Genomic DNA, 55,881 nt, shown 5'->3' with positions numbered 1-55,881 from the left:
TAACCTTCGGCGTACTTGTTGGTCAGGCCGCTGCCCTGCGCTTCCATCACCCGCTGACTGCAGTAGTTCTCCGAGGCGATCAGCTCGATATGCTCTTCCTGACGGCGTTCTTCCTGATCGATCGCCGCGAGCAACTCGTCGTCGTAACCCTGAATCTGATCCTGCTTGCTGAACATCTCAACTCTCCTGCAGCGCCTGTGGGCGGCGGTCTTGGACGGGCAGGCCGGCAAGGCCCTGTGCAGCGATGGTAGGGCCGCCCCTGCCCGCCCAAATGCCTGCCAACGCCGTGAGAGCATTCGTTTGCGACATGGCCTTGTCGCAATCAGGCGCGTCGCGGGTGCGCCGCTGGTTTGCACACAAATCACGGGGATCAAACTGTGGATAAACCGTGCATACAACGCCCGCCCCCAGGAATGGCAGGGGCTCCCGCAAAAAGGTCATTCCTGATCGATATCAAGCAGTTAACAACATCAGCCATACACAGAAGCCGTGGACTAGCCTGTGGAAAAGCTGTCAGCAGATTGCTGCCGGCCTTGCACTCACTGCGATACAGGGCTGCGCTCAATATCCATACACCCGCACCGCCACCCTGGCTTATCCACCAGCGACATGAGCGAGAGGCAGGGATCGGTTGGGGATATGCACAGAAGATGTGGATGAAACTGTGCATAGGCTGTTCGACGCAGGCGCGAAGCCAGAGCAGCCGGGGCTTGCCGAGAGACGGCTAAAAATCGAACAGGATCAAATAGATAGACGCGGCTTGTGCACAAATACTGTGGGCGCCACTGTGCACTGCCTGTGGAAATCCGGCGCCAGGCCAGAGCCCACGGGGCTCCGGCACAAGCGCACGTTATTTACTCAGCCACTTATGGCTTGAGTTTCTCTCCGCAACTGCTGGAGGCATTTACCAGGCGCTGCTGCATGGTAGGGTCAGGCGGAGACTGGCGACTCATTTCCTGCAACTCGGCCTCGCTGAATTCCTTGCTGACGCTGGTCGCAGCGCAGTCGCAATAAGCACGCAGTTGTGGCTCCTCGTAGCCTGCCGGTGCGCCAGCGATGCACTGCTGAACGAATTCGGTCTTGGCATCATCCGACCACTCGGCAGCGGAAACGGGCAGCGCCACGGCCAGCGGCAGAGCAAGGGCGAGCAGGTGACGATAAGTCATGGGAAACTCCTTCTCTTGATTGCGGAGAGCGGATCGACTGCCGCCCTCTGGTAAGTGTGAACGCCAGAGCAAGCTTCAAGTTCCATCTGCTAGCCGAACGTTTGGCCACGAACCGACTCGGCAGTACGCTTCAGCGCAACAACTCGTCGCGGCGACGGACGCCTGACAGATAGCCGCAGGGTTAAAGTAGAGGCTTTCCCGGCAGACCCGCCGGCAGGTTTTTCAGAAGGAACGCGCCAATGCCCGACAATGCCCAGCAATTCGCCAGCGACAACTACTCCGGCATCTGTCCCGAAGCCTGGGCCGCCATGGCCGAGGCCAACCAGGGCCACCAGCGCGCCTACGGCGATGACGAATGGACGGCGCGCGCTGCCGATCACTTCCGCCGCCTGTTCGAGACCGACTGCGAGGTGTTCTTCGCCTTCAACGGCACCGCCGCCAACTCCCTGGCCCTGGCCTCGCTGTGCCAGAGCTACCACAGCGTGATCTGCTCGGAGACCGCCCACGTCGAAACCGACGAATGCGGCGCACCGGAGTTCTTCTCCAACGGCTCCAAGCTGCTGTTGGCCAAGACCGATAACGGCAAGCTGACCCCGCAAGCGATCCGCGAGATCGCCCGCAAGCGTCAGGATATCCACTACCCGAAACCGCGCGTGGTCACCCTCACCCAGGCCACCGAAGTAGGCACTGTCTATCGCCCGGAAGAAGTCCGCGCCATCAGCCAGGTCTGCGAGGAGCTGGGCCTGCACCTGCACATGGACGGCGCACGCTTCTCCAACGCCTGCGCCTTCCTCGGCTGCAGCCCGGCGGAGTTGACCTGGAAGGCTGGCGTCGATGTGCTGTGCTTCGGCGGCACCAAGAACGGCATGGCCGTCGGTGAGGCCATCGTCTTCTTCAACAAGGATCTGGCCGAGGACTTCGACTACCGCTGCAAGCAGGCCGGCCAACTGGCCTCGAAGATGCGCTACCTGTCCGCGCCCTGGGTCGGCATCCTGCAGAACGATGTCTGGCTGAAATACGCCAACCACGCCAACCGCTGCGCGCAGTTGCTGGCCACCCTGGTGGCGGATGTACCCGGCGTCAGCCTGATGTTCCCGGTGGAAGCCAACGGCGTGTTCCTGCAACTGTCGGAGCCGGCCATCGCCGCCCTCACCGCCCGTGGCTGGCGCTTCTACACCTTCATCGGCGCTGGCGGCGCGCGCTTCATGTGCAGCTGGGATACCGACGAAGCCCGCGTACGTCAGTTGGCCGCGGATATCCGTGAAGTAATGAGCGCCTGAATGACGCCATGACGCACCTGTGGGAGGGGCTTTAACCGCGACCAGAACCAAGGTGGCGATCAATAGTCGATCGCCACATCCCCTTTCGGCACGCTGCAACACGACAGGATGTAGCCCTCGGCCACATCCTCGTCGGTGATGCCGCCGTTGTGCTCCATTTCCACTTCCCCGGCGGTCTTCATCACCTTGCAGGTACCGCAGATACCCATGCCACAGGCCTTAGGGATATGCAGGCCAAGCTTGGCCGCAGCGGCGTGCACGGTTTCACCAGGCACCACACGGATGCTCTTGCCGGTACTGATGAACTCCACCTGATTGAGCTCGGCCACCGGCACCTCGGGCGCCTCGGCGGCTTCGGCGGCCAGTTCCTTGACCTCGGCGCGGATCTCCGGTGGCGTCGGGCCGAAGGCCTCCTCGTGGTAGCGGCTCATGTCATAGCCCACCGCCTCGAGCAGACGCTTGACCGCGCTCATGTAGGGCGTCGGGCCACAGCAGAATATTTCGCGTTCGAGGAAGTCCGGGGCGATCAGCTCCAGCATTGGCTTGTTCAGGTAACCGCGATAGCCAGCCCAGGACTCGCCCAGCCCGTGCTTCTCGCAGATCACGTGCAGGCTGAAGTTGTTGATACGCGCCGCCATGTGCTCCAGCTCGCGCTGGTAGATGATGTCCTTGGGCGAGCGCGCGCTGTGCACGAAGATCATGTCGACGTTGGCGTTGGTGTCGTAGAACCAGCGCGCCATCGACATCACCGGCGTGATGCCGACCCCACCGGAGAGGAACAGCACCTTGTCGGAGGGAAAATCGATGGCATTGAACAGGCCCACCGGCCCATGCACTGGCACCTCGTCGCCTTCCTTGAAGTTGTCGTGCAGCCAGTTCGAGACCTTGCCGCCCGGCACCCGCTTGATGGTGATGGAGAAGCTGTAAGGCACCGAAGGCGAGCTGGAAATGGTGTAGGAGCGCATGATCGGCTGGCCATCGATCTCCAGCTCCAGGGTGACGAACTGCCCGGGCTTGAAGAAGAACAGCACGGGCTGGTCGGCCATGAAGCAGAAGGTGCGCACATCCCAGGTTTCCTGGATCACCTTGACGCAACGCACCAGGTGGCGGCCGTTGGTCCAGGTCTGCGTGGTAACCGGGTTGAGGAAGGCGTTGGTGGTGGTCATGAACAGCGCTCCACACGGCCGGATATCGGCCTATATACGGCGGATTGTGCGAAAGGCCGAGCACCGTCATTTATCTACCAGCGACATCCACATGCTTATCGCGACCTACCTGATAGCACGGGGGCTAGCGCGTCGGAAACGCATCCGGCCATGTCGCCCATGGATAAGGTTTCGCCTTGGCTCGGCTCCACACTCCGCCTCACCACGCATGCACGCCCATTGCAGGCGGCAGTGATAAACGACCACCTTGCGGCACATACCGTATCAGCCACTTTTTCCGGCAGGCATAACGCGCCAGCCACTGAGGAGCCAACATGGACTGCACCCAAAATCTGAGCCTGGGCGACCCGCTGGAGCCCGTCCGCAAGGCCACCGCGCAGATGCTGCACGAACGCGACCACAGCTTCTCGCTGCCGCAGCCGTTCTACAACGACGAGCGCCTGTTCCAGGTCGACATGCAGGAGATCTTCCACAAGGAATGGTTGATCGCCGGCATGACCAGCGAAATCCCGACCAAGGGCAACTTCCTCACCCTGCAGATCGGCGACAACCCGATCATCGTCATCCGCGGTGCCGAAGGTCAGATCCATGCCTTCCACAACGTCTGCCGCCATCGCGGTTCGCGCCTGTGCGTCTCCGACAAAGGCAAGGTCGCCAAGCTGGTCTGCCCCTACCACCAATGGACTTATGAGCTCGATGGTCGCCTGTTGTTCGCCGGCACCGAGATGGGCGAAGGCTTCAAGCTCTCCGACTACAACCTCAAACCGGTCAACTGCAAGACCGCTGGCGGCTTCATCTTCATCAGCCTGGCGGACAACCCGCCGGCCATCGACGAGTTCCTGAGCACCCTGGCTCATTACATGGAGCCGTACGACATGGAGAACACCAAGGTCGCGGTGCAGAGCGTCATGCACGAGAAGGCCAACTGGAAGCTGGTGATCGAGAACAACCGCGAGTGCTACCACTGCAACGGTTCGCACCCGGAACTGCTCAACACCCTGCTGGAATGGGATGACGTCACCGACCCGCGCGCCAGCCAGGCGTTCAAGGATCAGGTGGCCGAATGCACCAGCCGCTGGGACAAGGACAACATCCCCTACGCCCACGCCAGCTTCGGTCTGCGCAACCGCATCGTGCGCATGCCGCTGCTCAAGGGCACCGTCTCCATGACCCTGGACGGCAAGCCAGGCTGTAACAAGCTGATGGGCCGCATCACCGATCCGGACCTGGGCTCCATGCGCATCCTGCACCTGCCACATTCGTGGAACCACTGCATGGGCGATCACCTGATCAACTTCACCGTATGGCCGATCAGCGCCCAGGAGACGATCGTCATCACCAAATGGCTGGTGCACAAGGATGCAGTAGAAGGCGTCGACTATGACGTGGCGCGCCTGCGCCAGGTGTGGGACGCCACCAACGACCAGGATCGACGCCTCGGTGAGGAAAACCAGCGCGGCATCAACTCCACCGCCTACCAGCCGGGCCCGTACTCCAAGACCTACGAGTTCGGCGTGATCAACTTCCTCGACTGGTACAGCGAGCGCATGCTCAACAACCTCGGCGACACCCCGGCGCAACTGCGCCAGGTAGAGGGCTGACGCCGCCCCGCTGGGCCATGCCAGTGGCCGGCCTCATTAAGCCGGCCACTTCCCCCGCAAGCCTCCCCGCCGCAAGCGCATCACAGAACGCCGAGCGCTGACTGGCTCAGCACAAACGCCGCGCGGGCGCGCAAACTGATCCTTACTGAGCGTCGCCCTTGAAGCCCTTGGCGACGAAGTACACCTCACGCGAACGCGGACGCGAGGCTGCCGGCTTGCGCACCATGACCTTCTCGAAGGAACGCCGTACGTCGCGCAGGTACTCATCCGAACCCTCGCCCTGAAACACCTTGGCGACGAAGTTGCCGCCAGGTTTGAGCACCTGTCGGGCCATGTCCAGCACCAGTTCCACCAGATACATCGACGCTGCCTGATCGGCCACGCCGACGCCGCTGATATTGGGGGCGATGTCAGAGACGATCAAATCCGGGCGACGACCATCGAGCAGATCGAGAATCTGCTGGAACACCTTGTCGTCGGTGAAGTCACCCTGAATGAAGTCGACGTTATCGAGCGAATCCATCGGCAGGATGTCGCTGGCGATTACCCGGCCGGTGGCCCCCACCATACGTCCGGCGATCTGCGACCAGCCACCGGGGGCCGAGCCCAGGTCCATCATCAGCATACCGGGACGAATCAGCTTGTCCTTTTCATTGATCTCGATCAGCTTGTAGGCGGCACGCGAGCGGTAGCCGTCCTTCTGCGCCTGCTTCACGTAGGGATCGTTCACATGTTCGTTCAGCCAGCGGCTGCTGCTTTTTGAGCGTTTCATCGTTCAACCAGATCAATTCCAGGAAGGCAGCCCGCCGGCATGGTGACCCGGGCTGCACAATTGTCGCGAGTATAAGCCATCGCAGCCCTCCGGCTCACGCCGGCCGGCCCTGCAGCCTGACAGCCCGCCGGGTGGCAGGTACAATCGCAGCGGCCTCGCTACCGCGGGGAGCCCCGCTTTCACGCCCCTTTCCAGGCTTTCCATGAAACTCGACGACGTCAAGAAACTGCAGCAGAAAAAGTACCGGGAGCAATTCGGCCACTTCCTCGTCGAGGGCGAACACCTGGTGCTGGAACTGCAGAAAGCGGCGCAGCACGCGCCCCTGCTGGCAAGCAGCGAACTCTACGTCACGGCCGCCTACGAGCACTGGCAGAGCCCGTTCAGGACGCACCTGATCAGTGACCGGCAGATGGCGCAGATCGCCGACACCAAGACCCCCCAGGGGATCATCGCGGTAGTGCCGATGGCGGCGATTGGCCCCGGCCCGTCGGCGCCGGCCGGCAAGGCCATCTACCTGCACGAGATCCAGGACCCCGGGAACCTCGGCACCATCCTGCGCAGCCTCGCCTGGTTCGGCGGCTTCCGCTGCCTGCTCAGCCCCGGCAGCGTCGACCCCTTCAATCCCAAGGTGGTGCGCGCCAGCATGGGGGCAATCTTTCACACCCCCATCGAGCAGGATGTCAGCCTCGACAACCTGAGCACGCGCTTTGCACGCATCGCCTGCCTCGACATGCAGGGCCAAAGCCTGCGCGCACCGGCCTTCGCGCAGGCCGAGTGCTACCTGTTCGGCAACGAAGCGCGCGGCGTCCCCAGCCAGGCGCTGAGCGAGCTCAACGCCACGCCGTTCAGCATCGCCGGCAGCGGCGCGATCGAGTCACTGAACCTGGCCAGCACGGTAAACATCTGTGTGTATGAGCTGAGCCGCTAGCCCGCGACTCATGCCCGCGCGTCCCGGCGCTCGGCGGAAACCCACAAAAAAGCCCCGCCAGATCGCTCTGGCGGGGCTTTTCAGTTACAGCGCTAAGCTAGCCGCATCAAGCCTTGTTGGCTTTCTTGGCAGCGCGGGTGCGCTCGCCTTCGTCGAGGATCTTCTTGCGCAGACGGATCGACTTCGGCGTCACTTCGCACAGCTCGTCATCCTGGATGAACTCCAGGGCCTGCTCCAGGGTGAAGCGAACCGGCGGTACCAGGGCGATGGTTTCATCCTTGCCCGAAGCACGCATGTTGTCGAGCTTCTTGCCCTTGGTGGGGTTGACGCCCAGGTCGTTGTCGCGGCTGTTCAGGCCGATGATCTGACCGTTGTAGATTTCCTGGCCGTGCTCGATGAACAGCTTGCCGCGCGCCTGCAGGGTTTCCAGGGAGTAGGTCAGCGCCTTGCCGGTATCGATCGACACCAGTACGCCGTTCTGACGGCCAGACATGGTGCCCGGCTTAACGGTGTCGTAACGGTCGAAGATCGAGGTCAGGATGCCGGCGCCGTTGGTCAGGGTGAGGAACTGGTTACGGAAACCGATCAGACCGCGAGCCGGGATGTTGTATTCCAGGCGCACACGGCCTTTGCCGTCCGGCGCCATGTTGGTCAGGTCGCCCTTACGCAGGCCCATCTCCTCCATGACCTTGCCCTGGGCTTCTTCCGGGATGTCGATGGTGACGTTCTCGTACGGCTCCTGCTTGACGCCGTTGACTTCACGGATGATCACTTCCGGACGGCCGACGCCCATTTCGAAGCCTTCGCGGCGCATGGTTTCGATCAGTACCGAGAGGTGCAGCTCGCCACGACCAGAGACCTTGAACTTGTCGGCGCTGTCGCCCTCTTCAACGCGCAGGGCCACGTTGTACAGCAGCTCCTTGTCCAGACGCTCCTTGATGTTGCGGCTGGTGACGAACTTGCCTTCCTTGCCGCAGAACGGCGAATCGTTGACCTGGAAGGTCATCGACACGGTCGGCTCGTCGACGGTCAGCGGCTTCATCGCCTCGACATGGTTGATGTCGCACAGGGTGTCGGAGATGAACAGCTGGTCCATGCCGCTGACGCAGACGATGTCACCGGCGGTGGCTTCTTCGACGTCTACGCGGTGCAGGCCATGGTGGCCCATCAGCTTGAGGATACGGCCGTTACGCTTCTTGCCGTCGACGTCGATGGCCACTACCGGCGTGTTCGGCTTGACGCGACCACGGGCGATACGGCCGACACCGATGATGCCGAGGAAGCTGTTGTAGTCCAGCGCGGAGATCTGCATCTGGAACGGGCCGTCGAGGTCGACGTTCGGCGCCGGTACGTGGTCGACGATGGCCTGGTACAGCGGGGTCAGGTCTTCGGCCATGGCGGTGTGGTCGAGACCGGCGATGCCGTTCAGGGCGCTGGCGTAGACGACCTGGAAGTCGAGTTGCTCATCGGTGGCGCCGAGGTTATCGAACAGGTCGAAGATCTGATCCATGACCCAGTCAGGACGCGCGCCCGGACGGTCGATCTTGTTGATCACGACGATCGGCTTGAGGCCGGCTTCGAAGGCCTTCTTGGTCACGAAGCGGGTTTGCGGCATCGGGCCGTCCTGGGCATCAACGACCAGCAGTACGGAGTCGACCATGGACATCACGCGCTCTACTTCACCGCCGAAGTCGGCGTGGCCGGGGGTGTCGACGATGTTGATGCGGTAGTCGTTCCATTTGATGGCGGTGTTCTTGGCCAGAATGGTGATGCCGCGCTCTTTTTCCTGGTCGTTGCTGTCCATCACGCGCTCGTCGTTGAGCTCGTTACGCTCAAGGGTGCCGGATTGACGCAGCAGGGCGTCGACGAGGGTGGTTTTGCCATGGTCGACGTGGGCGATGATGGCGATGTTGCGCAGTTTTTCGATCACTGTATGTATCTCGATCAGAGGATTCGGTGTGTCGCCCAGCCTGGACGACGAATATGTAGAAACTGGGATCAGCGAGCTGATCGGGGCACCTCTAAAAACGTAGGCGAGGCAGTCAGTGCAAGGCAGAAACAAGCGAAAAACGGTCGGAGTCGCGCTCGACTTTACGAGCTATGTGAGCATTTTGAGCTTGTTTTTAACGCAGCAATGACAACGCAGGTAGTTTTTAGAGGTGCCCCGGGTCGGGAGGGCGATGGCGGATACTGCCGCCATTAAGCCCCGGCGTCTTATGTCGGACGATAAACGCGCACATTGGCATGCCCCTCGCTCAGCAGGTGATGGGCATGCAGGCGGCTCATGACGCCCTTGTCGCAATACAGCAGGTACTGGCGGTTCTCATCCAGTTCCTTGAATTTGTTGTTCAGCGCGTAGAACGGCAGCGCCTGCACCTCGACACCCGGCACGTCCAGCGGCTCGTCTTCGGCGGCGTCGGGGTGGCGAATGTCGATGACGATGTGCCCGGCCAGCGCCTCACGCACTTCCTCGACCTGCACATCCTTGCCCAGCTCGTCGATGACGCGGTCGATGGGCAGTTGGGTGGCGCGTTCCAGGGCGCGATCGAGGATGGCCATGTCGAACTGGGCCTCCTCCTTCTCCACGCGATAACTGCGGGCCTTGGTGGTCGGGTTGACCGAGATCACGCCGCAGTACTCGGGCATGTTCTTGGCGAACTCGGCGGTACCGATTTGCGTGGCGGTGTCGATGATGTCCTGCTTGTGGCTGGCAATCAGCGGGCGCATCACCAGCATGTCGGTCGCCGAATCGATCACCGCCAGGTTGGTCAGAGTCTGGCTCGACACCTGGCTGATCGCCTCGCCGGTGACCAGCGCTTCGATCTGCAGCTTTTCGGCAACACGGGTGGCGGCGCGCAGCATCATGCGCTTGAGGATCACACCCATCTGGCTGTTGTCGACCTTACCGAGAATCTCGCCGACCACTTCCTCGAACGGCACGCTGACGAACAGCACACGCTGCGAGCGGCCGAACTTCTGCCATATATAGTGCGCCACTTCCATCACGCCCAGTTCATGGGCACGGCCACCGAGATTGAAGAAGCAGAAGTGGCTGACCAGGCCGCGGCGCATCATCTGATAGGCCGCGACGGTGGAGTCGAAGCCGCCGCTCATCAGCACCAGGGTCTGTTCCAACGAGCCCAGCGGGTAACCGCCGAGGCCTTCGTGGCGGTTATGCACCACGAAGAGGCGCTGGTCGCGAATTTCCATGCGCACTTCGACGTCCGGTTTCTTCAGGTCGATACCGGCTGCACCGCACTCCTGACGCAGACGTGAACCGACATGGCGTTCGACATCGATTGAGCTGAACGCGTGCTTGCCGCCACGCTTGCAACGCACGGCGAAGATCTTGCCCGGCAACTGGTCGGCGTAGTGGCGCTTGCAGTGTTCGGTGATCTCGTCCAGATCGCCCAGCGGGTACTCATTCACCTCGAGGAACAGACCAATGCCCGGCGTGTTGCGCAGGCGTTCGGTCATCTCGGCCAGCAGCTTGGGATCGTCCAGGTCGGTCTCGACCTCGAGGTTATCCCAGACACCCGTGACCCGCAGAGCAGGGTCAAGATCACGCAGCACGGAGCGAATGTTCTTCCCCAGCTGGCGAATGAACTGCTTGCGCACCGGGCGGCTCTTGATGGTGATTTCCGGGAAAACTTTGACGATCAGCTTCATGAATAGGCCGCCCGCTTGGGGGACGAAAAAACAGGGGCGCGGATTATAGCGGAAATTGTTCAAGCTTTGACCAAAAATACTGCAACCCCAAGTTGGCGCACCAAAATAGGCCTTTTCCATAAACAGCAGCCCTTAAATGGTGCAAATATCTCCGCAGAATCGGCGCGCAGCCGGCGTAGCGCCTGAGTTTCGCGGCCTCTGCCCAATAAAGGGCACTGGCATGCAATTTGCTCCCTTGTGAGGCAGGTCGCCCTGAAGGACTATCCCGCCGGGCTTCACCGCACATATCGGGGCTCCACGAAGCGAGCCTTTTCCATCTGGAGGACAACATGTCTAAGGCTGTTCAACTGATCAAAGAACATGACGTGAAGTGGGTAGACCTGCGCTTCACCGACACCAAGGGCAAGCAGCACCACGTGACCATGCCGGCCCGTGACGCCCTGGACGAAGATTTCTTCGAGCACGGCAAAATGTTCGACGGCTCGTCCATCCATGGCTGGAAAGGCATCGAAGCCTCCGACATGATCCTGATGCCGGTCGACGAAACTTCGGTACTGGACCCGTTCACCGAAGAGCCGACCCTGATCATCGTTTGCGACATCATCGAGCCAAGCACCATGCAGGGCTACGATCGTGACCCGCGCTCGATCGCCAAGCGTGCCGAAGAGTTCCTGAAAACCACCGGCATCGGTGACACCGTATTCGTCGGCCCGGAGCCCGAGTTCTTCATCTTCGACGAAGTGAAGTTCAAGTCCGACATCTCCGGCTCGATGTTCAAGATCTACTCCGAGCAAGGCTCCTGGATGACCGACCAGGACGTGGAAGGCGGCAACAAAGGCCACCGTCCCGCCGTCAAGGGTGGTTACTTCCCGGTTCCGCCGTGCGACCACGACCACGAAATCCGTACTGCCATGTGTAATGCCATGGAAGAAATGGGCCTGGTCGTCGAAGTGCACCACCACGAAGTGGCCACTGCCGGTCAGAACGAAATCGGCGTGAAGTTCAACACCCTGGTCGCCAAGGCTGACGAAGTTCAGACCCTGAAGTACTGCGTGCACAACGTGGCCGACGCCTACGGCAAGACCGCTACCTTCATGCCGAAGCCGCTGTACGGCGACAACGGCTCGGGGATGCACGTGCACATGTCGATCTCCAAGGACGGCAAGAACACCTTCGCTGGTGAAGGCTATGCCGGCCTGTCCGAGACCGCTCTGTACTTCATCGGCGGCATCATCAAGCACGGTAAGGCCCTGAACGGCTTCACCAACCCGTCGACCAACTCCTACAAGCGTCTGGTTCCGGGCTTCGAAGCACCGGTGATGCTGGCCTACTCGGCTCGCAACCGCTCCGCCTCGATCCGTATCCCGTACGTTGCCAGCCCGAAAGCCCGCCGCATCGAAGCGCGCTTCCCGGACCCGGCTGCCAACCCGTACCTGGCCTTCGCTGCTCTGCTGATGGCCGGTATCGACGGCATCCAGAACAAGATCCACCCGGGCGATGCGGCCGACAAGAACCTGTACGACCTGCCGCCGGAAGAAGGCAAGCTGATCCCGCAGGTCTGCGGCAGCCTGAAGGAAGCCCTGGAAGAGCTGGACAAGGGCCGCGCGTTCCTGACCAAGGGCGGCGTGTTCTCCGACGACTTCATCGATGCCTACATCGAGCTGAAATCGGAAGAAGAAATTAAGGTACGTACCTTCGTACACCCGCTGGAATACGACCTGTACTACAGCGTCTAAGCCAGTCTCGCGCCGCCCTCGTGCGGCGCGTTTCAAAAGCCCTGTCCGGCCCTGCCTGGCGGGGCTTTTTCATGGACACGCAGCGGCACCATGCCCTGTAGGAGCGAGCATCGCGAGCGGACCTGGCGACCTGAAGAGCTTCGCTCGCGACGCTCGCGCCTACGGCAGATCCGAGTCCACTTTTTGTAGCCGAATATCACAGCCATGGAGCCCTGCGCTTGCCAGGAACCGATAGCAGTGCAAGGCTTAGCGCATCATCCGCGGAAGGATCGGCCCATGCGCCCGCTACTCGTCTGCCTGCTGCTTGCCCTGGCCTTGCCGGCCAGTGCGCAGATCTACAAATACATCGACGCCAACGGCAACACGGTCTTCACCAACCAGCCGCCCGATGGCGCAGCAGCCGAAAGCGTCAACCTGCCGCCAACCAATACGGTAGAGATGCAGACACCCAGCATTCCTGCGGACACCAGCGGCGACACCTCAGCACAGAGCGCGGCCCCTTACTCCGTGTTGAGCCTGACCGGCATCCCGGATGATGAAGCCATGCGCGCCAACAACGGCACCTTCGTCGTCGGCGTGAACATCCAGCCACGCTTGCAACCCGGCCACCAGCTACGACTGATTCTCGATGGCGAGCCATACGGCCAGGCCAGCAACGTACCGAGCCTGCAGTTGACCAATGTCGAGCGCGGCGAACACAGCCTGGCGGTAGCAGTGGTGGCCGGCGAACGCATCATCCAGCAGAGCGCCACCGAAACCTTTACCGTGCAGCGCATCAGCGTCAACAGCCCTGCTCGCCCACCGGTCACGCCACCGCGCCCGACCCCAAGACCGACGAACTGACCACGATGCGTACACTGCTGCTCTGCCTGCTGTTCATCACCCAAGCTGCTTCGGCTCAGGTCTATACCTATATCGATGCTGAAGGTAACCGCGTTTTCACTGACAAACCGCGCAGCAGCAATGCCGAACGAGTGGTGCTCGCGCCGTCCAACAGCGCGCAAATGAGCCAGCCCCAACCCACGGTGCGCATGGCCCCGCCACCCGCGGTAAGCAAACCGACCGTGCACTATCAGCTGCTGCGCATCCTCGTGCCGGAGCCGGACGCCTCGATCCATAACGGTTCCGGCGACATGATCGTTACCCTGACCAGCGAGCCCGGCCTGCTGCCGGGGCACAGCTACCGCCTGCTACTCAACGGTGAGCAGCAGGGTGGCACCAGCCGCAGCCCGGTTTTTTCCCTGCAGCACATCGACCGGGGCACGCACCAACTGGCAGCAGAGATCATCGACTCTGCCGGCCTCATCGTCGAACGTACGCCGGCGCAGCCATTTCATATGCATCGCATCAGCCTGTCGCAAAAGCGCAAGATCAATCCGTGCCAGAAAGATGAATACGGCGTTCGCCCCGAGTGCCCACTCAAAGACAAACCCAAGGAACAGAGCAGCATCCTTCCATTCCTCTGAGCGCAATCGCACCATAACAGTGCAATATGGCGCACCATCCCCTAAGCTCTCCCTGTTTTGGGTCGCTTTTCCCCGCCCGGCCTCGCCCCTGCACCACCAAAACCTGGCAGACCGCACAAATAATGCGTCTTTTCGGGGCTTTGGTTTGCTTCTTGCATTTTCCTGCCCATCGCCGGAACGCACTGCCTATGACCATCAACGACGCGCTGCACCGCCTTCTACTCGACAACCTGACCACCGCCACCCTGCTGCTCAACAGCCAGCTGTGCCTTGAGTACATGAACCCGGCGGCGGAAATGCTCCTGGCCGTCAGCGGCCAGCGCAGCCATGGTCAGTTCATCAGTGACCTGTTCACCGAGTCGCCCGAGGCGCTGTCATCCTTGCGCCAGGCGGTGGAACAGGCGCATCCATTCAACAAGCGCGAAGCCGTATTGACCTCGGTCACCGGCCAAACGCTGACCGTGGACTACGCGGTAACGCCGCTGTTCAGCATGGGCGAAACCCTGCTGCTGCTGGAGGTGCACCCGCGCGACCGCCTGCTGCGCATCACCAAGGAAGAGGCGCAGCTGTCCAAGCAGGAAACCACCAAACTGCTGGTGCGCGGTCTGGCCCACGAGATCAAGAATCCGCTCGGCGGCATTCGCGGTGCGGCGCAACTGCTGTCGCGTGAACTGCCCAACGAAGAGCTCAAGGACTACACCAACGTCATCATCGAAGAGGCCGACCGCTTGCGTAACCTGGTCGACCGCATGCTCGGCTCGAACAAGTTGCCGTCGCTGGCGATGACCAACGTGCACGAGGTGCTGGAGCGCGTCGCCAACCTGATCGAGGCGGAAAGCCAAGGCAGCATCACCTTGGTGCGCGACTACGACCCGAGCATTCCGGATCTGCTGATCGACCGTGAGCAGATGATCCAGGCCGTGCTCAATATCGTGCGCAACGCCATGCAGGCCATCGCCGGGCAGAAGCACGACATGGGCCTCGGGCGCATTAGCCTGCGTACCCGTACCCTGCGCCAGTTCACCATCGGCCACACGCGCCACCGCCTGGTGGTCAAGGTCGAGATCATCGACAACGGTCCCGGCATTCCGCCGGAACTGCAGGAAACCATCTTCTATCCCATGGTCAGCGGTCGTGCCGACGGCACCGGCCTGGGCCTGGCCATCACCCAGAACATCATCAGCCAGCACCAGGGGCTGATCGAGTGCGAGAGCTATCCCGGCCACACCGTATTCTCGATCTTCCTACCGCTGGAACAAGGAGCGCCCACGCCATGAGCCGCAGTGAAACCGTCTGGATTGTCGACGACGATCGTTCCATCCGCTGGGTACTGGAAAAGGCCCTGCAACAGGAAGGCATGACCACCCAGAGTTTCGACAGTGCCGACGGTGTACTCGCCCGCCTGACCCGCCAACAGCCGGACGTGATCATCTCCGACATCCGCATGCCCGGCGCCAGCGGCCTCGACCTGCTGGCACGCATCCGCGAGCTGTATCCACGCTTGCCGGTAATCATCATGACCGCGCATTCGGACCTGGACAGCGCAGTAGCCAGTTACCAGGGCGGCGCCTTCGAGTACCTGCCCAAGCCGTTCGACGTCGACGAGGCCGTTTCACTGGTCAAGCGCGCCTTCCAGCATGCTCAGGAACAGCAGAGCCTGGCCGTCCCGGCTGCGCAGGCGCGTACCCCGGAAATCATCGGTGAAGCACCGGCGATGCAGGAGGTGTTCCGCGCTATCGGCCGCTTGAGCCACTCCAATATCACCGTGCTGATCAACGGCGAATCCGGTACCGGCAAGGAGCTGGTGGCCCACGCCCTGCACCGCCATAGCCCACGCGCAGCAGCGCCGTTCATTGCCCTGAACATGGCGGCAATTCCCAAGGACCTGATGGAGTCCGAGCTGTTCGGCCACGAGAAAGGCGCCTTCACCGGCGCGGCCAACCAGCGGCGCGGCCGTTTCGAACAGGCCGATGGCGGCACCCTGTTCCTCGACGAAATCGGCGACATGCCGGCTGACACTCAGACTCGTCTGCTGCGCGTATTGGCCGATGGCGAGTTCTACCGCGTTGGTGGTCACACCCCGGTGAAGGTTGACGTGCGCATCATCGCCGCCACCCACCAGAACCTGGAAACCCTGGTGACAGCCGGCAAGTTCCGTGAAGACCTGTTCCACCGCCTCAACGTCATCCGCATTCACATCCCGCGCCTGGCCGATCGCCGCGAGGACATCCCGACCCTGGCCCACCACTTCCTCGCCCGCGCCGCGCAGGAACTGGCGGTGGAGCCGAAATTGCTCAAGAGCGAAACCGAGGACTACCTCAAGCACCTGCCCTGGCCGGGCAACGTGCGCCAGTTGGAGAACACCTGCCGCTGGATCACCGTCATGGCCTCGGGTCGCGAAGTGCACGTCGACGACCTGCCGCCCGAGCTGCTGACCCAGCCGCAAGACGCCGCACCGGTGACCAACTGGGAGCAGGCGCTGCGCCTGTGGGCCGACCAGGCCCTGGCACGCGGCCAGTCCAATCTGCTCGACAGCGCCGTGCCGGCGTTCGAGCGCATCATGATAGAGACCGCGCTCAAGCACACCGCCGGTCGCCGCCGCGACGCCGCCCTGCTGCTGGGTTGGGGTCGCAACACCCTGACGCGCAAGATCAAGGAGCTGGGCATGAAGGTCGACGGCGGGGACGATGACGACGGCGACGACTGATCCCGCCAGCGCTACGAAAAAAGGGCATCCCGTGGGATGCCCTTTTTCATTTTCCCCGGAGTGCATCCGGGCAACGGCGCTTGACTCCCCTCTCCCGCTTGCGGGGCTTGAGCGGAAATAGCGAAGCATCGCTTCGCCCGCCCAAGCGCCCTGAGCTCTGCGAGGGGCCGGGGCGCAGAGCGGGGGCCGGGGGAGAGGGTCTATCCGGCGACACCGAACCGCCTGAACCACCCTCTCCCCAGCTCTCTCCACTAGGCGTGCCCCAATAAATGGGAGAGGAGGCAGATCGTGCAAATCACTTGTCTCTGACTCAACCGCGCTGTGCGTTCTTGATCGAGATCTGCGTATTGAGCGTCCAGAAGTCGTAGAGCACGCCGATCAAAAACAGGCCGCCAGTGAACAGGTAGATGATCCCGGTGATCCACTTGCCCTGATACATGCGGTGCACACCGAACACGCCGAGGAAGGTCAGCAGGATCCACGCCACGTTGTAGTCAGTATCACCTGCGGTAAAACGCAGGTCGGCCTCGCGATCCATCGAGGGAATCAGGAACAGGTCGATGATCCAACCGATGAAGAACAATCCCAGGGTGAAGAACCAGATGGTGCCGGTGACCGGCTTGCCATAGTAGAAGCGGTGGGAACCGAGAAAACCGAAGATCCACAGCAGATAGCCGATCAGCTTGCTGTGCGTATCCTGTCGTTGCATGACGAACTCCTTGTGCGAGATGCAGCTATGACGCTGCACGCCGAGTGAAGGTTTCATTTGTGCCGAAACAGCGCAACACAACGAATGGCTTGATAGCTGTACGACGCCCATATACTGTATAAAAAAACAGTACAGATATCGCCCGCCATGCAACTGATCGAAAAGCTCACCATCCTCGCCGACGCCGCCAAGTACGACGCCTCCTGTGCCAGCAGCGGCGCACCCAAGCGCAACTCCAAGGGCAAGGTCGGCATCGGTTCGACCAACAGCATGGGCATCTGCCACAGCTATACGCCAGACGGTCGCTGCGTGGCGCTGCTCAAAGTACTGCTGACCAACTTCTGCCTGTACGACTGCCAATACTGCATCAACCGTCGTTCCAGTGACGTACCTCGCGCGCGCTTTACCCCCGAGGAAGTAGTGACGCTGACACTGGACTTCTACAAGCGCAACTGCATCAGCGGCCTGTTCCTCAGCTCCGGCATCATCCGCTCGGCCGACTACACCATGGAGCAGCTGATTCGCGTCGCCAAGCTGCTGCGTCAGGAGCACCAGTTCCGCGGCTACATTCACCTCAAGACCATTCCCGATGCCGCACCGGAGTTGATCGCCGAAGCCGGCCTGTACGCTGACCGCCTCAGCGTCAATATCGAGCTGCCCACCGAAACCAGCCTGGTGCGCCTGGCACCGGAAAAGAACGTCGGCAGCATCCACCAGGCCATGCACAACATTCATCTCGGCGAGCGCGAGGCCCAGGAAGAACGTCGCGCGCCACGTTTCGCCCCAGCCGGACAAAGCACGCAGATGATCGTCGGCGCCGACGCCACCGATGACAGCACCATCCTGCACAACGCCCAGAGCCTGTACCACGACTACCGCCTGCGCCGCGTCTACTACTCGGCCTTCAGTCCGATTCCGCAGAGCCCCAAGACCGTGCCCTTCGAGGCGCCGCCGCTGCTGCGCGAACACCGCCTGTACCAGGCCGACTTCCTCATGCGCGGCTATGGCTTCAGTGCCACGGAGCTGCTCGCCGGCCCCGGCAACCTGGATCTGGATATCGACCCCAAGCTGGCCTGGGCCCTGGCCAACCGCGAGCAGTTTCCCGTCGATCTCAACCGCGCCGACGAATCATTGATCGCCCGCGTGCCCGGCATCGGTGTGCTCAGCGCACGACGCCTGGGCGCGCTGCGGCGCGAACGGCGTATCCGCTACGAGGACCTGACCCGTCTGCGCTGCGTACTGGAAAAGGCCAAGCCGTTTATCGTCACTCAGGACTACCGGCCACCGCGCGCCGAACACGAATCCGTGGTGCTGCGTCAGCAACTGCGCGACACCCCGGCACAAATGGCGTTGTGGTGATGCACAGCCTGCGCTTCGACGGCAGCTTCGCCACCTGGCGCCAGGCCGCGCGCCGTGCTCTGCTGCAGGGTCTGGCTCCCGATCAGTTGCAATGGCTGGACGAGGAGGCCCCACCCAGCCTGTTCGACCAACCCGCCGAACGCGCGCCGGAGCCCAATGGTCGCTTGCGCGTGTCCCCCGAACTGCTGGACTTGCTGGGAAGTGCCTCCCAGTACCGCGGCGATGAACGCTGGAGCCTGCTCTACCGCGTGCTCTGGCGCTTCGTGCAGGGTGAACGCAGCGCTGTGCTGGCCGGCGATCCGGACGGCAGCGAGCTGCATCGCCGGCTCAAGGCGGTGCGCCGCGAGGCGCATCACCTGCATGCCTTCGTGCGTTTCCAGCCATGCAAAACCCCTGACGCGCCGGACTTCGTCGCCTGGTTCGAACCCGCGCATGACATTCTCGCCTCGGCCAGCGGGCACTTCGCCGAACGCCTGGGCAAACACAGCTGGCTGATCGCCACGCCGCGTGACGGCGTGTACTGGGATGGCCAGCGCCTGCAGCACGAACGCCGCTGCCCGGTACAATGGCAGGCTTGGGCACAGCAGCCCGAGGATGACGGCCAGGCCCTGTGGCGCGCCTATTACGGCAGCACCTTCAACCCGGCACGCCTAAACCGCACGGTGATGCAGCAGCATCTGCCACTGAGGTTCTGGAAGCACTTGCCGGAAGGCCCACTGATTCCGCAACTGATGAGCGAAGCACGCGCCGGCGCGCAGCGCGATGGCCAGGCATTGGTGCTGGCCGGCAGAAAGGGCAAACGCATCGTCCAGATAAACGAAGGGGACGCATCGCGTCCCCCGTCAGCCAGCGTCAGCGGAAGCGACGCCCCGGATCTTCCTCGCTGACCTCCAGCGCCAACCCCTGAGCCATGCTGGTCAGGTGATCGCCATCGGTTTCCGAACCGAGCTTGATCATCAGGCGCAGGTCGTTGGCCGAGTCGGCGTAGAGCAACGCATCTTCGTAGGTGATCTCGCCCTGGGTGTAGAGGTTGTACAGCGCCTGGTCGAAGGTCTGCATGCCCTGCTCGGTGGAGCGCTTCATCAGGCCCTTGAGCTCGTGCACCTCGCCCTTGCGGATCAGGTCGGCGGCCAGCGGGGTGTTGATCAGGACCTCGATCACCGCGCGGCGACCTTTACCATCTGGGGTTGGAATCAGCTGCTGAGCGACAATGGCCTTGAGGTTGAGCGACAGGTCCATCCACACCTGGTTCTGCCGGTCGGCCGGGAAGAAGTTGATGATGCGGTCCAGCGCCTGGTTGGCGTTGTTGGCGTGCAGGGTGGCCAGACACAGGTGACCGGTTTCGGCGAAAGCCACGGCATGATCCATGGTCTCGCGGGTCCGCACCTCGCCGATGAGGATCACGTCCGGCGCCTGACGCAGCGTGTTCTTCAGCGCCACTTCGAACGACTCGGTGTCGATACCCACTTCACGCTGAGTGACGATGCAGCTCTGGTGCTGGTGGATGTACTCGATCGGATCTTCGATGGAGATGATATGACCGCTGCTGTTCCTGTTGCGGTAGCCGATCATTGCCGCCAGCGAAGTGGACTTACCGGTACCGGTGGCACCGACGAACAGCACCAGGCCGCGCTTGGTCAGCGCCAGTTTCTTGAGAATTTCCGGCAGCTTGAGGTCGTCGATGGTGGGAATGTTGGTCTCGATGCGGCGCAGCACCATGCCCACCAGGTTGCGCTGGTAGAAGGCGCTGACACGGAAGCGACCGATGCCACGGGCGCTGATGGCGAAGTTGCATTCGTGCTTTTCGGCAAACTCGCGACGCTGTGCCTCGTTCATCACCCCCAGCACGGTTTCGCGGGTCGTTTCCGGCGACATGGCGGTCTTGGTCACCGGCATGATCTTGCCATTGACCTTCATCGACGGCGGCACGCCAGCGGTGATGAACAGATCGGAGCCGCCTTTTTCGACCATCAGACGCAGTAGTTTTTCGAATTCCATCGTCGTGTTCGCTCATCCGCACGCATGAATGCATGGCCCCGCAGCGCAGGGCCAGCGGCTGCGAGCGTGTCATCACAGCCGTGAAGCAGTCCGTAGGGTGGGCTTCAGCCCACCAACAGTGGCCGGCCTTGGTGGGCTGAAGCCCACCCTACCCACTGGGTTTTCCTAGAAGTTTTCCGGGCTCTTGGCCTTCTCGCGCGCACTGTCGCGGCTGACCAGGCCCTTGGATACCAGGGTCTTGAGGCACGCATCGAGGGTCTGCATGCCCAGCGCACCGCCGGTCTGGATCGCCGAATACATCTGCGCGACCTTGTCCTCGCGGATCAGGTTACGAATGGCAGGCGTACCGATCATGATTTCGTGCGCGGCCACGCGACCGCCACCGATCTTCTTCAGCAGGGTCTGTGAGATCACCGCCTGCAGCGACTCGGAGAGCATCGAACGCACCATCGACTTCTCTTCGGCCGGGAACACGTCGACCACGCGGTCGATGGTCTTGGCAGCAGAAGTGGTGTGCAGGGTGCCGAACACCAGGTGACCGGTTTCCGCGGCGGTCAGCGCCAGGCGGATGGTTTCCAGGTCGCGCATCTCACCCACCAGGATGATGTCCGGGTCTTCACGCAGCGCCGAACGCAGCGCTTCGGAGAAGCCGTGAGTGTCGCGGTGCACCTCACGCTGGTTGACCAGGCACTTCTTCGACTCGTGAACGAATTCGATGGGGTCTTCGATGGTGAGGATATGGTGATACTTGTTGCTGTTGAGGTAGTCGAGCATCGCCGCGAGGGTGGTCGACTTGCCCGAACCGGTGGGGCCGGTGACCAGCACCAGGCCGCGCGGCACGTCGGTGATCTTGCGGAAGACCTCGCCCATGCCGAGGTCTTCCATGGTCAGTACCTTGGATGGAATGGTACGGAACACAGCACCGGCGCCACGGTTCTGGTTGAAGGCGTTGACCCGGAAACGCGCCACACCCGGCACTTCGAAGGAGAAGTCGGTCTCGAGGAACTCTTCGAAGTCCTTGCGCTGCTTGTCATTCATGATGTCGTAGATCAGCGCGTGTACCTGCTTGTGATCCAGCGGCGGCAGGTTGATACGGCGCACATCGCCGTCGACGCGGATCATCGGCGGCAGTCCCGCCGAGAGGTGCAAATCCGACGCGCCTTGCTTGGCGCTGAAGGCGAGCAGCTCAGTGATATCCATGGGACTCCCCAATTACAAGCAAGCAGGTAGAATGCCGCGAACGCTTAACGAGCGGGCTTTGATAGAGCGCAGGTAATGTCCACGATAGCAGAGAATATTGCAAAGGTCGGTGCGCGTATCCGTGAGGCGGCGCAAGCCTCGCAGCGTAATTTCGCGGATATCGGCCTGCTCGCGGTGAGCAAGACCAAACCGGCAGACGCCATTCGTGAAGCCCATGCCGCCGGCGTGTGCGATTTCGGCGAGAACTACCTGCAGGAGGCCCTGGAAAAACAGACCCAGCTGGCTGACCTGCCCTTGATCTGGCACTTCATCGGCCCCATTCAGTCGAACAAGACCCGGCCCATCGCCGAGCATTTCGACTGGGTGCATTCGGTGGATCGCCTGAAAATTGCCCAACGCCTGTCAGAACAGCGTCCTGCGCATCTGCCAGCGCTGAACATCTGCCTGCAGGTCAACATCAGCGGTGAGGACAGCAAGTCCGGCTGCAGCCCCGAAGAGCTAACGGCGCTGGCCCGGGCCGTCGTTGCCCTGCCCAACCTCAGGCTGCGCGGGCTGATGGCGATTCCCGAACCGACCGACGATGTCGCCGCACAACACGCCGCCTTCGCCCGCTTGCGCCAATTGCGTGATGAGCTGGCGCTGAACCTCGATACCCTGTCCATGGGCATGAGCCATGACCTGGAGGCCGCAATCGCCGAAGGCGCCACCTGGGTGCGCATCGGCACGGCCCTGTTCGGCGCCCGCGATTACGGCCAGCCCACTCACTGAATGAAGGAATTTCTGCAATGAGCAACCCGAGCATCGCCTTCGTCGGCGCCGGCAACATGGCCGCCAGCCTGATTGGCGGCCTGCGCGCCCAGGGCGTGGCGGCCAGCGCCATTCGTGCCAGCGAGCCTGGTGACGAACAACGTGCACGCCTGCAGCAGGAGCACGGTATCGCCACCTTCGCCGACAACGCTGAAGCCATAAAAGGCGCCGATCTGATCGTGTTGGCGGTCAAGCCGCAGATCATGAAGGCGGTATGCCTGGATCTGGCACCGCACCTGGCTCCCAATCAGGTGATCATCTCCATCGCCGCCGGCATCAGCTGCGCCAGCCTGGAAAACTGGCTGGGCGAGCGTGCAGTGGTGCGCTGCATGCCCAACACACCGGCGCTGCTGCGTCAGGGCGTGTCCGGGCTGTTCGCCAATGCCCGCGTAAGCGCCGCGCAGAAGGCCCAGGCCGAGCAGGTGCTGAGCGCCGTTGGCCTGGCGCTGTGGCTCGATAACGAAGCACAGATCGACGCAGTCACCGCCGTGTCCGGCAGCGGCCCGGCCTATTTCTTCCTGCTGATCGAAGCGATGACCGAGGCTGGTGAAAAACTCGGCCTGCCTCGCGAAACCGCTGCCCAACTGAGCATCCAGACCGCTCTGGGCGCCGCACGCATGGCCAGCGAGAGTGATGTCGACGCCGCCGAACTGCGGCGCCGTGTGACCTCGCCGAACGGAACCACCGAAGCGGCGATCAAAACTTTTCAGGCCGGCGGCTTCGAAACGCTGGTACAACAGGCACTCAACGCCGCCGCCAATCGCTCGGCCGAACTGGCCGAACAACTGGGTCAATAAAGGAAGCACACATGTCCGGACTCATCGAAGCCCTGATCTACATCATTCAGACCCTCGGCAGCCTGTATCTGCTGATCGTCCTGCTGCGTTTCATCCTCCAGCTGGTACGCGCCGACTTCTACAACCCGCTGAGCCAGTTCATCGTCAAGGCCACGCAACCGCTGGTAACTCCACTGCGCCGGATCATTCCGGGCTTCGCCGGGCTGGACCTGGCTTCGCTGGTGCTGGCTATCCTGGTACAGCTGCTGCTGATGATCGTCACCCTGACCCTGATGGGCTACAACGTCGGCGGTTTCATCCTGCAGCTGCTGGTGTGGTCGATGATTGGCGTGACTTCGCTGTTTCTCAAGGTGTTCTTCTTCGCCCTGATCATCAGCGTGATCCTCTCCTGGGTCGCTCCGGGCAGCTACAACCCGGGCGCACAGTTGGTGAACCAGATCTGCGAGCCGCTGCTGGCGCCATTCCGTAAACTGCTGCCGAACCTCGGCGGCCTGGATATCTCGCCGATTTTCGCCTTCATCACCATCAACCTGATCGATCGTTTCGTGATTGGCGGTCTGGCGGCCTCCACTGGTCTGCCGCCGATGCTCAGCCCCTTCCTTTAAACATAAAATTCGCGCAGCGACGCTTTCCTTGCCGACCTTCTCCCAACGGGAGAAGGTGGCGCGCAGCGCCGGATGAGGGGCATGTCCATCAAGACCGAAAGCTTCTACCGCTGGGATGGCGAGGACCTGATCCTCGACTGCCACCTGCAGCCCAAGGCAAGCAAGGACGAGTTCGCCGGGCTGCAGGCCGAGCGGCTGAAGATTCGTCTCACCGCCCCACCGGTCGACGGCAAGGCCAACGCCCATCTGCTGGCCTTTCTGGCCAAGGCCTTCGGTGTCGCCAAGAGCCAGGTAATCCTGGAAAGCGGCGAGCTCAACCGGCATAAGCGCCTGCGTATCCGCGCCCCCAAAAGTCTGCCGCCGATTCCGGGCCTGCAGCGTCCCTGACGACCACTCGGCGCCCCAGGCCGACCATAAGGCGGGAGCGTAGCGCTGGCCAATTGACGCCTGCCTTGCAGCTCGCATAATGCAGGCTATCGTCGTGAGAGGCGTGCGTCCTGGCAGCAAACCCAACAGAACCGTTACGCAGCCCCCGCAAGAGGTGATCTTGCCGAGAGGAGAGCCAGGATGAGCATGGAACGTCTCAGCCAGCAGGTCGATGCCTACGTCGCCTGGAAACGCGAACTGATGCGCGAGATCACGCGCTATCGCAGCTGGCTGGAGCACAATCGCCTCAACTCCGAGGCGGTACAGGCCAAGCTCGAGCGCGCGCTGAAGATCTTGCGTACCGACCACATCACCCTGGCCTTCGTCGGCGAGTTTTCACGCGGCAAGACCGAGCTGATCAACAGCCTGTTCTTCTCCGAATACGGCCAGCGTATGCTGCCTTCGCATGCCGGGCGTACCACCATGTGCCCCACCGAGCTGTTCTTCGACCCGCGCTCGGAACGCCCCTACATTCGCCTGCTGCCCATCGAAACGCGCGCAGCCTCGGCCAGCGTCGCGCAGTTCAAGCGCATTCCGAGGCATTGGGTGAACATCCCGCTGGACACCAGCGACCCCGCCAACATGGCGCTGGCTTTCAGCCAGGTGGCCAAAACCAAATCCATGCCGGTGGAACAGGCAATCCAGCTCGGCTTCCACCCGGACATGCTCGAAGGCACCGGCAAACGTGGCCAGGTGCTGGTGCCTGCCTGGCGCCATGCGATGGTCAACTTCGATCATCCGCTGCTGCGCCAGGGCCTGCGTATTCTCGACACCCCCGGCCTAAACGCCTTGGGCAGTGAACCCGAGCTGACCCTGTCGATGCTGCCCAGCGCCCAGGCGATCATCTTCCTGCTGGCCGCCGATACCGGCGTCACCGCCAGTGACATGCACATCTGGCAGCAGCACATCCGCCAGCTCGACGACGACGCGCAAACCTGCCTGTTCGCCGTGCTGAACAAGATCGACGTACTGTGGGACGACCTCGCCGGCGAAACTTTCGTGCAGAACACCATTGGCCAAATCCAGAGTGCCACCGCCAAACAGTTGGGCATCGCCAGGCAGGATGTGCTGCCGCTGTCCGCCAAGCAGGCGCTGCTGGCCAAGGTGCGCCAGGATGAGGCGCTGCTGGCCCGCAGCCAGATGGCCAATCTGGAGACCCTGCTGTGCGAGCGTATCGTCGCGCAGAAGGAGCGCCTGATCGAAGATAGCGTGGTACGCCAGGTACTGGAGCTGCTCAACAACAGTCAACACGTGCTCAGCCTGCGCCTGGAGAAAGTCAGCGAACAGCTGGCCCTGCTCGGCAATCATCAGCAGGACAACGGCCAACTGCTGTTCGAACTCACCGCCAAGACCAAGGAAGACCACAGCCTGCACCACAAGCGCCTGCTCGGTCTGAAGACCAATCAGCGCCTGCTGCAACGCCAGGGCCAGTTGCTGCGCCACGCCGCACGCGCCGAACGCCTGGAAGAGCACCTGAGCGAAGTCCGTCGCAACCTCACCGGCAGTTGGACCACCCTCGGCATCAACCAGGCCATCCTGCAGTTCTTCCGCGCCGTCGAACAGGATCTGCACAACCTGCAGCACGAGGCGGAAATGGCCAACAAGATGGTCGCCGCCATCTATCGCCGACATAACGAAGAGAGCCCGCTGGGCGGGGTCGACGCGCCGCAGTTCAAGATCCAGCGCTATCTGCGCGAGCTGAAAAAACTGCAAGCCAAGGGCGACCAGTTCCGCCTGCACCTGAAGACCCTGCTCACCGAGCAGCGCAGCCTGACCCGGCGCTTCTTCGCCACCCTGGCCCAGGAAGTGATCGGCCTACACCAGCGCCTGCGCCAGGACGCCGAGCAATGGGCCAACGATGCCTTGATGCCGTTGATGCAGCACACCCTTGAGCACAAGCAGATGCTGGAAAGCCACATGCTGCGCCTCAAGGCCCTGGCCCAGGAAACCCAGCAGACGCACAAGCGCAGCCAACAACTGGCGCGCTACCAGGAAGAGCTGGAGCAACAACTGGCCCTGGCCAGCGACATGCTGCGCGTGCTGCGCCGCCCGGCGCCAGTGCAGCGTCAGGGCAAGGTGGTCAGCCTGCCGTCGGCGGCACGGCAACAAAGCCAGTAGCACAAGCGAACGCCCTGCTCGCTTGCCGCTACCGGCGGTGCTCTTTAGACTGGCGCCCTCCTCCGATTCATTAGCAGCGCCTCAATGCCCACTGCATTTCCCCAAGATTCCGTCGGCCTGGTCAGTCCCCAGGTATTTCGCTTCAGCGAACCCCTGGCGCTGGCCTGCGGGCGCAGCCTGGCCGAGTACGAACTGGTCGTCGAAACCTATGGCGAACTGAACGCCGCGCGCAGCAATGCGGTGCTGATCTGCCACGCTCTGTCCGGCCACCATCACGCCGCCGGCTACCACAGCCCGGATGATCGCAAGCCCGGCTGGTGGGACAGTTGCATCGGCCCCGGCAAACCGATCGACACCAACAAATTCTTCGTCGTCAGCCTCAACAATCTGGGTGGCTGTAACGGTTCCACCGGCCCCAGCAGCACCAATCCGGCGACCGGCAAGCCCTATGGCGCCGACTTCCCGGTGATGACGGTGGAAGACTGGGTGCACAGCCAGGCACGCCTGGCCGATGCTCTGGGCATCGAGCAGTGGGCGGCAGTGATCGGCGGCAGCCTCGGCGGCATGCAGGCCATGCAGTGGACCATCAGCTACCCCGAGCGCGTACGCCACTGCCTGGCGATTGCCTCGGCGCCCAGGCTGTCGGCGCAGAACATCGCCTTCAATGAAGTGGCGCGTCAGGCAATTCTCACCGACCCGGATTTCCACGGCGGACACTTCCTGGAACAGGGCGTGACCCCCAAACGCGGGCTGATGCTGGCGCGCATGGTCGGCCACATCACCTACCTGTCCGACGATGCCATGGGCGAGAAATTCGGCCGTGGCCTAAAGAGCGAAAAGCTCAACTACGACTTCCACAGCGTCGAATTCCAGGTGGAAAGCTACCTGCGCTACCAGGGTGAGGAATTCTCCGGCCGCTTCGACGCCAATACCTATCTGCTGATGACCAAGGCGCTGGACTACTTCGACCCGGCCGCCGCCCATGACGGTGATCTGGCCAAGACCCTGGCCGTGGCCAAGGCGGACTTCTGCGTGATGTCCTTCACCACCGACTGGCGCTTCTCCCCGGCCCGCTCGCGGGAGATCGTCGATGCGCTGACGGCAGCGAAGAAGAACGTCTGCTACCTGGAAATCGACGCGCCGCAGGGCCACGATGCCTTCCTCATGCCGATCCCGCGCTACCTGCAGGCATTCGGCAGCTACATGAAGCGAATCGAGGTATGAGCATGCGAGCGGATCTGGACATCATCCAGGAATGGATCGCCCCGGGCAGCCGTGTGCTCGACCTGGGCTGCGGCGACGGCGAGTTGCTCGCCTGGCTGCGTGACAACAAGCAGGTTTCCGGCTACGGCCTGGAAATCGACCCGGACAAGATCGCCCTGTGCATCGAGCGCGGCGTCAACGTCATCGAGCAAAACCTCGACCTGGGCCTGGGCAACTTCGCCAGCAACAGCTTCGACGTGGTGGTCATGACCCAGTCGCTGCAGGCGCTGCACTACCCGGACAAGGTGCTGGCCGAGATGCTGCGCGTCGGCAAGACCTGCATCATCACCTTCCCCAATTTCGGCCACTGGCGCTGCCGCTGGTACCTGACGACAAAAGGTCGCATGCCGGTGTCGGACTTCTTGCCCTATACCTGGTACAACACCCCGAATATCCACTTCTGCACCTTCGAGGACTTCGAGCGCCTGTGCCATGCCCAGGGTGCCCGCGTGGAAGAACGTCTGGCGGTCGACCGTGACCACCGCCATGGCCTGGCAAGCCGCATCTGGCCCAACCTGTTGGGCGAGATCGGCATTTACCGCATCAGCGGCGCGGACCTGTCCGCCCACCGCGTTGCGGTCTGAACGAGGAGAACATCATGCGCCGCATCATCCCCTTCCTGATCGCCCTGTGCCTGGCCCTGCCGGCCGCCGCCGAGCGCAAGCAGAGCTTCGGCGACCTCGACGTGCACTACAGCGTGTTCAATTCCAGCTTCATCCAGCCGGACATCGCCAGCGCCGCCGGCCTGGTACGCAGCAAGACCCAGGGCGTGGTCAATATCGCCGTACTCAAGGCCGGCAAGGCCAGCACCGCGCAGGTCAGCGGCCAGGTGAAGAACCTGCTGGGGCAGAGCAGCGCACTGACCTTCAGGCAGGTCACCGAGAGCGGCGCCATCTACTACCTGGCGCAGTTCCCCTTCTCCAGCCGAGAGATTCTCAGTTTCACCCTCGATGTGCGCCAGGGCGACGACGCGCACCGCATCACCTTCAACCAGGAAATGTTCCCGGATGACTGATGCCGCAGGCGCTGCCGGCATCTTTGCGTAGGCGCCCCGCCCCAGGGCGAAGCTTTCAGGGCGCTGCCGTCCTGGTTCGCGGCGGGGCGCCGCTCCTACAGATTCTGTAATTCAACGTACAACTGACAGGCAATATCCGCATGATCGACCTCAAGGAACTGGTACTGGCCAGCCATAACGCCGGCAAGCTCAAAGAGTTGCAGGCCATGCTCGGCGATGCAGTACGCGTGCGTTCCATCGGCGAGTTCTCCAGCGTCGAGCCGGAAGAGACCGGCCTGTCGTTCGTCGAGAATGCCATCCTCAAAGCACGCAACGCCGCGCGCATCTCCGGCCTGCCGGCGCTGGCAGACGACTCCGGCCTGGCGGTGGATTTCCTCGGCGGCGCGCCCGGCATCTACTCGGCGCGCTATGCCGATGGTCAGGGCGACGCAGCGAACAATGCCAAGCTGCTCGCTGCCCTGAAAGACGTGCCGGACGCAGAGCGCGGCGCCCAGTTCGTCTGCGCCCTGGCCCTGGTGCGCCACGCCGACGATCCGCTACCGATCCTCTGTGAAGGCCTGTGGCACGGGCACATCCTGCACGAAGCCCGTGGCGAGCAAGGCTTCGGCTACGACCCACTGTTCTGGGTGCCGGAAACCAGCTGCTCCAGTGCCGAACTGCCTGCCGAACAGAAGAATCGCCTCAGCCACCGCGCCCGCGCCATGGCCCTGCTCAAGCAGCGCCTGGGGCTGGCATGAGCGATTCCGCTGGCGGGAGTTTCCTGCTCCCGCCCCTGGCGCTCTATATCCACATCCCGTGGTGCGTGCGCAAATGCCCTTACTGCGACTTCAACTCCCATGCTGCCGGGCCGACGCTGCCTGAAGAGGAATACGTCGACGCGCTGCTCGCCGACCTCGATATCGACGTGCAGCACGCCCATGGCCGGCCACTGAGCTCGATTTTCTTCGGTGGCGGCACGCCCAGTCTGTTCTCCGACCGCGCCCTGGGCCGTCTGCTGGAAGGCGTCGAGCGGCGCATCGCCTTTGCGCCAGACATCGAGATCACCCTGGAAGCCAACCCCGGCACCTTCGAGCAGGCCAAGTTCAAGGGCTACCGAAGCCTCGGCATCAACCGTCTGTCCATCGGCGTGCAGAGTTTCCAGGAAGCCAAGCTAAAGGCGCTGGGGCGCATCCACAATGGCGACGAAGCCATCCGTGCCGCCGATATGGCGCGTGCTGCCGGCTTCGATAACTTCAACCTCGACCTGATGCACGGCCTACCCGAGCAGAGCATCGAGGACGCCCTGTTCGACCTGCGCACGGCCATCAGCCAGGGGCCGACACACCTGTCCTGGTACCAGCTGACCATGGAGCCGAATACGGTGTTCTGGAGCCAGCCACCCGAGCTGCCCGAAGACGATCTGCTGTGGGACATCCAGGAAGCCGGCCAGGCGCTGCTCGCCGCCGAGGGCTACGCGCAGTACGAGGTGTCCGCCTACACCCAGGCCGGCAAACAGGCGCGGCACAACCTCAACTACTGGACCTTCGGCGACTTTCTCGGCATCGGTGCTGGCGCCCACGCCAAGCTGAGCACACCCGCAGGGCGCATCCAGCGCACCTGGAAAACCCGCCTGCCGAAGGACTACCTCGACCCGGCCAAGGCATTCCAGGCCGGCGAACGCCTGCTGGCAGCCGACGAGTTGCCCTTCGAATTTCTGATGAACGTGCTGCGCCTGAGCGAAGGCGCGCCAGCCGAGCTGTTCAGCCAGCGCACCGGCCTGCCGTTGCAGCAACTCGAACAGGCGCGCCGCGAAGCCGAACGCCAGGGCCTGCTGCAAGCCGATGAAACTCGACTGGTCGCCACGGCCAAGGGCCAGCTGTTTCTCAATGATCTGCTGCAGCAGTTCCTGGCCTAGTTCACCCACAGCGCGGCATGAATCCGGTAGGCTAACGCGCCATTCGCGCGGCCATCGCTCACGTCGCGCTGTACTGAAGGAGCCTGCATGGATCTGCTACTGGACCTGATCGTCACCCTCTCGCGCTGGAGCCGCAGCCACCTCAGCGATATTTCCCTGGCCATCATGGCCACGTTGCTGGTGCTGTTCGGCCCAGCCATCAACGCCTGGGTTCAACGCACCATCGGTAACCTCAATTTCGTCCTGCGCACCCTGCTGTTCGTGGTGTTCTGCGCGGTCGGCTATGGCCTGGCGATCGTCTTCCTCACGCCCTGGCTGGCCAAGGGGCTGGCGCAGTTCAACAACTTCACCCTGGCGCCAGTACTGATCCTGATCTTCGTGGTAATCGGCATCCTCGCCGACCGCAACTAGATCGTCCTGCGCGTCATCAGCGACGCGCAGGACGAAGGCTTCAGAATGGCTTGATCGCCACCTTGAGTACGCCGTCACGCTGATTGGCGAACAGGTCGTAGGCCTCGACGATGCTCTCCAAGCGATACTGGTGAGTGACCAACGCGCCGAGGTCGACGCGCTCGGAGGCCACCACATTGAGCAAACGGCGCATGCGTTCCTTGCCCCCCGGGCACAGCGAGGTAACGATACGGTGGTCGCCCAGCCCGGCGTGGAAGGCACCCAGGGGAATGGTCAGGTCGCTGGAGTAAACCCCCAGACTGGACAGCGTGCCGCCCGGCTTGAGCACCCGCAACGCCTGTTCGAAGGTGCTCTGCAGGCCCAGCGCCTCGATCGAGGCATCCACGCCACGGCCGCCGGTGAGCTTGAAGATCTCGTCCACCACGTCCACTTCGCGGAAATTCAGGGTGACGTCGGCGCCGAGCTGGCGGGCGATACGCAGGCGCTCGTCGACACCATCGATGGCGATGATCGTGCTTGCCCCGCGCAACTTGGCTCCGGCGGTGGCGCACAGGCCAATCGGCCCCTGGGCGAACACCGCCACCACATCGCCGATCTTGATATTGGCCGCCTCGGCACCGGCAAAACCGGTGGACATGATGTCCGGGCACATCAGCACCTGCTCGTCGCTCAGGCCATCCGGTACCGGCGCCAGATTGGCCTGGGCGTCGGGAACCAGCACATATTCGGCCTGGGTGCCGTCGATGCTGTTGCCGAAGCGCCAGCCGCCCATGGGTTTGTAACCGTGGCACTGGCAGCCACCATCCTGGGCCGGATAACCATCCTGGCAGGCGTAGGAGGTGAAGCTGGGACAGATGGCGCCGGCGATGACCCGCTGGCCTTCCTGGTAGCCCTGCACATTGGCGCCCAGCTTCTCGATCACCCCCACCGGCTCGTGACCCACGGTCAGCCCACTGGCCACCGGGTACTCCCCCTTGAGAATGTGTACATCGGTGCCGCAGATGGTGGTAGTGGTGATACGCACCAGCGCATCGTTGGCCCCGACTGGCGGAATCGGTTTGTCCACCAGTTCGATACGCCCGGGTTCGATAAACACAGCCGCTTTCATCAGGCTCATGGCCTTGCCCTCATTAGAGTCCGAGATATCTGACTCTAGCCCAACGGGCGGCGGCGGTATTGCCACGGATCAAACAGCGGAGCAGCACAGCACAGGCCGCCAGTGCAGCCCGTGGCTCAGTTGCCTTCGCGGCGCAGGGCCTGCGGGGTGAAGTCGCGCGGGCTCAGCCGGGCATTGAAGTCGTACATCTTCTCGTTGTTGTCCAGACCATCGGCGAAGTAGCGCCCGCCCTTGAAGTCATAGACGGTTTCAAGCGTGGAACCGAACATGGGCACGTCGTAATAGCTGATCGGATGCGCTTCCTGCAGGCCAATCAGATTGCCGCTGCGGTCGTACAGGTCGACGGCAAGAATCTGCCAGCTGTCTTCGTCCAGGTAAAAGCGGCGCTTGGCATATGGATGGCTGAAGCCCGTGCGCAGATCCGCCTCCACCACCCAAACGCGGTGCAATTCATAGCGCAGCAGCGCGGGGTTGATGTGCCGGGCCTGAAGAATATCGGCGTAGGGGATGCCCTGCTGGTGCACGGCATAACTGTTGTACGGCACCAGCATCTCGCGCTTGCCCAGCAGTTGCCATGCGTAGCGATCCGGTGCGCCGTTGTAGGCGTCCACCTGGTCGGCCGTGGCCATGCCGTTGGTATCGGGCTGCAGGGTGTCGTAGGCAAGCATCGGCAGACGGCGCACACGGCGCTCACCACGATTGAAGCGCCAGGCCTTGCGAATCGCCAGCACCTGGTCGAGGGTCTCCTGCACCACCAGCGCCGAACCGGCCAGCTTGGCCGGCGCCACCACCTTGTACTTGTAGTAGAACAGAGTGTTGTCCAGATCCTGCGGGGCCACACCTTCGCGACCGTAGAGGAAATAGATGTCGCGCTCGAGCTTGAGCAAGTTGTAGCCGCCGTTGGCGAGCACCGCTGCCTGGTTGGTGACCATGCTGATCTGGTCGCCACGGTAGCGCATGATGTGGTTCCAGATGGCCTCCTGGCCGGTCTGCGGCAGGGGGAACGGCACGCCGGCAGCTGCGCCCTGCACACCATTGCCACCGGAAATCAGCTCGGCATTCTGTGCATTGAAACGCGTGGCGTCATAGATACGCTGCGGCGCAGCAGCGCTGCGGCGGGTCGGGAATACCCGCAGGTAGAAGCTGGGGTTTTCCTGCAGCAGGGTCTTGAGGCCGATCGGCAACAGTTGTTCATACTGCGCCAGATTCTGGCTGTCGACCCGGTACAGCAGTTTGTCGTCAGCATAGGGATCAGGATGATGCATGCCCGGCTGGTAATTGGCCGGCGGCGTGGCCAGGCCGCCCGTCCAGGCAGGGATGGTGCCACTGGCATTACCGGCACGCTCGCCGCCAAGTGGCGTCAGTTCCTGACCCAGGCGCGCGGCCTGGCTGGCATCGACCTTGGCCTGGGCCTGAAACGCCAGGGCAGTCAGCAGAAGAAGGGAAACCGATCTCAACACAATGCTCTCCTCGCGGCGCCATGCAAGCGGTGCCGCTATTGTCCGCGCACCTTGTAGGTGCGCTTGTCTTTGTTGTGTTCTGAGAGCCTGCTCACGATCTCGCGAGCTAGAGCGATACAACACCGATGGCGGCCCCGCAAAAACAAGCGAGGAACGGTCGGAGTCGCGCTCGAGTTTACGAGTGGTAAATGAGCATGACTCGCTTCGCTCGCCCCTTCGGGACCGCACCAGAGGCGCGTTAGCCGCAAGCGGCTTTCCGAGCTTGTTTTTAACGCAGTAGCGCCGACGCGCAGCAGATCGTGAGCAGGTTCTGAGGTGAGGCGCCGTCCTGGCTGTCGGATTATCCCGATCTAATCGTGCATCCTGCCGGTTCTATATACGGGCGATCCCTACGGACAGGATCGCTCGGCAATCACTCCTGACGCTGAAACTTCAGATCCCACACGCCATGGCCGAGACGCTCGCCCCGACGTTCGAACTTGGTCACCGGACGCTCCTCGGGACGCGGCACGTAGGTGCCATCGGCCGCCAGGTTGCGATAGCCCGGCGCTGCATTCATCACTTCGAGCATGTGCTCGGCGTAGTTCTCCCAATCGGTAGCCATGTGCAGCACACCACCGATCTTCAACTTGCTGCGCACCAGCTCGGCAAAAGCCGGCTGGACGATGCGGCGCTTGTGGTGGCGCGACTTGTGCCAGGGGTCGGGGAAGAACAGCAGCACGCGATCGAGGCTGGCGTCGGCCACGCAGTCACGCAGCACCTCCAGCGCATCGCAGCTGTAGACCCGCAGGTTGCTGAGGCCCTGCGTCATCGCACCGTTGAGCAGCGCACCCACGCCAGGCTTGTGTACCTCGACACCGATGAAATCCTGTTCAGGCGCAGCAGCAGCCATCTCCAGGGTGGAGTGGCCCATACCGAAGCCGATCTCGAAGGTGCGCGGCGCACTGCGACCGAACACTTGGTCGAAGTCGCGTAGACCATCTTCCAGCTCCAGGCCGAACAACGGCCAGCCCTTGTCGATGCCGCGCTGCTGGCCCTCGGTCATGCGCCCGGCACGCATCACGAAGCTCTTGATGGTACGGCGCTGGCGACCGTCTTCGGTCAGTTCGGGCTGTTGGGTATCGGTCATGCTGGACTCTTGTAGATTGCGTTACGACTGGCGCGCCGGCGGACCGGCACGCAGCCAATCGTCATCCTTAGTTGATCAGGCCAGTCAGCGGCGACGACGCACTGGCATAGAGTTTCTTCGGCATGCGACCGGCCAGGTAGGCCAGGCGGCCAGCCTCGACGGCATACTGCATGGCGCGCGCCATCAGCACCGGATTCTGCGCTTCGGCGATGGCGCTGTTCATCAGCACCGCCTCGCAGCCCAGCTCCATGGCGATGGTGGCGTCGGAGGCAGTGCCCACGCCGGCATCGACCAGCACCGGCACCTTCGATTCCTCGAGGATGATGCGCAGGTTGTACGGGTTGCAGATCCCCAGGCCCGAGCCGATCAGGCCGGCCAGCGGCATCACCGCGATGCAGCCGATCTCGGCCAGCTGACGCGCGATGATCGGATCGTCGCTGGTGTAGACCATGACGTCGAAGCCATCCTTGACCAGCACTTCGGCGGCCTTGATGGTCTCGATGACGTTGGGGAACAGGGTTTTCTGGTCGGCCAGCACTTCCAGCTTGACCAGGTTGTGGCCATCGAGCAGCTCACGCGCCAGGCGGCAGGTGCGCACGGCCTCGACAGCGTCGTAGCAGCCGGCGGTATTGGGCAGGATGGTGTACTGGTCCGGGCTGATCACGTCGAGCAGGTTCGGCTCACCGGGGTTTTGGCCGATATTGGTGCGGCGCACCGCCACGGTGACGATCTCGGCGCCGGAGGCGGCGATGGCGTCACGGGTCTCGTCCATATCCTTGTACTTGCCGGTACCGACCAGTAGGCGCGACTGGAACGTACGACCGGCCAGGGTGAAGGGCTTGTCGCTGCGAACTTGGCTCATGGAATACTCCTCGTGAGGTCAACCGCCGCCGATGGCGTGCACCACTTCCACCTGATCGCCCTCGGCGAGCTGGGTGCTGTTGTGCTGGCTGCGTGGAACGATGTCCTGATTGAGTTCGACCGCCACACGGCGCCCGGTCAGGTCGAGGCGAACCAACAGGTCGGCGACGCTCTGGTTATCCGGCAGTTCGAAGGGTTCACCATTCAACTGGATACGCATGACGACTCGGTCACAACTGGAAAGAGGGCCGGCATTCTAGCCCGTTAACTGGCCACGACCAAGGCTAAAAGGCGCCATTCGTCCTCATTTCTGACGCCAGGGTCAGGTCAGCTTCCAGGCGCTCAGGCCCAGGCACAGCCAGCCAACGAGGAAGGCGACGCCACCGAAAGGCGTGATCATGCCGAGCTTGCCGACACCGCTGAGGGTCAGCAGATAGAGGCTGCCGGAAAACAGCAGGATACCCAGCGCGAAGGCGCCGCCAGCCAGATTCACCAGCCGTCCGGGTGCATGCATCGCCAGCAGGCCGACGCCGAACAGGGCCAGCGCGTGGATCAGCTGATAGTGTGTGCCAGTCTGGAACACCGCCAGGTATTCGGCGCTTAGCCTGTGCTTAAGGCCATGGGCCGCAAAGGCGCCCAGGGCCACCCCGGTAAAGCCGGCGAAAGCGGATAACAGCAGCCAGAAACGAGCCATGGAACCTCCAGGTGAGATCGACGTGCATGCAGTTTAACCATTGAGCCTGGGGTCGAAATGGTTGTTATTGTCACACCTGCGCGCAATCGTGCGGCCGCTCGGGAATTTCCCCAGCGATTTTTTGTTTTAATAGCGCCACATCCGATCAATGCGAGACCCCATGCTCCGAGCCCTGACCCGCCGCCTGCTGAAACTGCTGCTCTGGCTGATGTTGGCCAGTGCGCTGCTGGTGCTCGTACTGCGCTGGGTACCGCCGCCCGGCACGGCCTTGATGATCGAGCGCAAGATCGAATCCTGGGGCAGCGAACAGCCCATCGAGCTGAAGCGCCAGTGGCGCCCCTGGAAAGAACTCCCGGATCACCTGAAGATGGCGGTGATCGCCGCTGAAGACCAGAAATTCGCCGAACACTGGGGGTTCGATGTCGGCGCGATTCAGGCGGCGCTGGCGCATAACCAGAGCGGCGGCTCACTAAGAGGCGCCAGCACCCTCAGCCAGCAGGTGGCGAAGAACCTGTTTCTCTGGTCCGGACGCAGTTGGCTGCGCAAAGGGCTGGAAGCCTGGTTCACCGCACTGATCGAACTGTTCTGGTCGAAAGAACGCATCCTTGAGGTGTACCTCAATAGCGTCGAGTGGGGCGATGGCATCTTTGGCGCCGAAGCCGCGGCACAACACCATTTCGGTGTCGGCGCGCCTTATCTCAATCGCCAGCAGGCCAGCCAGCTGGCAGCGGTGCTACCTAACCCGCTGCGTTGGAGCGCAGGCCGACCGGACGCCTACGTCAATCGCCGCGCAGCCTGGATTCGCCAGCAAATGAATCAGTTGGGGGGCAGCCACTACCTCAATCAACTCAAGCCGCAGCGCCCCGATTGGTGGCCGCGCTGGCTGTAAGCTAGCGGGTAGCGCGAAAAGCCTTGCGCGGGACGGCGTGCAACAGCTCGACCTCGTCGCCCTGCAGATGCACGGTCAGCCCCCATTGTGGATAGACCCAGGCCTGGCCTTCGGCCAGCTCCAACGTCAAGCGTGGCTGCGCGAGACTGGCAGCCAGGCGGTCGCTGGCCAGCGCTTGCGGGGCACTCAGATTGAGGCTGGCGATGGAAAAACCAGCCATCTGATCGACCAGTGATTGACCAAGGGCCTGCTCGCTATCACCGGCCTTGAGGCCTTGCGCCGTCATCAGACTGTCGCGCTGCTCCGCGCTCAACTTCAGCTCGGCTTCGAGCGACCACTCACCCTCCTCCCCTTCGAGTGGCGCACGATAGACAAGCCGTGCGCCGTCGAGGCGCGGCTCCAGCCACAGCTCGCCTGGCGCCACCGCCTGCACCTCACGCAGCATCAACTCATCTTCGGCCAGCGGCTGCAACAGCACATCACGCCACTGCTGCAGATTGGCCACCGGCTCAACCTCGGTACTGCGCATCAGCCAGGCACCCCAGGCGAAGAACAGCGCGGCGACGAGCGCGAATATCAGCCAGTGCTGTACTTTCAGTGGGGCTTTGTTCAAGGCAATTGCTCCAGACAGAAAAAAGCCGCACCAGGGTGCGGCTTTTCGGGGTAACGGCAGACTCAGGCGGCGATATAGCCTTTGAGCTTGTTCATCGCGTTCTTTTCAAGCTGACGAATACGCTCGGCCGACACATTGTACTTGGCGGCTAGGTCGTGCAGCGTCGCCTTCTCCTCGGCCAGCCAGCGCTGGTAGAGGATGTCGCGGCTGCGCTCGTCCAGGCTTTCCAGCGCTTCGTGCAGGTTGCTGCTGGAACTGTCGCTCCAATCGGCATCCTCGAGCTGACGAGCCGGGTCGTAACGATGGTCTTCCAGATAATGCGCGGGTGACTGGAAGGCGCTGTCATCGTCGGCATCGGCAGCCGGGTCGAAGGCCATGTCCTGGCCGGTCAGGCGACTTTCCATCTCGCGCACTTCGTGCGGCTCGACGCCCAGGCTTGCGGCCACGGCGGTCACTTCATCGTTGTTCAGCCAGGCCAGACGCTTCTTCTGGCTGCGCAGGTTGAAGAACAGTTTGCGCTGGGCCTTGGTGGTGGCCACTTTGACGATGCGCCAGTTCTTCAGGATGAACTCGTGGATCTCGGCACGGATCCAGTGCACGGCGAAGGACACCAGACGCACGCCCATTTCCGGATTGAAGCGCTTGACCGCCTTCATCAGGCCGACATTGCCTTCCTGGATCAGGTCGGCCTGGGCCAGACCATAGCCGGAGTAGCTGCGCGCGATATGCACCACGAAACGCAGGTGGGCCAACACCATCTGGCGGGCGGCATCGAGATCCTGCTGGTAAAAGAGATTTTCGGCCAGTTCACGCTCCTGCTCAGGCGTCAGCAGCGGAATGCTGTTGACCGCATGCACGTACGCTTCCAGGTTGGCGCCTGGAACCAGAGCATGGACAGATTGCAAGGAAGTGGACATTCGAATCCTCCGATTCACGAAACTCGTGCAGTGTAGCACTGAGCCATCTGATGCAAAACCTGTGGATAAGTTCCCTGAGAGATAGTCAATATCAACCAAAACAATGACTTGTCAGCCTGCGCTCAGCCTTACCGAACAACGCCCTAACGGGGTGCAAGTTCGTTCAGATGACGCGCCACCGCCAGCCAGGCGCCAATATAGCCCAACAGCACGGCGCCAAACAGCAGCGAAAAACCATCAGAAGAAGGTACGCCACCCAGCGCGAAATCGCTACCGTAAAGACCGGCCAAACGTACTACAGCATCGTTCAGCCAATCCAGCCCGAAGGCCAGCAGCAACCAGGCGAAGATGCCTGCGCCAAAACCGTACAACGCGCCCATATAAAGGAAGGGACGGCGTACATAGCCATCGGTGCCGCCCACCAGCTTGATCACTTCGATCTCGGCACGGCGGTTTTCGATATGCAGGCGGATGGTGTTACCGATCACCAGCAGCAGCGCCAGGATCAGCAGCAGGCTGAGGCCGAAGACGAAACGATCACCCAGTTTGAGGATGGCAGTCAGGCGCTCGACCCAGACCAGATCGAGCTGCGCCTGCTCTACCTTGGGCAGCTCCGCCAGGCGCTGGCGCAGGGCCTCAAGCTTGGCCTTGTCGACTTCCTTGGGCGTTACCAGCACCACGCCGGGCAGCGGATTATCCGGCAACTCCTTGAGCGCCTGACCCAGACCGGACAGCTGCTGGAACTCTTCCAGTGCCTGTTCGCGGCTGATCCATTCGGCCTCGGCAACGTCATCCATCGCCGCGATCTGCCCGCGCAGTGCCTGACCATCGCGCTCGCCGGCCGACATGTCGAGGAACAGGGAAATCTGCGCCGCACGCTGCCAGGAGCCGCCGAGCTTCTCGACGTTGTCCAACAGCAGCGACAGACCCATGGGCAGGCTCAACGCCACGGCCATCACCAGGCAGGTGAAGAAACTGCCGATGGGCTGACGCGCCAGGCGGCGCAGGCTGTCGATCAGGCTGGCGCGGTGGCTTTCCAGCCAGGCATGGAACAGCGTGCGAAAATCCGGCTCGTCCGCCGGGCCGTCGACCACCTTGTTGCGCGGCGCCGCGCCGACACGTTCGGCCGGTTGCGGCGTGGGCATTTTCGATGCGCTCATCAGGCAGCCTCCCCGTCACCGATCAGGCGACCGCGTTGCAGGGTGAGCATGCGCTGGCGCATGCGTGCGATCAGCGCCAGGTCGTGACTGGCGATCAACACGGTGGTGCCCAACTGGTTGATGTCTTCGAACACGCCCATGATCTCGGCAGCCAGACGCGGATCGAGGTTACCGGTGGGCTCGTCTGCCAGCAGCAGGGCCGGACGGTGGACGATGGCGCGGGCGATGCCGACACGCTGCTGCTGACCGGTGGACAGATCGCCAGGCGATTGCGCCGCCTTGTCACTGAGGCTGACGCGCTCCAGCGCCGCGCCGACGCGCTTGGCGATCTCCGGCTTGGACAGGCCGAGAATCTGCAGCGGCAGCGCGACGTTGTCGTACACAGTGCGGTCGAACAGCAACTGGTGGTTCTGGAACACCACGCCGATCTGTCGGCGCAGGAAGGGAATCTGCGCATTGGTGATGGTCGACAGGTCCTGCCCGGCCAGCAGCAACTTGCCGCTGGTGGGCCGTTCCATCGCCAGCAGCAAACGCAGCAGCGTGCTCTTGCCGGCGCCGGAGTGACCGGTGACGAAGAGAAATTCGCCCGGGCGAACGCGGAAAGTCAGCTCGTGCAGCCCGACATGGCCATTGGGGTAACGCTTGGCGACCTGCTCGAATCGGATCATCCGCGCTCACGCTCCTCGAAGAGTGCCTGGACGAAAGCCTGCGCCTGGAACGGACGCAGGTCATCGATGCCTTCACCCACGCCGATATAGCGAATCGGCAGACCGAACTGCTTGGCCAGGGCGAAGATAACGCCGCCCTTGGCGGTGCCATCGAGTTTGGTCAGTGCCAGACCGGTGAGGTTCACGGTCTGGTTGAACTGCTTGGCCTGGTTGATGGCGTTCTGCCCGGTGCCGGCATCGAGTACCAGCAGCACCTCATGCGGCGCGGTGTCGTCCAGCTTGCCGATCACCCGACGGACCTTCTTCAACTCTTCCATCAGGTTGTCTTTGGTGTGCAGGCGCCCGGCGGTGTCGGCGATAAGCACGTCGATGCCACGCGACTTGGCGGCCTGCACCGCATCGAAGATCACCGAGGCCGAGTCGGCACCGGTGTGCTGGGCGATGACCGCGATGTTGTTGCGCTCACCCCAGACCTGCAGTTGCTCCACCGCCGCGGCGCGGAAGGTATCGCCGGCAGCGAGCATGACCTTCTTGCCTTCGAGCTGGAGTTTCTTGGCCAGCTTGCCGATGGTGGTGGTCTTGCCCACGCCGTTCACGCCCACCACGAGAATCACATAGGGCTGTTTGCCGCTGTCGATGACCAGCGGCTGCTCGACCGGCTTGAGCAGGGTCACCAGCTCCTCCTGCAGCGCCTTGTACAGGGCGCCGCTGTCGGCCAGTTCCTTGCGCGCCACGCGCTTGGTCAGGTTGCCGATGATCGCGGTGGTCGCCTCGACGCCAACGTCGGCGGTGAGCAGGCGGGTTTCCAGATCGTCGAGCAGGTCATCGTCGATGGCCTTCTTGCCGAGGAACAGGCTGGCCATGCCTTCACCGAGGCTGGCGCTGGTTTTGGACAGGCCTTGCTTGAGGCGGGCGAAGAAGCTTGGCTTTTCCTGCGTGGCCGCTGCAGCGACGGGAGCCGGTACTGCCGCCACGGGTGCTGCCTCGACGACAGGTTCGGGCACGACCGGCTGCGGCTGCACAGCAGCTGCAACAACCGGCGGTGCAACGACGTGCGGCTCAGGCGACGCTGACGGAGCGGGCGCGACTTCAGCCACTTCCACCGCGACCGTTGCTACGGCTTCGGGCACGGGCGGCTCGACAGGCGCCTGAGCAGCAGGTTGCTCAACGGGCGCAGGCTGAGCAGGCTCGGCAGTCGTCTCTGCCGGTTTCTTGCGCCACCAGCTGAACAGGGATTTCTTTTCTTCGCTCACGGGCTGGGCTTGGGGGTCGGTCACGGCCGGTGAGTTCTTGTCGTCTTTGGAACCAAACATGGGTCTTCTCAAAGGGGCGAGCAGCCATTGCAGGCAGTGGGTGCCGCAGGCGCATCCGGAAAAATTCGCTTGCCAGGCACGGCCCGGAGCAACCGCCCGCACGGGCACTGCAAAGGGCTTGCGCTGTACGAAACAGCCCGAGACTTTACCACTTTAGAGCGCTACCGCGCAGCGTTGCAGCCTGCCAGTTTCCTGCCGCTGATCAGGCGCCTGCGGTAATCACCATCGCCAGCGCGAGACCCGACAGTAGCGCGCCCAAAAACCTATGCAAAAGCTGTACAGTCTGATACGCCATTGTCGAACATCTTCCTCAGCTCATCCTTTGCGGGGTCGCCAGCATGCTTGTCCGCCTTACCTATGCCAGCCGCGCCAGCCATGGCATGTCTTCACAACTGATCCGCGATATTCTCGAAAGCTCGCAACGCAACAACCCGATACGCGGCCTCACTGGCATCCTGTGCTGTAACGCCGACACCTTTGTTCAAGCACTGGAAGGACCACGAACGGCCATCAACGTGTTGTACAACCGTTTGGCAGAGGATAACCGCCACAAGGACCTGACGATTCTCGACTACGAAGAGATCCACGTTCGCCGCTACGCCAGCTGGAGCATGGGCTGGGCCGGCGCCAAGCAGGTCAACCGAGAACTTTTTCTGAAATACTCCTGCAGCGACCGCCTGGACCCTTTCGGCATGAGCGCCGAACAGGTCAATGGCTTGCTACTGGAACTGTCGGCAAGCGTGAGCACCATCAGCGCGCCGATTATCGACTGAATCCAATTCGCTGCGACGCAGAACCTAATCGCTTGTTCCGATATCCCAAGGGCGGTGCTTCGTAGTATGGATGGAGTATCCTGACACCCTCTTGTCAACGGCGGTTAGACCGCCTCGGCCATCCAAACAGGACGACACCCGATGATTGTCACTGCACGCCGCACCCTCGGCCTGATTCTGGGAGTGTTTTGTTGCCTGCCGCTGGCAGCGTTCGCTGCTGCGCCGCAGCCCACCCACGAATTCACACTGGACAACGGCCTCAAGGTCATCGTTCGCGAGGATCACCGCGCCCCCGTGGTGGTCAGCCAGCTTTGGTACAAGGTCGGCTCCAGCTACGAGACGCCCGGTTCCACCGGCCTCTCTCACGCACTGGAACACATGATGTTCAAGGGCAGCGGCAAGCTCGGCCCCGGCGAAGCCTCGCGCATCCTGCGGGAGCTGGGCGCCGAGGAAAACGCCTTTACCAGCGACGACTACACCGCCTATTACCAGGTGCTGGCCAGCGACCGTCTGGGCGTGGCGCTGGAGCTGGAAGCCGACCGCCTGGCCAGCCTGAAGCTGCCAGCCGACGAGTTCGCCAAGGAAATCGAAGTCATCAAGGAAGAACGCCGCCTGCGCACCGACGACCGCCCGTCTTCGCTGGCCTACGAGCGCTTCAAGGCCATGGCTTACCCGGCCAGCGGTTACAGCATCCCCACCATCGGCTGGATGGCCGACCTCGAGCGCATGCATATCGATGACCTGCGTGCCTGGCACCAGAAGTGGTACGCACCGAACAACGCCACCCTGGTGGTGGTCGGTGACGTCAGCGTGGATGAGGTCAAGACCCAGGTGCAGCGCTACTTCGGCGACATTCCGCGCGGTGACGTGCCGACCGCCAAACTGCCGCTGGAGCTGGCCGCGCCGGGCGAACGCCGCACCACGCTGTACCTCAAGACGCAGTTGCCGAGCCTGCTCATGGGCTTCAACGTACCGGGTCTGGCCACCGCCGAAACGCCGCGCCAGGCCTATGCCCTGCGCCTGGCCGCCGCCCTGCTCGACGGCGGCTACAGCGCACGCCTGTCCACCCGCCTGGAACGCGGCGAAGAACTCGTTTCCGGCGCCAGCGCCTGGTACAACGCCTTCACCCGTGGCGACAGCCTGTTCATCGTCTCGGCCACGCCCAACGTACAGAAGGGCAAGACCCTGGAGCAGGCCGAGGCCGGCCTGTGGCGCGAACTGGAAGAACTGAAGAAAGCCCCGCCGTCCGCCGCCGAACTGGCCCGCGTACGCGCCCAGGTGATCGCCGGCCTGGTGTTCGAGCGCGATTCGATCACCAGCCAGGCCACCAGCATCGGCCAACTGGAAACCGTCGGCCTGTCCTGGCAACTGATCGACCAGGAGCTGGCCGAGCTGGAGGCCGTCACCCCGGCCGACATCCAGCAGGCCGCACGCACCTTCTTCGTCCGCGAGCGCCTGAGCGTCGCCAACGTACTGCCCGAAGAGTCCCGCAATAAGGAGTCCCGCCCATGAAGACTGAGCACCGCCGCCTGGGCCTGCTCGGCCTGATCCTGTCCAGCGCCCTGGCACTGGGCGCCTGCGCCAACCTGTCCGACAGCACCGTGACTGGCGATGCCGCCAAGCTGCAGTCGCTGGCCGCACTCGACGGCAAGGCGCCAACCCGCCGCACCCTGGATATCCAGACCTGGCAGACCGCGCAAGGCGCCAAGGTGCTGTTCGTCGAAGCACATGAGCTACCGATGTTCGACCTGCGCCTGACCTTCGCCGCCGGCAGCAGTCAGGACGGCGGCGTGCCAGGCCTGGCCACCCTGACCAACGCCATGCTCAACGAAGGCGTACCGGGCAAGGACGTCGGCGCCATCGCCGCCGGCTTCGAGGGGCTCGGTGCCGAGTTCGGCAACGGCGCCTACCGCGACATGGCGGTGGCCAGCCTGCGCAGCCTGAGCGCGCAGGAGCAGCGCGAACCGGCACTAGCCCTGTTCGCTGAGGTGCTGGGCAAGCCCACCTTCCCCGCCGACTCGCTGGCACGGATCAAGAACCAGTTGCTGGCCGGCTTCGAGCTCCAGAAGCAGAACCCGGGCAAACTGGCCAGCCTCGAATTGTTCGAGCGCCTGTACGGTCAGCACCCCTACGCTCACCCGAGCGAAGGCACGGCACAGTCGATCCCGGCCATCACCCGCCAGCAGCTGCAGGCTTTCCATGCCCGTGCCTATGCCGCCGGCAATGCGGTGATCGCGCTGGTTGGCGATCTGTCGCGCGCCGAGGCCGAGGCCATCGCCGACCAGGTATCCGCCGCCCTGCCGCCAGGCCCGGCGCTGGCCAAGATCGCCCAGCCGCAGACGCCCAAGCCGGGCGCCAGCCATATCGAGTACCCGTCCAACCAGACCCACCTGATGATCGCCCAGCTCGGCATTGATCGTCGCGACCCGGACTATGCCGCGCTGTACCTGGGCAACCAGATCTTCGGCGGCGGCGGTTTCGGCACTCGCCTGATGAGCGAAGTGCGCGAGAAGCGTGGCCTGACCTACGGCGTCTACTCCGGATTCAGCGCCATGCAGGCGCGTGGCCCGTTCATGATCAACCTGCAGACCCGAGCGGACTTGAGCGAAGGCACCCTGGCGCTGGTCAAGCAACTGCTCGCCGACTACCTGCGTGACGGCCCTACCCAGCAGGAACTGGACAACGCCAAGCGTGAGCTGGCCGGCAGCTTCCCGCTGTCCACCGCGAGCAACGCTGCCATCGTCGGCCAACTGGCCTCGATGGGTTTCTACGACCTGCCACTGAGCTATCTGGACGACTTCATGCGTGACGTGCAGAACCTCACGACCGATCAAGTGAAAGCGGCAATGGCCAAACACCTCGACCCCGAGGCGCTGGTGGTGGTCACCGCCGGCCCGACGGTGCCGCAAAAAGAGCTGCCGCCGCCCACCGAGCGCCCGGCCGAACTGCCCAGCGCGGTGCCACACTGATGCGTGGTCGCACACAGCCAAAACCGGCCGCCAAGGCTCACGGCGGCCAGGGTCAGTTGCGCATCATCGGCGGGCAGTGGCGTTCGCGGCGCTTTGCTTTCCCCGACGGGCCAGGCCTGCGCCCGACCCCGGACCGGGTGCGTGAGACGCTGTTCAACTGGCTGGCGCCCTATGTCGAGGGCGCTTATGTGCTCGACCCCTTCGCCGGTAGCGGCGCGCTGCTGCTCGAAGCGCTGTCACGCGGCGCCGCCAGCGGCCTGGCCTGCGACCTCAACCCGGCCTCGGTGAGCGCCTTGCGCGGCCACCTGGCAACGCTGCAGTGCAGCGCCGGCGAGATTCAACTGGGCGACGCCCTGCAACTGCTGGCGCGCCCGGCGCCGCGTCGCTTCGATATCGCCCTGCTCGACCCGCCATTCCACAAGAGCCTGCTGCAGGACGCCTGCACACTGCTGGAGACGCAGGGTTGGCTGGCCGATGACGCCTGGATCTACACCGAAAGCGAAACCGCGCCTTCGAGCCTGGGTCTGCCCGGCAACTGGCGTCTGCACCGCGAAAAACACACCGGCCAGGTGCATTATGCGCTTTGGCAGAGGAGTGCGTAGGGCGGACTCAGGAGCGCCAGCGAACAGTCCGCCTGGATCATGCCAGAGCTTGCCACCTCCCTGCCCTGGCACCGGCGTCACGATAGATTCCGCGACGGCGTACTGTTTCGCGACGACTGCATGGATGCAGGAGGTAAAACGACGCAGGAAGCCAAAGCCGAGTACGCCCTACACCAAAATAACGACCGGCCACCCGATGAACACTGACTTTCGCCCCGCCTGGTGGCTCCCCGGCCCGCATCTGCAGACGCTGTGGAACCCCTTCTGTCGTAAGCCGCCGCAACTGGAACGGCAGCGCGAGCGGCTGTGGCTGGACGATGGCGATTTTCTCGACCTCGACTGGTACGGCCCGCATGACACCCATGCGCCGCTGGTGCTGGTGCTGCACGGCCTGACCGGCAGTTCCAACTCGCTCTACGTGCTGGGGCTGCAACAGGCGCTGGCCGCGCGCGGCTGGGCCAGCGTGGCGCTGAACTGGCGCGGCTGCTCCGGCGAGCCCAACCTGTTGCCGCGTGGCTATCACTCCGGCGCCAGCGAGGATCTGGCATCGGCCGTGGCCCACCTGCGCGCGCAACGGCCGATGGCGCCGCTGTACGCGGTGGGCTACTCGCTGGGCGGCAACGTGCTGCTCAAGTACCTGGGCGAGTCGGGCGAGGCCTCGGGCTTGCAGGCTGCGGTGGCGGTATCGGTGCCGTTTCGCCTGGACCACTGCGCCGAGCGCATCGACCGCGGTTTCTCCAAGGTCTACCAGGCGCATTTCATGCGCGCGCTGGTCGCCTATGTGCGCGACAAGCAGCAGCGCTTCACTGACGAAGGCCATCATGAGCGCCTGGCAGCGCTGCAGCAGCTGGGTCCGCTGGAGGGCATGCGCACCTTCTGGGATTTCGATGCACGCTTCACCGCGCCGCTGCACGGCTATGCCGACGCCGAGGACTACTACCGGCGCGCCTCCAGCCGTTACTACCTGGGTGAAATCCGCACACGTACGCTGATCATCCAGGCCGAGGACGACCCCTTCATCTTCCGCCACAGCCTGCCGGAGGCCGGCGAACTGGCGCCCGGCACCGAGTTCGAGCTGCATGCCCAGGGCGGGCATGTCGGCTTCGTCGAAGGTAGCCCGCGCCGCCCCAGTTACTACCTGGAGCGGCGCATTCCTCACTGGCTGGACACACTCACCTGAATCAACTGGCGGCAGGCTGCTCCGGCATCGCCGAGGAGTGGTGCTTGAGGATTTTCCACTCGCCATCGACCTTCTGGTAAACGAAGGTGTAGCGCGCCTGCACCTGGCGCACCGCATCACCCTGGGTCAGGGCGAAGGTGTAAACCCCCGAATCCACCGCTGCATCCGGGCCGATCTGGCGAATTTCACGCATGTTGATCGTGCCCACCGGCTTGGCCTGTAAGAAATGGTCGAAATAGTCTTTGATTGCCTCATGGCCTACGCGCACTCGATTCGATACCGTGGGCTGCAGCACGCCGTTGTCGGCGTACAAGGCAGCGACCTTGGCCGAGTCGCCAGTCTGCAAGGCGGCGTTCCAGCGCTCGAACAGGCCGGCGATCTGCTGCTCCTGCGCATTGCTCGGGGCGGTTGCCGTTTCCGTGTAGACATAAGGCGCATCGGCCGCCTGAGCCAGTGGCACGGACAGGGCGAACACCAGGGCACAGCCGCTGAACAAGGGTTTCAACATGGTCGAATCTCCGGCTATTGAATGACGCCGTCAGCATGCAACCGGCCCGGCGCCTGCACATCGGCCGGATGGAGCCGGCGGCCTATGCCAGGTGGCAGATGCCAGACGCGCTTGGAGCCATTAGCCTGCGCCGTCCGATGACGCGCACTTCGTGGAGGCGTAGATGCAGCACACCCCACCCGACAGCGTGCTGGCCCTGCGCGCCGATTACCGCCAGGCGGAAAGCCGCGCCGCGCGCCTGCGCCTGCTGGTGGAGAGCGGCCGCGCCCTCAGCGCCTTGCCGGCCACCGAAAGCGGCGCACTGGCCCTGCAACGAGCCTGCAGCTTCTGCGCCATGGATGGCGGCGTGCTGCTGCTCAGGCAAGCCGATGGCAGCCCGAGCCTGAGCGCCGGCTTCGGCCCGGCTGCCCTGCAACAGCAGCTCGCCACGCTGCCCTGGCCGGGCGCCGCCCAGGTGCTGGAAGCGCCGCTGGCGCAGGTTGCCCTGGCGCTTCATCTGCCATTGCATGCGGCCTCGGGTGAAGTATTCGGCGCCCTGCTGCTGGGCAACGCCAGCGCCATGCGCCGCCCGGACGCGGAAGACCTCGAAGCCCTGCAGTTGCTCGCCACCCTGCTCGCCGCCCACCTGCACAATAGTCAGTTGCTGGTGGCGCTCAGCCTGCGCGAGCGGACCATGTCGGAACTGGTACATCGGCAGATGAGCGCCCAGGAGGACGAGCGCGCCCGCGTGGCCTATGACCTGCACGACGGCCTGGCGCAGACCCTGGCCGGCCTGCATCAGCACCTGCAGGGGTTCGCTCAGCATCGCCAACTGAATGACGACTTGCGTGCCGCCCTGGCGCCCATCCTGCAACTGGCGCAGCGCAGCATGGGCGAGACGCGCCAGGCCATCAGCGGCCTGCGCCCGACCCTGCTGGATGACTTCGGTCTGGCGCCAGCACTGGACCGCGAACTCGACCGCCTGCGCAGCATGGGCCGCCAGGTGCAGTGGCTACGCCGCGATCCCCGGCGCCTGCGCCCGGCGGTGGAGATCGCCCTGTTTCGCATCGGCCAGGAGGCCATCAACAACATCTGCAAGCACACCGCCGAGGGCGCGGTCAGCCTGGAGCTGCACCTCGATGGCGAGACCGCCCACCTGCAGATAGAGGATCGCGGCCCCGGCTTCGCCGCCACGCAGAAACCGCCAGCCGCACACGGCATGGGCCTGGTGGCCATGCGCGAACGCTGCCGGCTGCTCGGCGGTCAGTTCGCCTGTCACAGCCAACCCGGCCACGGCACCCGCGTGCTGGCCAGTATTCCACGCGTCCTGCCGGATGAGGAAAACGCATGAACGAACCCATTCGCCTGCTGCTGGCCGATGACCACGAGGTGACCCGCGCCGGTTTCGCCGCGATGCTCGCCGACTGCCCGGAATTCAGCATCGTCGGCCAGGCGGTGGACGGCCGCCAGGCGCTGGAGCTCTGCCAGCGCCTGAATCCGGACATCGCCATCCTCGATATCCGAATGCCGCAGCTGAACGGCCTGGCTACCGCGCGCCTGCTGCGCGAACAGCAGCCGTCGATCAAGGTGCTGCTGTTCACCATGTACGACAGCCCCGACCACCTGGAAGCGGCGGTCAACGCCGGCGCCGTCGGCTATCTGCTCAAGGACGCCAGTCGCCAGGAAGTCATCGATGGCCTGCGCCAGGTGGCGGCCGGCCAGTGTGCGCTCAACGCCATGGTCAGCGCGCAATTGCTGCGCCGCGTGGTCGAACGCAACCAGAGCGGCGCGGCCAACAGCGCGCTGACGCCGCGCGAGCGCCAGGTGCTCGGGCTGATTGCTGGCGGTTTCACCAATCGCGAGATCGGCGAAGAGCTGGGCATCGCCACCGGCACGGCCAAGGCGCACGTCGAACGGGTGATCGGCAAGCTGGGGGTCGCCGACCGCACCCAGGCCGCCGTGCAGGGCATCGCCCTGGGCCTGGTGGCGCCGACGGAGCACAGGGCATGAAGGGCCTGGTCACGCGCTGGACCGACCGCCCGCTGCGCAGCAAGAGCCTGGTGATCATCGCCCTGCCGCTGTCGGTGCTGCTGATCTCCCTGGTGCTGGTGTACATCACCGAACGCCAGACCTCGCGGGTCGAAGACGATGTGCGCCGGGCACTGCGCGTGCAGGGCGACGTGCAGGCGGTACACAGCCTGCTGGCCGAGGCGGCGGCCAGCGTGCGCGGTTACCTGCTGGTCCAGCGCAGCGACTTCCTGCCCTCCTACCGCAGTGCCCTGGAGCGCATCGACAGTACGCTGCGGCGCCTGGACAACGACATTCGCGACCCGCAGATGCGCGGCAGCCTGGAACGCCTGCGCCCGCTGATCGTGATCAAGCTGGAAGGCCTGGAGCAGCTCAAGGCGCTGGCCAGCAGCGACGACCGCGCGGCGATGACGCGCATCCTGGTGGACAACAAGCACGTGCTCGATGCGCTGCGCCAGGAGATCCAGCAGATGCTCGAGCGCGAGCAGACCCTGCTCGACGAGCGCAACGCCGAAGCCAGTGCCGTGCGCTCGCGCATGCTCCTGGCCACCGGTCTGGCCGCCATGTTCGGCGTGCTCGGTGCGCTGTTCGCCGTGGTGCTGCTGTCCACCGGCATCGTCCATCGGGTGCAGCAGGTCGAGCGCAACGCGCGGCGCCTGGCTCTGGGTCAACCGCTGATACCCCAAGGCCCGGCGGCCGACGAGATCGGCCAGCTCGCCGCCAGCCTGGAAGAGGCCGGGCAGCTGCTGGCCGAACGCGAGCGCGCCCTGCGCGACAACGAGGAGCGCCTGCGCCTGATCATCGACGGGGTCAAGGAATACGGCATCTTCGGCCTCGACCCCAGCGGCCACGTCACCTCCTGGAACACCGGCGCCGAGCGCATCAAGGGCTACAGCGAGGCGGACATCCTCGGCCGCCACTTCTCCCTGTTCTACCCGCCGCAGGCCCGCGACACCGCCCCCTACCTGGCACTGCAGGCGGCCACCCGCGAAGGGCGCTACGAGGAAGAAGCCTGGCGCCAGCGCCGCGATGGCTCGCTGTTCTGGGCCAACGTGGTGATCACCGCGCAGCGTGACGCCAGCGGCACCTTGCGCGGCTTCTCCAAGATCACCCGCGACATCACCGACCGGCGCAATGCCGAGGCCGCCCTGCGCACGGCGCGCGAAGAGGCGGAGAACGCCAGCCGGGCGAAAAGCGAGTTTCTCTCGCGCATGAGCCACGAGCTGCGCACGCCGCTCAATTCCATCCTCGGCTTCGCCCAGCTGCTGGAAATGGACCGCGGCACACCGGCGCAGCAGGCCCAGGTGCGTCATATCCTGCGCGCCGGGCGGCACCTGCTGGGGCTGATCAACGAGGTGCTGGACATTGCCCGCATCGAATCCGGGCGGCTGGCGCTGAGCCCCGAGCCGTTGGCGCTGCGCCCGCTGCTGCAGGAGGTCAGCCTGCTGCTGTCGCCCCAGGCCGACAGCGCCGATATCCGCCTGCGCCTGCCGGAGGAGCTGCCCGCCGAGCTCTGCGTGCAGGCCGACCGCCAGCGCCTGGTGCAGGTGCTGCTCAATCTGCTGTCCAACGCGATCAAGTACAACCACCCTGGCGGCCATGTCGAAGTGCGGGTGCAGGCCGACAGCGACACCGTCACGCTGGGCGTGATCGACAACGGCCCGGGCATCGCCGCCGAGGACCTGGAGCGCCTGTTCATTCCCTTCGAGCGCCTCGGCGCCGCGGCCAGCGAGGTGGAGGGCACCGGCCTGGGCCTGGCTCTGAGCAAGAGCCTGCTGGAGCAGATGGATGGCAGCCTCGGCGTGCACAGCACGCCCGGCGAGGGCAGCACCTTCAACCTGACGCTGCCACGGGCGCAGGTGCATGACGGCCTGCTGCCGGCGCCGGCCGCGGCACCACCACCCGCGGCCAGCGACATCGCCCCGCCGGAGCGGCCGCTGCGCGTGCTGTGCATCGAAGACAACCTGTCCAGCCTGGCGCTGATCGAGACCCTGCTGTCGCGCTGGCCCCAGGTGCAGGTGATCTCGGCCATGCAGGGGCAGCTCGGTCTCGACCTGGCCTGGCAGCACCGCCCCGAGGTGATCCTGCTGGATCTCGACCTGCCCGACCTCTCGGGCCAGGAAGTACTCAAGCGCCTGCGTCTGAACCCCAGCAGCAGCGATACACCCGTGCTGCTGATCACCGCCGACGTCAGCGCCGGCACCCGGCGCGACCTGCAGCAGGCCGGCGCCACCGCGGTGCTGAGCAAACCCCTGCACGTGCCGACCTTTCTCGCTGCCCTGCGCCAGCATCTGGATGCCGCCATGCCCACCCCGCCTCTCGGAGCCTGACCATGAACCACCCAGCGCCCGCCGACGATTTTCGTATCCTGGTGATCGACGATCAGCCCGCCAACCTCGAACTGGTGGAACAGCTGCTGGCCCGCGAGGGCCTGCACAACGTGCTCAGCTGCACCGACCCGGCCCAGGCGCTGGCCCTGTTCAGCAGCTTCGAGCCGGACCTGCTGATTCTCGATCTGCACATGCCCGGCCTGGACGGCTTCGCCGTGCTCGAACAGCTGCAGCGGCGCATTCCCGCCGATGATTACCTGCCGATTCTGGTGCTGACCGCCGATGCCACGCGCGAGGCCCGGCTGCGCGCGCTGGCGCTGGGCGCGCGCGACTTCATCAGCAAGCCGCTGGATGCCATCGAGACCCTGCTGCGGGTGTGGAACCTGCTGGAAATCCGCGCGCTATATCGCCAGTTACGGCGCCTGCAACCCGATCAGCAGCCTTTACGGGCCAGACCCATGGCGCTGGGCAACAGTTAAAAACTACCTGCGTTGCCATTACTGCGTTAAAAACAGGCTCGTGCGCGAGTCCGATCAAAATGCTCATTTACAGCACGTAAAGTCGAGCGCGACTCCGACCGCTTTTCGCCTGTTTTTGCGGGGCCGCCATCGGTATTGCACTGGCTGCCTCGGCTCGGGCCTCCTGCTTCGCTCTACCTCCTGCATCCATGCAGTCGTCGCCTACGTTTTTAAACAGCCTGTAAAAGCGCGCCTCAGAGCACCTGCTCCAACGGCACGTGCAGGCGATCATACAGCGCCTCGACCGCCGCGCGCGCCGAAGGCGCGATATAGCCGCCCTCCAGCGCCAGCACCTGATAGATGCCGCGGCGCAGCATGTCCTGGCTGAGGTTGTCCGGACTGGCGCCCGCCGTGCAGAGAAAGCGCACCCAGGAGGTCATGATGATCCAGGCGTTGAGCGTCAGCGCCTCGATCTGCGCCGGCGTCATCAACAGAATGCCGGCCTCGACGAAGCCCTGGTAGATCGACTGTGCGCCTACCAGGCAGCGCTGGGCGAAAGCGCGGTAACGCGCGGCCAGCTCGGCGCCGGACTCCAGCAGGTGCTCCAGGTCGCGGTGCAGGAAGCGGTAATGCCACATCGCCGCCAGCAGCGCCTCCAGATAGAAGGTCTTGTCCTCCACCGTCAGCGCGCGGCCTTCGGGCAGGCGCAGAAAGCTGTCGACCTGCGCTTCATACTGGGCGAACAGCTCGGCGATGATCATCTGCTTGTTGCGAAAGTGGTAGTACAGGTTGCCCGGCGAAATGCCCAGGTGCGCGGCGATGTGGTTGGTGGTGACGTTGCGCTCGCCCTGGCCGTTGAACAGGGCCAGGCTCTCGGCAACGATGCGGTCGCGGGTCTTGGGTAGCGCCATGACGCAGCTCGATCTCGACTTCAAAAGAGGCAAAGGTACAGGCGAAACAGCCGAAGTGTTACCCCCCGATGCATGCCCCAGGCCCTGGCAGGCCTTTGGTTAGGGTGCGCCGGGGGCGGCGTCGCGGCATCCTATTTGACACATTAGAGTAATTGCTCTAAAAATCCAGCTCAGCCCATGCAGCCCGCTGGAACGTCGAGGAGAAACCCATGGCCGCCGACATCGCATACCTGCAGCAGAACCAACAGCAGATCAACCAGCTGGACGCCACCTTCGCCCTGCAGCGCGCGGCCTTTGCCGCCAATCCGATGCCGTCGGCCGAGCAGCGCATCCAGTGGCTGAAATCCCTCAGCGAGCTGCTGACCCAGCAGCAGGACGCGCTGGTAGCGGCGATCTCCGAGGACTTCAGCAACCGCTCGGCCGACGAGACCCTGCTCGCCGAGCTGATGCCCAGCCTGCACGGCATCCACTACGCGAGCAAACGCATCAGGAAGTGGATGAAGCCCTCGCGACGCAGCGTCGGCCTGCAGTTCATGCCCGCCGCGGCCAAGGTCATCTACCAGCCGCTGGGCGTGGTCGGCGTCATCGTGCCGTGGAACTACCCGCTGTTTCTCGCCATCGGCCCGCTGACCGGCGCGCTGGCGGCCGGCAACCGGGTGATGATCAAGATGAGCGAATCCACCCCGGCCACCTCGCAGCTGATCAAGGATCTGCTGGCGCGCGTCTTCCCCGAGGACCTGGTCAGCGTCGCCTTGGGCGAGGCAGAAGTCGGCATGGCCTTCTCCAAGCTGCCGTTCGACCACCTGCTGTTCACCGGCGCCACCAGCATCGGTAAGCACGTGATGCGCGCCGCCGCCGAGAACCTGACCCCGGTGACTCTGGAGCTGGGCGGCAAGTCGCCGGCCATCGTTTCCGCCGACGTGCCGCTGGAGCACGCCGCAGAGCGCATCGCCTTCGGTAAGACCCTCAACGCCGGGCAGACCTGCGTGGCGCCGGACTATGTGCTGGTGCCGAGGGATCGGGTGGAGGGCTTCGTCGCCGCCTACCGCGACGTCGTGCAGCGCTTCTACCCGCAGCTCAAGGACAACCCCGACTACACCGCGATCATCAACGAGCGCCAGTTGGCGCGCCTCAACGGCTATCTGCAGGACGCCCAGGCCAAGGGCGCGCGTATCGTCCCTATCTACCCCGAGACCCAGGGCCGGCGCCTGCCGCAGAGCCTGGTGCTGGACGTCAGCGACGAGATGAAGCTGATGCAGGACGAGATCTTCGGTCCGCTGCTGCCCGTGGTGCCCTACGACCGTATCGAAGACGCCTTCGCCTACGTCAACGCGCGGCCACGGCCGCTGGCGCTGTACTACTTCGGCTACGACAGGCGCGAGCAGCAGCGCGTGCTGCACGAGACCCACTCCGGCGGCGTGTGCCTGAACGACACCCTGCTGCACGTGGCCCAGGACGATATGCCGTTCGGCGGCATCGGCCCGTCCGGCATGGGCCATTACCACGGCCATGAAGGCTTCCTGACCTTCAGCAAGGCCAAGGGCGTGTTTATCAAGCAGCGCTTCAACGCCGCGCGGCTGATCTACCCGCCCTATGGCAAGGCGATCCAGAAGCTGGTCTACAAGCTGTTCGTACGCTGAACAACGCGGGCAGCGCCCGTTTTACGCCTGGTGATAACAACAATGAACGACACCACCCTGAACACGCCGCAGCTGTCGCGGCGCAACCTGCTCAAGGTCGGTCTGCTGGGCACCGCGCTGCTCGGCACCGCCGGGCTGACCGCCACCCTCAGCGGCTGCTCGGCCAGTACGCCGGCCAGCGGCTACCTGATCCTGCGCAGCAGCGATATGCCCTTTCTGCGCGCACTGATCCCGGTAATGCTCGATGGCGCCGTCAGCGCCGAACAGATGCCGCAGGCCATCGACGGCACGCTGAAGAGCCTCGACACCAGCCTGGCGCACCTGTCGCCGGAGATGCTGAAACTCACCGTGCAGCTGTTCGACGTGCTGGCCCTGCCCATCACCCGCGGCCCGCTGACCGGGGTGTGGGGCAGCTGGGACAAGGCCAGTGGCGACGACGTGCGGCAGTTCCTCTCCCGCTGGCAGAACAGCAGCCTGAGCCTGCTACGCATGGGCCACGCCTCGCTGCTGCAACTGGTGATGATGGCCTGGTACAGCCGCCAGGAGGCCTGGGCGCATTGCGGCTATCCGGGGCCACCTACGGTCTAGT

Annotated in this window: 55 protein-coding genes (1 of these 55 only partly in view); 33 read left to right on the top strand and 22 right to left on the bottom strand. The window is 63.7% G+C overall.

The annotated features are described in order from the left end of the window. Both glyA and N5J71_RS04780 read right to left on the bottom strand, forming a co-directional pair. On the bottom strand, window positions 1-176 hold the 5' end (the start) of the coding sequence (gene glyA, locus N5J71_RS04785) for a serine hydroxymethyltransferase (RefSeq protein WP_003463902.1). It extends 1,078 nt beyond the left edge of the window; the window shows 176 of its 1,254 coding nt (coding positions 1-176); the start codon lies at window positions 174-176; its stop codon lies off the left edge, out of view. Window positions 177-866: 690 nt separating this feature from the next. Then, a complete protein-coding gene (locus tag N5J71_RS04780; RefSeq protein ID WP_003463904.1) occupies window positions 867-1,166 on the bottom strand; it encodes a hypothetical protein in 300 nt (99 codons plus the stop codon). Between the two features lie 239 nt (window positions 1,167-1,405). On the opposite strand from N5J71_RS04780, the gene N5J71_RS04775 reads away from it, so the two are divergent. Beyond that, complete coding sequence (locus N5J71_RS04775; protein WP_108233425.1) at window positions 1,406-2,446, top strand: threonine aldolase family protein; 1,041 nt, start codon at window positions 1,406-1,408, stop codon at window positions 2,444-2,446. Between the two features lie 59 nt (window positions 2,447-2,505). Here N5J71_RS04775 and gbcB read toward each other — a convergent pair whose 3' ends face one another. Continuing rightward, window positions 2,506-3,612 carry a glycine betaine monooxygenase reductase subunit gene (gene gbcB / locus N5J71_RS04770; RefSeq protein ID WP_279916423.1) on the bottom strand — a complete coding sequence of 369 codons (1,107 nt, stop codon included), beginning with the start codon at window positions 3,610-3,612 and terminating at the stop codon, window positions 2,506-2,508. A 314-nt stretch (window positions 3,613-3,926) separates the two neighbouring features. On the opposite strand from gbcB, the gene gbcA reads away from it, so the two are divergent. After that, on the top strand, window positions 3,927-5,213 hold the full coding sequence (gene gbcA / locus N5J71_RS04765) for a glycine betaine monooxygenase oxygenase subunit (RefSeq protein ID WP_074855395.1): 1,287 nt from the start codon (window positions 3,927-3,929) through the stop codon (window positions 5,211-5,213). A 142-nt stretch (window positions 5,214-5,355) separates the two neighbouring features. On the opposite strand, the gene rlmE is transcribed toward gbcA, so the two are convergent. Next, window positions 5,356-5,985: a 23S rRNA (uridine(2552)-2'-O)-methyltransferase RlmE gene (gene rlmE, locus N5J71_RS04760; RefSeq protein ID WP_003463912.1), complete on the bottom strand. Its 630-nt coding sequence runs from the start codon at window positions 5,983-5,985 to the stop codon at window positions 5,356-5,358. Window positions 5,986-6,187: 202 nt separating this feature from the next. On the opposite strand from rlmE, the gene N5J71_RS04755 reads away from it, so the two are divergent. After that, the gene (locus tag N5J71_RS04755; protein ID WP_104729854.1) at window positions 6,188-6,913 is read left to right on the top strand and encodes a TrmH family RNA methyltransferase; all 726 of its coding nucleotides are present in this window, start codon (window positions 6,188-6,190) and stop codon (window positions 6,911-6,913) included. A gap of 106 nt (window positions 6,914-7,019) precedes the next feature. Here N5J71_RS04755 and typA read toward each other — a convergent pair whose 3' ends face one another. After that, window positions 7,020-8,843, bottom strand: a complete 1,824-nt coding sequence (typA, locus tag N5J71_RS04750; protein ID WP_039965278.1) for a translational GTPase TypA — start codon at window positions 8,841-8,843, stop codon at window positions 7,020-7,022. A 284-nt stretch (window positions 8,844-9,127) separates the two neighbouring features. After that, window positions 9,128-10,582, bottom strand: coding sequence for a tRNA uracil 4-sulfurtransferase ThiI (gene thiI, locus N5J71_RS04745; protein WP_074855393.1), 1,455 nt, complete (start codon window positions 10,580-10,582; stop codon window positions 9,128-9,130). Window positions 10,583-10,911: 329 nt separating this feature from the next. Here thiI and glnA point away from each other — a divergent pair, with 329 nt between their 5' ends. From glnA to ntrC, 5 genes are all read left to right on the top strand, one after another. Next, complete coding sequence (gene glnA, locus N5J71_RS04740; protein WP_003463918.1) at window positions 10,912-12,318, top strand: glutamate--ammonia ligase; 1,407 nt, start codon at window positions 10,912-10,914, stop codon at window positions 12,316-12,318. A gap of 276 nt (window positions 12,319-12,594) precedes the next feature. Beyond that, entirely contained in the window at window positions 12,595-13,161 is a 567-nt protein-coding gene (locus tag N5J71_RS04735) for a DUF4124 domain-containing protein (protein ID WP_074855392.1), read from the top strand. Between the two features lie 5 nt (window positions 13,162-13,166). Then, a complete protein-coding gene (locus tag N5J71_RS04730) occupies window positions 13,167-13,784 on the top strand; it encodes a DUF4124 domain-containing protein (RefSeq protein WP_003463922.1) in 618 nt (205 codons plus the stop codon). A 188-nt stretch (window positions 13,785-13,972) separates the two neighbouring features. Further along, entirely contained in the window at window positions 13,973-15,061 is a 1,089-nt protein-coding gene (gene glnL, locus N5J71_RS04725) for a nitrogen regulation protein NR(II) (RefSeq protein ID WP_106733306.1), read from the top strand. Further along, a complete protein-coding gene (gene ntrC, locus N5J71_RS04720) occupies window positions 15,058-16,491 on the top strand; it encodes a nitrogen regulation protein NR(I) (RefSeq protein WP_279916422.1) in 1,434 nt (477 codons plus the stop codon). The genes glnL and ntrC overlap by 4 nt, the downstream gene beginning before the upstream one ends. Before the next feature lie 310 nt (window positions 16,492-16,801). Here the strand turns inward: ntrC and N5J71_RS04715 are convergent, their stop codons facing one another. Continuing rightward, window positions 16,802-17,200 (bottom strand): NINE protein, encoded by a 399-nt coding sequence (locus N5J71_RS04715; RefSeq protein ID WP_021490398.1) that lies wholly within the window; start codon window positions 17,198-17,200, stop codon window positions 16,802-16,804. A gap of 147 nt (window positions 17,201-17,347) precedes the next feature. On the opposite strand from N5J71_RS04715, the gene N5J71_RS04710 reads away from it, so the two are divergent. Continuing rightward, a complete protein-coding gene (locus N5J71_RS04710; RefSeq protein WP_003463930.1) occupies window positions 17,348-18,559 on the top strand; it encodes a putative DNA modification/repair radical SAM protein in 1,212 nt (403 codons plus the stop codon). Further along, window positions 18,559-19,446 carry a TIGR03915 family putative DNA repair protein gene (locus N5J71_RS04705; RefSeq protein WP_003463932.1) on the top strand — a complete coding sequence of 296 codons (888 nt, stop codon included), beginning with the start codon at window positions 18,559-18,561 and terminating at the stop codon, window positions 19,444-19,446. Before N5J71_RS04710 ends, N5J71_RS04705 begins: the two co-directional genes overlap by 1 nt. On the opposite strand, the gene N5J71_RS04700 is transcribed toward N5J71_RS04705, so the two are convergent. Both N5J71_RS04700 and pilT read right to left on the bottom strand, forming a co-directional pair. Next, entirely contained in the window at window positions 19,412-20,557 is a 1,146-nt protein-coding gene (locus N5J71_RS04700) for a PilT/PilU family type 4a pilus ATPase (protein WP_279916421.1), read from the bottom strand. The two genes, N5J71_RS04705 and N5J71_RS04700, sit on opposite strands and share 35 nt — an antisense overlap. 165 nt (window positions 20,558-20,722) lie before the next feature. Beyond that, window positions 20,723-21,757 carry a type IV pilus twitching motility protein PilT gene (gene pilT, locus N5J71_RS04695; protein ID WP_003463935.1) on the bottom strand — a complete coding sequence of 345 codons (1,035 nt, stop codon included), beginning with the start codon at window positions 21,755-21,757 and terminating at the stop codon, window positions 20,723-20,725. Window positions 21,758-21,832: 75 nt separating this feature from the next. Here pilT and N5J71_RS04690 point away from each other — a divergent pair, with 75 nt between their 5' ends. The 11 genes from N5J71_RS04690 to N5J71_RS04640 all read left to right on the top strand — a co-directional run bounded on the left by N5J71_RS04690 (window position 21,833) and on the right by N5J71_RS04640 (window position 31,093). After that, window positions 21,833-22,525, top strand: a complete 693-nt coding sequence (locus N5J71_RS04690) for a YggS family pyridoxal phosphate-dependent enzyme (protein WP_279916420.1) — start codon at window positions 21,833-21,835, stop codon at window positions 22,523-22,525. A gap of 17 nt (window positions 22,526-22,542) precedes the next feature. After that, on the top strand, window positions 22,543-23,361 hold the full coding sequence (gene proC, locus N5J71_RS04685) for a pyrroline-5-carboxylate reductase (protein ID WP_003463939.1): 819 nt from the start codon (window positions 22,543-22,545) through the stop codon (window positions 23,359-23,361). Between the two features lie 11 nt (window positions 23,362-23,372). Next, window positions 23,373-23,966: a YggT family protein gene (locus N5J71_RS04680; RefSeq protein WP_003463941.1), complete on the top strand. Its 594-nt coding sequence runs from the start codon at window positions 23,373-23,375 to the stop codon at window positions 23,964-23,966. A gap of 81 nt (window positions 23,967-24,047) precedes the next feature. After that, complete coding sequence (locus N5J71_RS04675; RefSeq protein WP_278620864.1) at window positions 24,048-24,353, top strand: DUF167 domain-containing protein; 306 nt, start codon at window positions 24,048-24,050, stop codon at window positions 24,351-24,353. A 180-nt stretch (window positions 24,354-24,533) separates the two neighbouring features. Then, window positions 24,534-26,510, top strand: coding sequence for a dynamin family protein (locus tag N5J71_RS04670; protein ID WP_279916419.1), 1,977 nt, complete (start codon window positions 24,534-24,536; stop codon window positions 26,508-26,510). 84 nt (window positions 26,511-26,594) lie between these two features. Then, window positions 26,595-27,734, top strand: a complete 1,140-nt coding sequence (gene metX, locus N5J71_RS04665; RefSeq protein ID WP_074855384.1) for a homoserine O-succinyltransferase MetX — start codon at window positions 26,595-26,597, stop codon at window positions 27,732-27,734. 2 nt (window positions 27,735-27,736) lie between these two features. Beyond that, window positions 27,737-28,357: a methionine biosynthesis protein MetW gene (gene metW, locus N5J71_RS04660; RefSeq protein WP_003463948.1), complete on the top strand. Its 621-nt coding sequence runs from the start codon at window positions 27,737-27,739 to the stop codon at window positions 28,355-28,357. 14 nt (window positions 28,358-28,371) lie between these two features. Then, window positions 28,372-28,788 (top strand): DUF4426 domain-containing protein, encoded by a 417-nt coding sequence (locus tag N5J71_RS04655; RefSeq protein WP_003463950.1) that lies wholly within the window; start codon window positions 28,372-28,374, stop codon window positions 28,786-28,788. Between the two features lie 140 nt (window positions 28,789-28,928). Further along, window positions 28,929-29,525 carry an RdgB/HAM1 family non-canonical purine NTP pyrophosphatase gene (gene rdgB, locus N5J71_RS04650; protein ID WP_055984992.1) on the top strand — a complete coding sequence of 199 codons (597 nt, stop codon included), beginning with the start codon at window positions 28,929-28,931 and terminating at the stop codon, window positions 29,523-29,525. Next, complete coding sequence (gene hemW / locus N5J71_RS04645) at window positions 29,522-30,682, top strand: radical SAM family heme chaperone HemW (RefSeq protein ID WP_279916418.1); 1,161 nt, start codon at window positions 29,522-29,524, stop codon at window positions 30,680-30,682. The genes rdgB and hemW overlap by 4 nt, the downstream gene beginning before the upstream one ends. 87 nt (window positions 30,683-30,769) lie before the next feature. Then, a complete protein-coding gene (locus N5J71_RS04640; protein ID WP_279916417.1) occupies window positions 30,770-31,093 on the top strand; it encodes a DUF3392 domain-containing protein in 324 nt (107 codons plus the stop codon). A gap of 40 nt (window positions 31,094-31,133) precedes the next feature. Here N5J71_RS04640 and N5J71_RS04635 read toward each other — a convergent pair whose 3' ends face one another. From N5J71_RS04635 to N5J71_RS04610, 6 genes are all read right to left on the bottom strand, one after another. Beyond that, window positions 31,134-32,210: an NAD(P)-dependent alcohol dehydrogenase gene (locus tag N5J71_RS04635; protein ID WP_279916416.1), complete on the bottom strand. Its 1,077-nt coding sequence runs from the start codon at window positions 32,208-32,210 to the stop codon at window positions 31,134-31,136. 116 nt (window positions 32,211-32,326) lie between these two features. Beyond that, on the bottom strand, window positions 32,327-33,670 hold the full coding sequence (locus N5J71_RS04630) for a DUF1329 domain-containing protein (protein ID WP_279916415.1): 1,344 nt from the start codon (window positions 33,668-33,670) through the stop codon (window positions 32,327-32,329). 412 nt (window positions 33,671-34,082) lie between these two features. After that, window positions 34,083-34,799 (bottom strand): tRNA (guanosine(46)-N7)-methyltransferase TrmB, encoded by a 717-nt coding sequence (trmB, locus tag N5J71_RS04625; protein ID WP_003463960.1) that lies wholly within the window; start codon window positions 34,797-34,799, stop codon window positions 34,083-34,085. 67 nt (window positions 34,800-34,866) lie between these two features. Further along, entirely contained in the window at window positions 34,867-35,661 is a 795-nt protein-coding gene (locus N5J71_RS04620; RefSeq protein ID WP_003463962.1) for a thiazole synthase, read from the bottom strand. Window positions 35,662-35,679: 18 nt separating this feature from the next. Further along, window positions 35,680-35,880: a sulfur carrier protein ThiS gene (gene thiS / locus N5J71_RS04615; RefSeq protein WP_045735689.1), complete on the bottom strand. Its 201-nt coding sequence runs from the start codon at window positions 35,878-35,880 to the stop codon at window positions 35,680-35,682. Between the two features lie 102 nt (window positions 35,881-35,982). Then, window positions 35,983-36,354 carry a DUF423 domain-containing protein gene (locus N5J71_RS04610; protein ID WP_003463966.1) on the bottom strand — a complete coding sequence of 124 codons (372 nt, stop codon included), beginning with the start codon at window positions 36,352-36,354 and terminating at the stop codon, window positions 35,983-35,985. Window positions 36,355-36,514: 160 nt separating this feature from the next. Here N5J71_RS04610 and mtgA point away from each other — a divergent pair, with 160 nt between their 5' ends. Continuing rightward, entirely contained in the window at window positions 36,515-37,243 is a 729-nt protein-coding gene (gene mtgA, locus N5J71_RS04605) for a monofunctional biosynthetic peptidoglycan transglycosylase (RefSeq protein WP_279916414.1), read from the top strand. 1 nt (window position 37,244) lies between these two features. Here mtgA and N5J71_RS04600 read toward each other — a convergent pair whose 3' ends face one another. The 5 genes from N5J71_RS04600 to ftsY form a co-directional block, all read right to left on the bottom strand. Further along, entirely contained in the window at window positions 37,245-37,856 is a 612-nt protein-coding gene (locus tag N5J71_RS04600) for a hypothetical protein (RefSeq protein ID WP_128578750.1), read from the bottom strand. A 62-nt stretch (window positions 37,857-37,918) separates the two neighbouring features. Further along, window positions 37,919-38,773, bottom strand: coding sequence for an RNA polymerase sigma factor RpoH (rpoH, locus tag N5J71_RS04595; RefSeq protein ID WP_279916413.1), 855 nt, complete (start codon window positions 38,771-38,773; stop codon window positions 37,919-37,921). A 143-nt stretch (window positions 38,774-38,916) separates the two neighbouring features. Beyond that, window positions 38,917-39,933 (bottom strand): permease-like cell division protein FtsX, encoded by a 1,017-nt coding sequence (ftsX, locus tag N5J71_RS04590; protein WP_116620182.1) that lies wholly within the window; start codon window positions 39,931-39,933, stop codon window positions 38,917-38,919. Beyond that, on the bottom strand, window positions 39,933-40,601 hold the full coding sequence (gene ftsE / locus N5J71_RS04585) for a cell division ATP-binding protein FtsE (RefSeq protein WP_003463983.1): 669 nt from the start codon (window positions 40,599-40,601) through the stop codon (window positions 39,933-39,935). Before ftsE ends, ftsX begins: the two co-directional genes overlap by 1 nt. After that, a complete protein-coding gene (gene ftsY / locus N5J71_RS04580) occupies window positions 40,598-41,914 on the bottom strand; it encodes a signal recognition particle-docking protein FtsY (protein WP_279916412.1) in 1,317 nt (438 codons plus the stop codon). Before ftsY ends, ftsE begins: the two co-directional genes overlap by 4 nt. 338 nt (window positions 41,915-42,252) lie before the next feature. On the opposite strand from ftsY, the gene N5J71_RS04575 reads away from it, so the two are divergent. The 5 genes from N5J71_RS04575 to N5J71_RS04555 all read left to right on the top strand — a co-directional run bounded on the left by N5J71_RS04575 (window position 42,253) and on the right by N5J71_RS04555 (window position 47,438). Continuing rightward, on the top strand, window positions 42,253-42,687 hold the full coding sequence (locus N5J71_RS04575; protein ID WP_104729841.1) for a BLUF domain-containing protein: 435 nt from the start codon (window positions 42,253-42,255) through the stop codon (window positions 42,685-42,687). A 141-nt stretch (window positions 42,688-42,828) separates the two neighbouring features. Beyond that, entirely contained in the window at window positions 42,829-44,199 is a 1,371-nt protein-coding gene (locus N5J71_RS04570) for a M16 family metallopeptidase (protein ID WP_279916411.1), read from the top strand. Next, entirely contained in the window at window positions 44,196-45,656 is a 1,461-nt protein-coding gene (locus N5J71_RS04565; protein WP_279916410.1) for a M16 family metallopeptidase, read from the top strand. Before N5J71_RS04570 ends, N5J71_RS04565 begins: the two co-directional genes overlap by 4 nt. After that, entirely contained in the window at window positions 45,656-46,258 is a 603-nt protein-coding gene (gene rsmD / locus N5J71_RS04560; RefSeq protein WP_279916409.1) for a 16S rRNA (guanine(966)-N(2))-methyltransferase RsmD, read from the top strand. Before N5J71_RS04565 ends, rsmD begins: the two co-directional genes overlap by 1 nt. 196 nt (window positions 46,259-46,454) lie before the next feature. Then, a complete protein-coding gene (locus N5J71_RS04555) occupies window positions 46,455-47,438 on the top strand; it encodes a hydrolase (RefSeq protein ID WP_279916408.1) in 984 nt (327 codons plus the stop codon). 1 nt (window position 47,439) lies between these two features. Here the strand turns inward: N5J71_RS04555 and N5J71_RS04550 are convergent, their stop codons facing one another. Then, the gene (locus tag N5J71_RS04550) at window positions 47,440-47,946 is read right to left on the bottom strand and encodes an SgcJ/EcaC family oxidoreductase (protein ID WP_279916407.1); all 507 of its coding nucleotides are present in this window, start codon (window positions 47,944-47,946) and stop codon (window positions 47,440-47,442) included. Between the two features lie 163 nt (window positions 47,947-48,109). Here N5J71_RS04550 and N5J71_RS04545 point away from each other — a divergent pair, with 163 nt between their 5' ends. The 4 genes from N5J71_RS04545 to N5J71_RS04530 are packed head-to-tail and all read left to right on the top strand — an operon-like array spanning window position 48,110 to window position 52,762. Further along, window positions 48,110-49,276: a sensor histidine kinase gene (locus N5J71_RS04545; RefSeq protein WP_279916406.1), complete on the top strand. Its 1,167-nt coding sequence runs from the start codon at window positions 48,110-48,112 to the stop codon at window positions 49,274-49,276. Beyond that, on the top strand, window positions 49,273-49,935 hold the full coding sequence (locus tag N5J71_RS04540) for a response regulator (RefSeq protein WP_279916405.1): 663 nt from the start codon (window positions 49,273-49,275) through the stop codon (window positions 49,933-49,935). Before N5J71_RS04545 ends, N5J71_RS04540 begins: the two co-directional genes overlap by 4 nt. Next, window positions 49,932-52,283, top strand: coding sequence for an ATP-binding protein (locus N5J71_RS04535; RefSeq protein ID WP_279916404.1), 2,352 nt, complete (start codon window positions 49,932-49,934; stop codon window positions 52,281-52,283). Before N5J71_RS04540 ends, N5J71_RS04535 begins: the two co-directional genes overlap by 4 nt. A 2-nt stretch (window positions 52,284-52,285) precedes the next feature. After that, on the top strand, window positions 52,286-52,762 hold the full coding sequence (locus tag N5J71_RS04530; protein ID WP_279916403.1) for a response regulator: 477 nt from the start codon (window positions 52,286-52,288) through the stop codon (window positions 52,760-52,762). 233 nt (window positions 52,763-52,995) lie between these two features. Here the strand turns inward: N5J71_RS04530 and N5J71_RS04525 are convergent, their stop codons facing one another. Further along, window positions 52,996-53,652 (bottom strand): TetR/AcrR family transcriptional regulator, encoded by a 657-nt coding sequence (locus tag N5J71_RS04525; RefSeq protein WP_279916402.1) that lies wholly within the window; start codon window positions 53,650-53,652, stop codon window positions 52,996-52,998. 209 nt (window positions 53,653-53,861) lie between these two features. On the opposite strand from N5J71_RS04525, the gene N5J71_RS04520 reads away from it, so the two are divergent. Then, window positions 53,862-55,292: a coniferyl aldehyde dehydrogenase gene (locus tag N5J71_RS04520; RefSeq protein ID WP_279916401.1), complete on the top strand. Its 1,431-nt coding sequence runs from the start codon at window positions 53,862-53,864 to the stop codon at window positions 55,290-55,292. 42 nt (window positions 55,293-55,334) lie between these two features. Then, window positions 55,335-55,880 (top strand): twin-arginine translocation pathway signal protein, encoded by a 546-nt coding sequence (locus tag N5J71_RS04515; protein WP_279916400.1) that lies wholly within the window; start codon window positions 55,335-55,337, stop codon window positions 55,878-55,880. The last annotated feature ends 1 nt before the right edge of the window (window position 55,881 follow it).

This window comes from Ectopseudomonas oleovorans (assembly GCF_029845265.1).
Taxonomy (GTDB): domain Bacteria; phylum Pseudomonadota; class Gammaproteobacteria; order Pseudomonadales; family Pseudomonadaceae; genus Aquipseudomonas; species Aquipseudomonas oleovorans.
This window is presented reverse-complemented; position numbering and strand designations above follow the sequence as displayed.

What these genes read in the sequence shown, in the direction of transcription:
- N5J71_RS04780 (WP_003463904.1), bottom strand. Translation starts at nt 1,166, where the DNA reads ATGACTTATCGTCACCTGCTCGCCCTTGCTCTGCCGCTGGCCGTGGCG.
- N5J71_RS04775 (WP_108233425.1), top strand. Translation starts at nt 1,406, where the DNA reads ATGCCCGACAATGCCCAGCAATTCGCCAGCGACAACTACTCCGGCATC.
- gbcB (WP_279916423.1), bottom strand. Translation starts at nt 3,612, where the DNA reads ATGACCACCACCAACGCCTTCCTCAACCCGGTTACCACGCAGACCTGG.
- gbcA (WP_074855395.1), top strand. Translation starts at nt 3,927, where the DNA reads ATGGACTGCACCCAAAATCTGAGCCTGGGCGACCCGCTGGAGCCCGTC.
- rlmE (WP_003463912.1), bottom strand. Translation starts at nt 5,985, where the DNA reads ATGAAACGCTCAAAAAGCAGCAGCCGCTGGCTGAACGAACATGTGAAC.
- N5J71_RS04755 (WP_104729854.1), top strand. Translation starts at nt 6,188, where the DNA reads ATGAAACTCGACGACGTCAAGAAACTGCAGCAGAAAAAGTACCGGGAG.
- thiI (WP_074855393.1), bottom strand. Translation starts at nt 10,582, where the DNA reads ATGAAGCTGATCGTCAAAGTTTTCCCGGAAATCACCATCAAGAGCCGC.
- glnA (WP_003463918.1), top strand. Translation starts at nt 10,912, where the DNA reads ATGTCTAAGGCTGTTCAACTGATCAAAGAACATGACGTGAAGTGGGTA.
- N5J71_RS04735 (WP_074855392.1), top strand. Translation starts at nt 12,595, where the DNA reads ATGCGCCCGCTACTCGTCTGCCTGCTGCTTGCCCTGGCCTTGCCGGCC.
- N5J71_RS04730 (WP_003463922.1), top strand. Translation starts at nt 13,167, where the DNA reads ATGCGTACACTGCTGCTCTGCCTGCTGTTCATCACCCAAGCTGCTTCG.
- glnL (WP_106733306.1), top strand. Translation starts at nt 13,973, where the DNA reads ATGACCATCAACGACGCGCTGCACCGCCTTCTACTCGACAACCTGACC.
- ntrC (WP_279916422.1), top strand. Translation starts at nt 15,058, where the DNA reads ATGAGCCGCAGTGAAACCGTCTGGATTGTCGACGACGATCGTTCCATC.
- N5J71_RS04715 (WP_021490398.1), bottom strand. Translation starts at nt 17,200, where the DNA reads ATGCAACGACAGGATACGCACAGCAAGCTGATCGGCTATCTGCTGTGG.
- N5J71_RS04710 (WP_003463930.1), top strand. Translation starts at nt 17,348, where the DNA reads ATGCAACTGATCGAAAAGCTCACCATCCTCGCCGACGCCGCCAAGTAC.
- N5J71_RS04705 (WP_003463932.1), top strand. Translation starts at nt 18,559, where the DNA reads ATGCACAGCCTGCGCTTCGACGGCAGCTTCGCCACCTGGCGCCAGGCC.
- N5J71_RS04700 (WP_279916421.1), bottom strand. Translation starts at nt 20,557, where the DNA reads ATGGAATTCGAAAAACTACTGCGTCTGATGGTCGAAAAAGGCGGCTCC.
- pilT (WP_003463935.1), bottom strand. Translation starts at nt 21,757, where the DNA reads ATGGATATCACTGAGCTGCTCGCCTTCAGCGCCAAGCAAGGCGCGTCG.
- N5J71_RS04690 (WP_279916420.1), top strand. Translation starts at nt 21,833, where the DNA reads ATGTCCACGATAGCAGAGAATATTGCAAAGGTCGGTGCGCGTATCCGT.
- proC (WP_003463939.1), top strand. Translation starts at nt 22,543, where the DNA reads ATGAGCAACCCGAGCATCGCCTTCGTCGGCGCCGGCAACATGGCCGCC.
- N5J71_RS04680 (WP_003463941.1), top strand. Translation starts at nt 23,373, where the DNA reads ATGTCCGGACTCATCGAAGCCCTGATCTACATCATTCAGACCCTCGGC.
- N5J71_RS04675 (WP_278620864.1), top strand. Translation starts at nt 24,048, where the DNA reads ATGTCCATCAAGACCGAAAGCTTCTACCGCTGGGATGGCGAGGACCTG.
- N5J71_RS04670 (WP_279916419.1), top strand. Translation starts at nt 24,534, where the DNA reads ATGAGCATGGAACGTCTCAGCCAGCAGGTCGATGCCTACGTCGCCTGG.
- metX (WP_074855384.1), top strand. Translation starts at nt 26,595, where the DNA reads ATGCCCACTGCATTTCCCCAAGATTCCGTCGGCCTGGTCAGTCCCCAG.
- metW (WP_003463948.1), top strand. Translation starts at nt 27,737, where the DNA reads ATGCGAGCGGATCTGGACATCATCCAGGAATGGATCGCCCCGGGCAGC.
- N5J71_RS04655 (WP_003463950.1), top strand. Translation starts at nt 28,372, where the DNA reads ATGCGCCGCATCATCCCCTTCCTGATCGCCCTGTGCCTGGCCCTGCCG.
- rdgB (WP_055984992.1), top strand. Translation starts at nt 28,929, where the DNA reads ATGATCGACCTCAAGGAACTGGTACTGGCCAGCCATAACGCCGGCAAG.
- hemW (WP_279916418.1), top strand. Translation starts at nt 29,522, where the DNA reads ATGAGCGATTCCGCTGGCGGGAGTTTCCTGCTCCCGCCCCTGGCGCTC.
- N5J71_RS04640 (WP_279916417.1), top strand. Translation starts at nt 30,770, where the DNA reads ATGGATCTGCTACTGGACCTGATCGTCACCCTCTCGCGCTGGAGCCGC.
- N5J71_RS04635 (WP_279916416.1), bottom strand. Translation starts at nt 32,210, where the DNA reads ATGAGCCTGATGAAAGCGGCTGTGTTTATCGAACCCGGGCGTATCGAA.
- trmB (WP_003463960.1), bottom strand. Translation starts at nt 34,799, where the DNA reads ATGACCGATACCCAACAGCCCGAACTGACCGAAGACGGTCGCCAGCGC.
- N5J71_RS04620 (WP_003463962.1), bottom strand. Translation starts at nt 35,661, where the DNA reads ATGAGCCAAGTTCGCAGCGACAAGCCCTTCACCCTGGCCGGTCGTACG.
- thiS (WP_045735689.1), bottom strand. Translation starts at nt 35,880, where the DNA reads ATGCGTATCCAGTTGAATGGTGAACCCTTCGAACTGCCGGATAACCAG.
- N5J71_RS04610 (WP_003463966.1), bottom strand. Translation starts at nt 36,354, where the DNA reads ATGGCTCGTTTCTGGCTGCTGTTATCCGCTTTCGCCGGCTTTACCGGG.
- mtgA (WP_279916414.1), top strand. Translation starts at nt 36,515, where the DNA reads ATGCTCCGAGCCCTGACCCGCCGCCTGCTGAAACTGCTGCTCTGGCTG.
- rpoH (WP_279916413.1), bottom strand. Translation starts at nt 38,773, where the DNA reads ATGTCCACTTCCTTGCAATCTGTCCATGCTCTGGTTCCAGGCGCCAAC.
- ftsX (WP_116620182.1), bottom strand. Translation starts at nt 39,933, where the DNA reads ATGAGCGCATCGAAAATGCCCACGCCGCAACCGGCCGAACGTGTCGGC.
- ftsE (WP_003463983.1), bottom strand. Translation starts at nt 40,601, where the DNA reads ATGATCCGATTCGAGCAGGTCGCCAAGCGTTACCCCAATGGCCATGTC.
- ftsY (WP_279916412.1), bottom strand. Translation starts at nt 41,914, where the DNA reads ATGTTTGGTTCCAAAGACGACAAGAACTCACCGGCCGTGACCGACCCC.
- N5J71_RS04575 (WP_104729841.1), top strand. Translation starts at nt 42,253, where the DNA reads ATGCTTGTCCGCCTTACCTATGCCAGCCGCGCCAGCCATGGCATGTCT.
- N5J71_RS04570 (WP_279916411.1), top strand. Translation starts at nt 42,829, where the DNA reads ATGATTGTCACTGCACGCCGCACCCTCGGCCTGATTCTGGGAGTGTTT.
- N5J71_RS04565 (WP_279916410.1), top strand. Translation starts at nt 44,196, where the DNA reads ATGAAGACTGAGCACCGCCGCCTGGGCCTGCTCGGCCTGATCCTGTCC.
- rsmD (WP_279916409.1), top strand. Translation starts at nt 45,656, where the DNA reads ATGCGTGGTCGCACACAGCCAAAACCGGCCGCCAAGGCTCACGGCGGC.
- N5J71_RS04555 (WP_279916408.1), top strand. Translation starts at nt 46,455, where the DNA reads ATGAACACTGACTTTCGCCCCGCCTGGTGGCTCCCCGGCCCGCATCTG.
- N5J71_RS04550 (WP_279916407.1), bottom strand. Translation starts at nt 47,946, where the DNA reads ATGTTGAAACCCTTGTTCAGCGGCTGTGCCCTGGTGTTCGCCCTGTCC.
- N5J71_RS04545 (WP_279916406.1), top strand. Translation starts at nt 48,110, where the DNA reads ATGCAGCACACCCCACCCGACAGCGTGCTGGCCCTGCGCGCCGATTAC.
- N5J71_RS04540 (WP_279916405.1), top strand. Translation starts at nt 49,273, where the DNA reads ATGAACGAACCCATTCGCCTGCTGCTGGCCGATGACCACGAGGTGACC.
- N5J71_RS04535 (WP_279916404.1), top strand. Translation starts at nt 49,932, where the DNA reads ATGAAGGGCCTGGTCACGCGCTGGACCGACCGCCCGCTGCGCAGCAAG.
- N5J71_RS04530 (WP_279916403.1), top strand. Translation starts at nt 52,286, where the DNA reads ATGAACCACCCAGCGCCCGCCGACGATTTTCGTATCCTGGTGATCGAC.
- N5J71_RS04525 (WP_279916402.1), bottom strand. Translation starts at nt 53,652, where the DNA reads ATGGCGCTACCCAAGACCCGCGACCGCATCGTTGCCGAGAGCCTGGCC.
- N5J71_RS04520 (WP_279916401.1), top strand. Translation starts at nt 53,862, where the DNA reads ATGGCCGCCGACATCGCATACCTGCAGCAGAACCAACAGCAGATCAAC.
- N5J71_RS04515 (WP_279916400.1), top strand. Translation starts at nt 55,335, where the DNA reads ATGAACGACACCACCCTGAACACGCCGCAGCTGTCGCGGCGCAACCTG.